Annotated in this window: 56 protein-coding genes (1 of these 56 only partly in view); 23 read left to right on the top strand and 33 right to left on the bottom strand. The window is 62.6% G+C overall.

What is annotated here, in order from left to right:
* The 5 genes from OOT46_RS24600 to OOT46_RS24580 form a co-directional block, all read right to left on the bottom strand.
* Positions 1–305 carry the 5' portion of a VOC family protein gene (locus tag OOT46_RS24600; RefSeq protein ID WP_265406273.1) on the bottom strand. The gene continues 127 nt to the left of window position 1, outside the view, so only the first 305 of its 432 coding nucleotides appear in the window; the start codon lies at positions 303–305; its stop codon lies off the left edge, out of view.
* A 7-nt stretch (positions 306–312) separates the two neighbouring features.
* The gene (locus OOT46_RS24595) at positions 313–834 is read right to left on the bottom strand and encodes a VOC family protein (protein WP_265406272.1); all 522 of its coding nucleotides are present in this window, start codon (positions 832–834) and stop codon (positions 313–315) included.
* Positions 831–1,511 carry an ArsI/CadI family heavy metal resistance metalloenzyme gene (locus OOT46_RS24590; RefSeq protein WP_265406271.1) on the bottom strand — a complete coding sequence of 227 codons (681 nt, stop codon included), beginning with the start codon at positions 1,509–1,511 and terminating at the stop codon, positions 831–833. Before OOT46_RS24590 ends, OOT46_RS24595 begins: the two co-directional genes overlap by 4 nt.
* A 60-nt stretch (positions 1,512–1,571) precedes the next feature.
* The gene (locus OOT46_RS24585; protein ID WP_265406270.1) at positions 1,572–1,892 is read right to left on the bottom strand and encodes a hypothetical protein; all 321 of its coding nucleotides are present in this window, start codon (positions 1,890–1,892) and stop codon (positions 1,572–1,574) included.
* Positions 1,893–2,312: 420 nt separating this feature from the next.
* Positions 2,313–3,632: an NAD(P)-binding protein gene (locus OOT46_RS24580; protein WP_265406269.1), complete on the bottom strand. Its 1,320-nt coding sequence runs from the start codon at positions 3,630–3,632 to the stop codon at positions 2,313–2,315.
* A 718-nt stretch (positions 3,633–4,350) separates the two neighbouring features.
* Here OOT46_RS24580 and OOT46_RS24575 point away from each other — a divergent pair.
* From OOT46_RS24575 to OOT46_RS24555, 5 genes are read left to right on the top strand one after another with little or no spacing between them, the layout of a single operon-like run.
* Complete coding sequence (locus OOT46_RS24575; RefSeq protein WP_265406268.1) at positions 4,351–4,641, top strand: hypothetical protein; 291 nt, start codon at positions 4,351–4,353, stop codon at positions 4,639–4,641.
* Positions 4,642–4,690: 49 nt separating this feature from the next.
* The gene (locus tag OOT46_RS24570; RefSeq protein WP_265406267.1) at positions 4,691–5,836 is read left to right on the top strand and encodes a methyltransferase domain-containing protein; all 1,146 of its coding nucleotides are present in this window, start codon (positions 4,691–4,693) and stop codon (positions 5,834–5,836) included.
* A gap of 21 nt (positions 5,837–5,857) precedes the next feature.
* Positions 5,858–7,123, top strand: coding sequence for a cysteine desulfurase (locus OOT46_RS24565; protein ID WP_265406266.1), 1,266 nt, complete (start codon positions 5,858–5,860; stop codon positions 7,121–7,123).
* The gene (gene sufU, locus OOT46_RS24560; RefSeq protein WP_265406265.1) at positions 7,124–7,654 is read left to right on the top strand and encodes a Fe-S cluster assembly sulfur transfer protein SufU; all 531 of its coding nucleotides are present in this window, start codon (positions 7,124–7,126) and stop codon (positions 7,652–7,654) included.
* Positions 7,655–7,675: 21 nt separating this feature from the next.
* Entirely contained in the window at positions 7,676–9,037 is a 1,362-nt protein-coding gene (locus OOT46_RS24555) for an NAD(P)-binding domain-containing protein (RefSeq protein WP_322114286.1), read from the top strand.
* Here OOT46_RS24555 and OOT46_RS24550 read toward each other — a convergent pair.
* The 11 genes from OOT46_RS24550 to OOT46_RS24500 all read right to left on the bottom strand — a co-directional run bounded on the left by OOT46_RS24550 (position 9,025) and on the right by OOT46_RS24500 (position 21,272).
* Complete coding sequence (locus tag OOT46_RS24550; RefSeq protein ID WP_265406264.1) at positions 9,025–10,284, bottom strand: DUF1302 family protein; 1,260 nt, start codon at positions 10,282–10,284, stop codon at positions 9,025–9,027. The genes OOT46_RS24555 and OOT46_RS24550 overlap by 13 nt on opposite strands.
* A gap of 6 nt (positions 10,285–10,290) precedes the next feature.
* Positions 10,291–11,088, bottom strand: a complete 798-nt coding sequence (locus OOT46_RS24545) for an outer membrane lipoprotein-sorting protein (protein ID WP_265406263.1) — start codon at positions 11,086–11,088, stop codon at positions 10,291–10,293.
* Positions 11,089–11,095: 7 nt separating this feature from the next.
* On the bottom strand, positions 11,096–13,495 hold the full coding sequence (locus OOT46_RS24540; protein WP_265406262.1) for an efflux RND transporter permease subunit: 2,400 nt from the start codon (positions 13,493–13,495) through the stop codon (positions 11,096–11,098).
* 103 nt (positions 13,496–13,598) lie between these two features.
* Positions 13,599–14,117, bottom strand: a complete 519-nt coding sequence (locus tag OOT46_RS24535) for an ArsI/CadI family heavy metal resistance metalloenzyme (RefSeq protein WP_265406261.1) — start codon at positions 14,115–14,117, stop codon at positions 13,599–13,601.
* 39 nt (positions 14,118–14,156) lie between these two features.
* Complete coding sequence (locus OOT46_RS24530) at positions 14,157–14,729, bottom strand: ArsI/CadI family heavy metal resistance metalloenzyme (RefSeq protein WP_265406260.1); 573 nt, start codon at positions 14,727–14,729, stop codon at positions 14,157–14,159.
* Positions 14,730–14,862: 133 nt separating this feature from the next.
* The gene (locus OOT46_RS24525) at positions 14,863–15,729 is read right to left on the bottom strand and encodes a phosphate ABC transporter ATP-binding protein (protein ID WP_265406259.1); all 867 of its coding nucleotides are present in this window, start codon (positions 15,727–15,729) and stop codon (positions 14,863–14,865) included.
* Complete coding sequence (gene pstA, locus OOT46_RS24520) at positions 15,726–16,595, bottom strand: phosphate ABC transporter permease PstA (RefSeq protein WP_265406258.1); 870 nt, start codon at positions 16,593–16,595, stop codon at positions 15,726–15,728. The genes OOT46_RS24525 and pstA overlap by 4 nt, the downstream gene beginning before the upstream one ends.
* Complete coding sequence (gene pstC, locus OOT46_RS24515) at positions 16,585–17,460, bottom strand: phosphate ABC transporter permease subunit PstC (protein WP_265406257.1); 876 nt, start codon at positions 17,458–17,460, stop codon at positions 16,585–16,587. The genes pstA and pstC overlap by 11 nt, the downstream gene beginning before the upstream one ends.
* On the bottom strand, positions 17,411–18,250 hold the full coding sequence (locus OOT46_RS24510) for a phosphate ABC transporter substrate-binding protein (protein WP_265406256.1): 840 nt from the start codon (positions 18,248–18,250) through the stop codon (positions 17,411–17,413). Before OOT46_RS24510 ends, pstC begins: the two co-directional genes overlap by 50 nt.
* A 19-nt stretch (positions 18,251–18,269) precedes the next feature.
* On the bottom strand, positions 18,270–20,747 hold the full coding sequence (locus OOT46_RS24505) for an arsenate reductase (azurin) large subunit (protein WP_265406255.1): 2,478 nt from the start codon (positions 20,745–20,747) through the stop codon (positions 18,270–18,272).
* A 15-nt stretch (positions 20,748–20,762) separates the two neighbouring features.
* Positions 20,763–21,272, bottom strand: coding sequence for an arsenate reductase (azurin) small subunit (locus tag OOT46_RS24500; RefSeq protein ID WP_265406254.1), 510 nt, complete (start codon positions 21,270–21,272; stop codon positions 20,763–20,765).
* 224 nt (positions 21,273–21,496) lie between these two features.
* Here OOT46_RS24500 and OOT46_RS24495 point away from each other — a divergent pair, with 224 nt between their 5' ends.
* The 5 genes from OOT46_RS24495 to OOT46_RS24475 all read left to right on the top strand — a co-directional run bounded on the left by OOT46_RS24495 (position 21,497) and on the right by OOT46_RS24475 (position 25,161).
* Positions 21,497–22,138: a class I SAM-dependent methyltransferase gene (locus OOT46_RS24495; protein ID WP_265406253.1), complete on the top strand. Its 642-nt coding sequence runs from the start codon at positions 21,497–21,499 to the stop codon at positions 22,136–22,138.
* Positions 22,139–22,259: 121 nt separating this feature from the next.
* The gene (locus OOT46_RS24490; protein ID WP_265406252.1) at positions 22,260–22,967 is read left to right on the top strand and encodes a helix-turn-helix domain-containing protein; all 708 of its coding nucleotides are present in this window, start codon (positions 22,260–22,262) and stop codon (positions 22,965–22,967) included.
* Positions 22,968–23,081: 114 nt separating this feature from the next.
* On the top strand, positions 23,082–23,456 hold the full coding sequence (locus tag OOT46_RS24485; protein WP_265406251.1) for an ArsR/SmtB family transcription factor: 375 nt from the start codon (positions 23,082–23,084) through the stop codon (positions 23,454–23,456).
* Positions 23,457–23,765: 309 nt separating this feature from the next.
* Positions 23,766–24,404, top strand: coding sequence for a DUF924 family protein (locus tag OOT46_RS24480; RefSeq protein ID WP_265406250.1), 639 nt, complete (start codon positions 23,766–23,768; stop codon positions 24,402–24,404).
* Between the two features lie 346 nt (positions 24,405–24,750).
* Positions 24,751–25,161: a hypothetical protein gene (locus OOT46_RS24475; RefSeq protein ID WP_265406249.1), complete on the top strand. Its 411-nt coding sequence runs from the start codon at positions 24,751–24,753 to the stop codon at positions 25,159–25,161.
* Positions 25,162–25,258: 97 nt separating this feature from the next.
* Here OOT46_RS24475 and OOT46_RS24470 read toward each other — a convergent pair whose 3' ends face one another.
* Positions 25,259–25,885, bottom strand: a complete 627-nt coding sequence (locus OOT46_RS24470) for a Crp/Fnr family transcriptional regulator (RefSeq protein WP_265406248.1) — start codon at positions 25,883–25,885, stop codon at positions 25,259–25,261.
* A gap of 64 nt (positions 25,886–25,949) precedes the next feature.
* On the opposite strand from OOT46_RS24470, the gene OOT46_RS24465 reads away from it, so the two are divergent.
* Positions 25,950–26,816, top strand: a complete 867-nt coding sequence (locus OOT46_RS24465) for a sterol desaturase family protein (RefSeq protein ID WP_265406247.1) — start codon at positions 25,950–25,952, stop codon at positions 26,814–26,816.
* A gap of 127 nt (positions 26,817–26,943) precedes the next feature.
* On the opposite strand, the gene OOT46_RS24460 is transcribed toward OOT46_RS24465, so the two are convergent.
* On the bottom strand, positions 26,944–27,939 hold the full coding sequence (locus OOT46_RS24460; RefSeq protein WP_265406246.1) for a hypothetical protein: 996 nt from the start codon (positions 27,937–27,939) through the stop codon (positions 26,944–26,946).
* A gap of 69 nt (positions 27,940–28,008) precedes the next feature.
* Positions 28,009–29,628, bottom strand: a complete 1,620-nt coding sequence (locus tag OOT46_RS24455; RefSeq protein ID WP_265406245.1) for a Shedu immune nuclease family protein — start codon at positions 29,626–29,628, stop codon at positions 28,009–28,011.
* A gap of 104 nt (positions 29,629–29,732) precedes the next feature.
* On the opposite strand from OOT46_RS24455, the gene OOT46_RS24450 reads away from it, so the two are divergent.
* Complete coding sequence (locus OOT46_RS24450) at positions 29,733–30,698, top strand: AraC family transcriptional regulator (RefSeq protein WP_265406244.1); 966 nt, start codon at positions 29,733–29,735, stop codon at positions 30,696–30,698.
* A 45-nt stretch (positions 30,699–30,743) separates the two neighbouring features.
* On the opposite strand, the gene OOT46_RS24445 is transcribed toward OOT46_RS24450, so the two are convergent.
* The 3 genes from OOT46_RS24445 to OOT46_RS24435 form a co-directional block, all read right to left on the bottom strand.
* Positions 30,744–31,583, bottom strand: a complete 840-nt coding sequence (locus OOT46_RS24445) for a DJ-1/PfpI family protein (protein WP_265406243.1) — start codon at positions 31,581–31,583, stop codon at positions 30,744–30,746.
* Positions 31,584–31,785: 202 nt separating this feature from the next.
* Complete coding sequence (locus OOT46_RS24440) at positions 31,786–32,202, bottom strand: DUF2946 family protein (RefSeq protein ID WP_265406242.1); 417 nt, start codon at positions 32,200–32,202, stop codon at positions 31,786–31,788.
* A gap of 138 nt (positions 32,203–32,340) precedes the next feature.
* Positions 32,341–33,267 carry a LysR substrate-binding domain-containing protein gene (locus OOT46_RS24435; protein WP_265406241.1) on the bottom strand — a complete coding sequence of 309 codons (927 nt, stop codon included), beginning with the start codon at positions 33,265–33,267 and terminating at the stop codon, positions 32,341–32,343.
* A gap of 110 nt (positions 33,268–33,377) precedes the next feature.
* On the opposite strand from OOT46_RS24435, the gene OOT46_RS24430 reads away from it, so the two are divergent.
* The gene (locus OOT46_RS24430) at positions 33,378–34,016 is read left to right on the top strand and encodes an FMN-dependent NADH-azoreductase (RefSeq protein ID WP_265406240.1); all 639 of its coding nucleotides are present in this window, start codon (positions 33,378–33,380) and stop codon (positions 34,014–34,016) included.
* Positions 34,017–34,383: 367 nt separating this feature from the next.
* Here the strand turns inward: OOT46_RS24430 and OOT46_RS24425 are convergent, their stop codons facing one another.
* Both OOT46_RS24425 and OOT46_RS24420 read right to left on the bottom strand, forming a co-directional pair.
* Positions 34,384–35,568, bottom strand: coding sequence for an ADP-ribosylglycohydrolase family protein (locus OOT46_RS24425; RefSeq protein ID WP_265406239.1), 1,185 nt, complete (start codon positions 35,566–35,568; stop codon positions 34,384–34,386).
* Between the two features lie 82 nt (positions 35,569–35,650).
* The gene (locus tag OOT46_RS24420) at positions 35,651–36,103 is read right to left on the bottom strand and encodes a hypothetical protein (protein WP_265406238.1); all 453 of its coding nucleotides are present in this window, start codon (positions 36,101–36,103) and stop codon (positions 35,651–35,653) included.
* Positions 36,104–36,447: 344 nt separating this feature from the next.
* Here OOT46_RS24420 and OOT46_RS24415 point away from each other — a divergent pair, with 344 nt between their 5' ends.
* The 5 genes from OOT46_RS24415 (at position 36,448) to OOT46_RS24395 (ending at position 42,618) form a co-directional block, all read left to right on the top strand.
* Positions 36,448–37,569 (top strand): homoserine O-acetyltransferase family protein, encoded by a 1,122-nt coding sequence (locus tag OOT46_RS24415; protein ID WP_265406237.1) that lies wholly within the window; start codon positions 36,448–36,450, stop codon positions 37,567–37,569.
* Positions 37,570–37,855: 286 nt separating this feature from the next.
* On the top strand, positions 37,856–40,372 hold the full coding sequence (locus OOT46_RS24410) for a PEP-CTERM sorting domain-containing protein (protein WP_265406236.1): 2,517 nt from the start codon (positions 37,856–37,858) through the stop codon (positions 40,370–40,372).
* A gap of 124 nt (positions 40,373–40,496) precedes the next feature.
* Positions 40,497–40,844 carry a putative quinol monooxygenase gene (locus OOT46_RS24405; RefSeq protein ID WP_265406298.1) on the top strand — a complete coding sequence of 116 codons (348 nt, stop codon included), beginning with the start codon at positions 40,497–40,499 and terminating at the stop codon, positions 40,842–40,844.
* Between the two features lie 219 nt (positions 40,845–41,063).
* A complete protein-coding gene (locus OOT46_RS24400) occupies positions 41,064–41,222 on the top strand; it encodes a hypothetical protein (protein WP_265406235.1) in 159 nt (52 codons plus the stop codon).
* Between the two features lie 4 nt (positions 41,223–41,226).
* Positions 41,227–42,618, top strand: coding sequence for a polysaccharide deacetylase family protein (locus OOT46_RS24395; RefSeq protein WP_265406234.1), 1,392 nt, complete (start codon positions 41,227–41,229; stop codon positions 42,616–42,618).
* A gap of 530 nt (positions 42,619–43,148) precedes the next feature.
* On the opposite strand, the gene OOT46_RS24390 is transcribed toward OOT46_RS24395, so the two are convergent.
* The gene (locus OOT46_RS24390) at positions 43,149–43,343 is read right to left on the bottom strand and encodes a hypothetical protein (protein ID WP_265406233.1); all 195 of its coding nucleotides are present in this window, start codon (positions 43,341–43,343) and stop codon (positions 43,149–43,151) included.
* A 393-nt stretch (positions 43,344–43,736) separates the two neighbouring features.
* On the opposite strand from OOT46_RS24390, the gene OOT46_RS24385 reads away from it, so the two are divergent.
* Complete coding sequence (locus tag OOT46_RS24385) at positions 43,737–44,342, top strand: fascin domain-containing protein (RefSeq protein WP_265406232.1); 606 nt, start codon at positions 43,737–43,739, stop codon at positions 44,340–44,342.
* Positions 44,343–44,408: 66 nt separating this feature from the next.
* Here OOT46_RS24385 and OOT46_RS31030 read toward each other — a convergent pair whose 3' ends face one another.
* Complete coding sequence (locus OOT46_RS31030) at positions 44,409–45,038, bottom strand: hypothetical protein (protein WP_416136251.1); 630 nt, start codon at positions 45,036–45,038, stop codon at positions 44,409–44,411.
* A 198-nt stretch (positions 45,039–45,236) separates the two neighbouring features.
* Here OOT46_RS31030 and OOT46_RS24375 point away from each other — a divergent pair, with 198 nt between their 5' ends.
* Both OOT46_RS24375 and OOT46_RS24370 read left to right on the top strand, forming a co-directional pair.
* A complete protein-coding gene (locus OOT46_RS24375; RefSeq protein WP_265406230.1) occupies positions 45,237–45,521 on the top strand; it encodes a hypothetical protein in 285 nt (94 codons plus the stop codon).
* 895 nt (positions 45,522–46,416) lie between these two features.
* Positions 46,417–48,435 (top strand): PEP-CTERM sorting domain-containing protein, encoded by a 2,019-nt coding sequence (locus tag OOT46_RS24370; protein ID WP_265406229.1) that lies wholly within the window; start codon positions 46,417–46,419, stop codon positions 48,433–48,435.
* Positions 48,436–48,956: 521 nt separating this feature from the next.
* On the opposite strand, the gene OOT46_RS24365 is transcribed toward OOT46_RS24370, so the two are convergent.
* From OOT46_RS24365 to tnpA, 5 genes are all read right to left on the bottom strand, one after another.
* On the bottom strand, positions 48,957–49,412 hold the full coding sequence (locus tag OOT46_RS24365; protein WP_265406228.1) for a hypothetical protein: 456 nt from the start codon (positions 49,410–49,412) through the stop codon (positions 48,957–48,959).
* Positions 49,413–49,429: 17 nt separating this feature from the next.
* Positions 49,430–49,597 carry a transposase domain-containing protein gene (locus OOT46_RS24360; protein WP_265406297.1) on the bottom strand — a complete coding sequence of 56 codons (168 nt, stop codon included), beginning with the start codon at positions 49,595–49,597 and terminating at the stop codon, positions 49,430–49,432.
* The gene (gene tnpC / locus OOT46_RS24355) at positions 49,570–50,925 is read right to left on the bottom strand and encodes an IS66 family transposase (protein WP_265406227.1); all 1,356 of its coding nucleotides are present in this window, start codon (positions 50,923–50,925) and stop codon (positions 49,570–49,572) included. The genes OOT46_RS24360 and tnpC overlap by 28 nt, the downstream gene beginning before the upstream one ends.
* 72 nt (positions 50,926–50,997) lie before the next feature.
* Complete coding sequence (gene tnpB / locus OOT46_RS24350) at positions 50,998–51,339, bottom strand: IS66 family insertion sequence element accessory protein TnpB (protein ID WP_265406226.1); 342 nt, start codon at positions 51,337–51,339, stop codon at positions 50,998–51,000.
* Positions 51,336–51,698 (bottom strand): IS66-like element accessory protein TnpA, encoded by a 363-nt coding sequence (tnpA, locus tag OOT46_RS24345; protein ID WP_265406225.1) that lies wholly within the window; start codon positions 51,696–51,698, stop codon positions 51,336–51,338. Before tnpA ends, tnpB begins: the two co-directional genes overlap by 4 nt.
* Before the next feature lie 196 nt (positions 51,699–51,894).
* On the opposite strand from tnpA, the gene OOT46_RS24340 reads away from it, so the two are divergent.
* Together OOT46_RS24340 and OOT46_RS24335 are read left to right on the top strand one after the other, a co-directional pair.
* Entirely contained in the window at positions 51,895–52,161 is a 267-nt protein-coding gene (locus OOT46_RS24340) for a hypothetical protein (RefSeq protein WP_265406224.1), read from the top strand.
* Entirely contained in the window at positions 52,161–52,538 is a 378-nt protein-coding gene (locus OOT46_RS24335) for a hypothetical protein (protein WP_265406223.1), read from the top strand. The genes OOT46_RS24340 and OOT46_RS24335 overlap by 1 nt, the downstream gene beginning before the upstream one ends.
* 426 nt (positions 52,539–52,964) lie before the next feature.
* Here the strand turns inward: OOT46_RS24335 and OOT46_RS24330 are convergent, their stop codons facing one another.
* Both OOT46_RS24330 and OOT46_RS24325 read right to left on the bottom strand, forming a co-directional pair.
* Entirely contained in the window at positions 52,965–53,897 is a 933-nt protein-coding gene (locus OOT46_RS24330; RefSeq protein WP_265406222.1) for a thioesterase domain-containing protein, read from the bottom strand.
* A gap of 404 nt (positions 53,898–54,301) precedes the next feature.
* Positions 54,302–54,931, bottom strand: a complete 630-nt coding sequence (locus OOT46_RS24325; RefSeq protein WP_265406221.1) for an SMI1/KNR4 family protein — start codon at positions 54,929–54,931, stop codon at positions 54,302–54,304.
* Positions 54,932–55,368: the final 437 nt, after the last annotated feature.

The raw sequence follows: 55,368 nt of genomic DNA, 5'->3' as shown, positions 1-55,368 counted from the left end.
CGCGCCCGGGTGAGGAGGCGCATTGCGGACACTTGAACGCCAAACACGGCCTCGCCTCGGGCGTTCTCTGCGTACTCGTTGATGGTCAGGTTCACCGGCGGGTCGTCGACTTCGAACTTGGCGTACTTCTCCACGAGCGTCGTCGGCTCAACACCGAACAAGGCTTGGTAAAACGGCGCCATGTCGAAGACGTTGAGCCGAGCGTTCACGGCGATGTGGACGCGGCTGCGGCCCGCAAACTCTACTGGGCTCACCAGCTTCTCCGACTTCTCTGCCTTTCCAGTTCCACAGCATGGTTCACTCATGGAGGCCTCACTCGAAGTCGCCGCAGCCTTTGCAAGCGCAGACATCACCGCACCCTTCCGAGACATTTCGCTCGACGACCATGAAGAACTCCCAGCTGTTCTCGTCGGGATCACGGACCCAGACCTTGTTCTGGACCGAGTAGCAGCACGCCACTTCGGTTTCCTCGACGTAGATCTCAATGCCTGCCCTGATGAATCGTTCACGGATCGCGTTGACTTGGTCCATCTCTTTAAACTGGATCCCCATGTGCCCCTCGTATCCAATGGCACCGTCCTGCTGAATCAGGATCAGGTTCAGAGGGGGATCTGCGACATCGAAGGTTGCGTGCTGTTCGCCGAGCACGGTGGCTCGGCACTGATCGAACATCTGTTCGTAGAACGCCACGGAACGTCGGAGATCGGTCACCTTCAGTCGGACCAGTGGCCGGGCGAAAGGCTTCGTTGGGCGCGCATCAGTGAACGACCACGTCCAAAGAGATCCGTTGGCCGGTTGTTCCAGGGTTTCCATAGTCATGATGGTGCTCTTCAATTGCAGCAACTGCTGCCGGTTGCACAGCAAGAACTTCCTGGCCCAGCAGGGGACGGGCTGGGGGTGCAGCAACCACTACTTGGCGCCGGGGCGCCAGATATCGACATCGCCTCGGAGGATGTCAGTGCCGTGGTCCGCGTCGCCTCGATGGTCGGTGCCGTGAGGCCGTACTTGGCGTATGGAAAGTCGGGCGTTACCAAGCTCGCCTTCGGCTGAGCGTAGCAAGCACAATCGGTCGTACAGCCTTCGCCGTGATCATCCTGGTGAACGACGAACACCTCCCATAGATTGGCATCCGGGTCGGCGAGCCAGACCTTGGACTGGACTGCATGGCAGCACTCGGACGCTTTCTCGCGGATGACGTCCCACCCTGCCTCCCGGTACCGGGCTTCCGCTTCGTCGATGACAGCGTCGCTTTTCACTTGAAGACCGAAGTGACCCAGGTTGCCCTGGCCACCAGGGGCGCAATTGCAGTCGTTCATCGAGAAGTTCAGCGGCGGGTCGGACAGCTCGAACTTCGCATACCCTTTCGCGACTTTGGTCGGCTCGGCGCCGAACAGCACTTTGTAGAAGCCGAGCGAGGATTGGATGTTGCTCACCACGAGGTTGACGTGCATCCTGGCGGCCGTGTCGAACTTCGCGGCACTCTCGTCAACAAAGGCATGTTGCTGATTCATGATGTCTTTCGCCTAGCAGGGACCGTTTGTGGATGGCTCTCTCTCCGAAGCGGCGCATCTTCATTTAGCCGGCGCCTGGGTAGTTTTGTGAGGCGTTCTTCCGCTCACGTCCATGCCGCACTTCATCAGGTTCTGCTGCATCAACTCGGGGCTCACACCGGGGTGCTTGATGTGGATGGACACGTCGCCGTCGGTACCGTCAACGGCGAGCTGTGCGTCCGCCATCATCTTGTCGCAATCGCAGTCGCAGTCGCAGTGTTGTCCGGCGGCGCATCCGTCGACCATGTCTTTCACATACTTGTAGTTCACGTCGCCCTGAATATGCACACAGACCGAGCCTTGCTCGCCGCTCACACTTCCTACATCGGACATCTTCGTCATTGCCGTTCTCCAGGTGTTGATGAGGTCGTCGCTTTTTCGTGCTCTGTGGGCGACTTGACGCCAAAATATGGCAGCCTCCGGTGCCGGCAAAGCTGTACACCGGTACAGCTTTGCCGCCGTATGCCCGGGCAGCGCCGAAAGTTGGTCCGTGTCGCGGTCAGCCTGATGGCTGCTCAACTGACGTGCGGCGCTCCGTTGGAGGCGCCCCGGAGAGCTGCAGCTGAAGGCCACGGCGCAGGGATGAGGAATCGACGACGCCCCCGCCGCACAGCCCCGACTGCGCAGGATCGGGCGTTACTGCGGATCGGTCGGCGCACTCTAGAAGCCGGCGCAGATCGTCAGACGGGTGCGCGAGATCAAGCGACCTCCGCCTTCTTCGGCCGAAGTCTGCAGGGCGAGCAAGCGCTGCCGTTGCCCATCTCACCCGCAGCAGCTGCGTCGAGCCTCCGCTGCGCCTTCTGAGGGCAGGCCGTCAAGCCCGCTAGAAGCAGAGGCGCTACAGCTCGACTCCGGGCAGCAGACGCCGGTTCTTGGTAAGGCCAGTTCTACTTGGTCGGCAGCCTCGAAATCTCCTGCGATTGCAGCAACCACCGAACGTACCTGCTCATAGCCGGTGGCCATCAGAAACGTCGGAGCCCTTCCGTAGCTCTTCGCCCCGACGGTGTAGAAGCCCGACTCGGGGTGCGCCAGCTCGCGGTGGCCATGCGGTTGTACGGTGCCGCAGCTATGGACGTTGGGATCGATGAGCGGCCCCAAGGCCTCTGTCGACTCCAGTGCCGGATCAAGCCTCACACGAAGCTCCCGCATGAGGGACAGGTCCGGGCGTTGGCCCGTGGCACAGACAATCTGATCGATGCCTTCGATCGTCGTTGGCTCCCCGCCGGCTTCCCATCCGGCCACGTTGATGCCACCGTCGGACTGCCGAAGTGCGCTGATGCGGAAGCCTCCATAGAACGACAACGCACCGCTATCACGCAGGCGTCGCAGCTCGGTCCCCAACTGCCCACGTGCGGGCAGAGCATCAGTTGCTCCGCCGCCGAAGACGCGGACGAGAGTCTGAGAACGGACGGCCCAGACGAGACGGGTTGCCGGCTCATGCTGAGCGAGCGCCGCCAGCGCGAGCAGCGAATTTGCTGCGGAGTGGCCCGCACCGACCACGAGGACGCGCTTACCCGCGAATCGGTCGCGATCCCGCCCTTCGGGGTCAGGGATGCCGTAAACGATGGCGTCGCGCAGCTCGTGCTCGCCCTGCGCGGGCAGTCCGTTCGCGCCCAGCGGGTTAGGGCAGCTCCAGGTACCGCTGGCGTCTAGCACCGCCCGGGCGCGAAATTCGACCCGAGTGCCGTGGGCAAGGGCGTGAATCACGAAGGGTGCGCGTTCCCGGCCCTGCGTTTTCGTCTTGTCGAAACCCTCCCGGCTGATCGATACCGCCCGGGTCTGCAGATGCAGGGCCGCTGATACGTGGGGCAGCTGGGCGTAGGGCTGAAGCAGGCGAGAGACGAGTTCGCCGGCGAGGGGGAGCTCGTCGAGGGAAGGTGGAAGCCAGCCCGTCGCCCGAAGCTGTGCCGACACAGCCGCATCGAGGTTGTAGCGCCACGGTGAGAACAAGCGCACATGGGGATATTGGAGCAGATGTGCTCCTACGGAGTCGCCCGCCTCGAGGATCAAGGGCTTTAGACCCCGCTCGACCAGCCGCGCGGACGCAGCCAAGCCGACCGGCCCCGCACCGAGGATGGCCACCGGTAAATCGCTTCGTGGTGCCGCACGGAGCAAGCCGTCGGCGAGGGAGTGACCGTCTTGCCGAGATGGCGCGGCACCCCAGGGCGTGGCTGATGGGGCGGGTTGGATGGGCACATCTGCAGAGGTCACGTGTTTCCTTTCAACTGATCGGTGGGCACATAGGGCCATGCATACGCAGAGCAATCGAGGGCCACGCCGGCGCAAGGGCAGTGCAACGACCGAGCCGCTTCCTTCCACAGCGGCGCTAGGCGAAGAGGTATGCAGGCTGCGCCTAGCGCCGCAACTCGGCGCCGAACACAGCATTCATTTTCATGATTTGACAATAGTCGAATGAAGGCGCGGATGCAAATGCTGCTGAAGGCTGCCGCCGGGGGGTGGCCAGCCAGCGAAACGTCCTGTACGGCTGACCAGCTTGTGACCTATATGGTGCCGCCGATGTAATGGCCCTCAATCAACATGATCACGGCAAAAAAAAGAGCAGTAGTTTGGCGTCGTCTTGAAGCGGGAAGGAGCGGCGGGCCCCGCTCCTTGATACGGAGCTGGTCACTGTGCCAATGGCTGTGTCCATCGACGGCAGCGTAGTGGAACGTGCCAGCACGACAGTGTGGTAAGCAGCGTTCGACGAGCTGTTTGCAAGAGTCACTCCTACCTGCTGGAGCGTGTACCGGGGCTTCATCTCCTCACCGGATGCTTCACCTCCTACTCGATTGGGGAAGATATGAACCTTAGCAAGAACGTCACTGGCCTGACCGTCACCGCGTATGGCGTTTATATAGATCTGCAAGGGGACGAGATAACGCTCGAAAAGATGCGCACTGTGGCGCAGCGTTGCGCGGCAGATGGGGTCGGCTGCAATGACGACTGCTGCGATGGTGACTTCAAGGATCGCCTGAAAGGCGTCATGGTCGAGGGCATGGACGGCGCGGTGACGATGCACTTGGTAGGCGCCATCAAAGCCGGGGAGGCAGCGAAGAATCTGGCGCGGTGCAGCTGCTACGACTTGCCCTGAAGTCCGGTTCAATGTTCACCGATCACTCTTACCTCTGGGGATGACAAAAATGGAGATGGCCGTTGCAACGTCAAAGCAAGACACGGTGTCCTCGGTGTACTCGGATGCAGCCAAGGCGCCGGCTGGACTGTGCTGTCCACAGCCGTATCAATCGGAACTGCTGGCTCATGTGCCAAAGGCCGCGCTCGAGCGCAACTACGGGTGCGGAAGTCCGCTCTTGAAGGCAGGGCTGAAGTCCGGTGAGGTGGTTCTCGATCTAGGCTCCGGTGTTGGTATCGACTGCTTCGTCGCGGCGAAGCTAGTGGGCGCAGAGGGCAAAGTGATCGGCGTGGATATGACCGACAGCATGCTCGAGGAAGCGACGCGCTTCAACGAGGAGGTGGCACAGAAGTTGGGATACGACGTCGTCGAGTTCCGCAAAGGCGTGATCGAGGACTTGCCGGTGGGGGACAACTCCGTGGACCTCGTGGTCTCCAACTGCGTTATCAATCTGTCGTCGAGAAAAACCCGGGTGCTGCAGGAGATCCACCGGGTGCTGAAGCCGGGCGGCCGTCTCGTGATTTCCGACATCGTGGTGGACCGCGAGATCCATCCGGAAGACCAGGACAATGAAACCCTCTGGGCGGAGTGCTACACGGGTGCCATCCCCGTCGGAAAGCTGGTCACGACGTACCAGGACGCAGGGTTTCTTGGCCTCACGCAGCTCAGCGAAAGCGCCTGGCGAGAGCTGGAGGGCTACAACTTCGTGTCGCTCACGCTCCGGGCCTACAAGCTGCCCCGCTCGAGCGACTGCCTTTACAGTGGGAACCTGGCCGTGTATCTAGGCCCTTACGAGAGCGTGCGGGACGAAGAGGAACATGAGTTCCCGCGCTTCAAGCCGGTCGAAGTCTGCGATGCGACGGCCCAACGCTTGCGCATGGGCCCTTACGCCGACTCGTTCACGGTGGTGCGCATTCCATCCCTTGCGCGCACCGCTTCAACGTGTGGTCCTGGCGCGAGCTGCGCCCCGGGTTCGAGCTGCGGCCAGCCCGCAACAGCCAGCAGCGGCAACAGCACGTCGTGCTGCGGATCGACGGAGGGGCCGCCTTCTGCCGCGATCGATCAGTTGAAGGGGACCAGCAGTTCGTGCTGCGAGACGAAGGCCGAGCCTCAGGGCAGCTCCTGCTGCAGCGGTGGCGGCTGTGACTGCAATTGATCGCACCCTGAGGACTGCTTTATGGAAGCGACCATGTTGCGTGGCGGTGTCTCTGCACCGAAGGCGTTCGATGTGTACCGAATCCGGGAGGACTTTCCGATACTGCAGCAGCAGATGTGCGGGCATCCGCTGGTTTACCTCGACAACGCGGCGAGCAGCCAGACGCCGAAATCGGTGAACGATCGTATGCACCGCTACCAGTCGATCGAGCACGCCAACGTGCACCGCAGCGTGCATACCCTGGGAACCAACGCGACGGCCGCCTTCGAGGGGGCCCGAAAGAAGGTGGCAGCGTTCATCAATGCAGCGTCCGAGAAAGAAATTGTCTTCACCCGGGGTTCCACTGACTCGGTGAACCTGGTGATGCACAGCTTTGGGCGGAAGAACTTGAAGGGCGGCGACGAGATTGTGGTCACCGGATTGGAACACCATTCCAACATCGTTCCTTGGCAGATGCTGTGCGAAGAAGTCGGAGCGGTCTTGCGCGTCGTCCCTGTTACGGACGCGGGAGAGCTGAATCTGACCGAGTTCGAGCGCCTGTTGAATCGCCGGACCCGACTGGTCGCCATGACCCAGGTGTCAAACGCCATTGGCACTGTGAACCCGGTGCAGGAGATGGTTGCGGCTGCTAAGAAGGTAGGTGCCGTAGCGCTGATTGATGGCGCGCAAGCGGCGCCTCATCTGCCTGTGGATGTGCGAGACCTAGGGTGCGATTTCTATCTGTTCTCCGGCCATAAGATGTGCGGGCCGACGGGGATCGGTGTACTGTACGCGAAGCAGTCAATGCATGAGCGAATGGGGCCGTACCTGGGCGGCGGCGACATGATTTTGCGCGTCACGTTCGAGAAGACTATCTACAACGTGCCGCCTCACAAGTTCGAAGCCGGTACGCCTCCGATTGCCGCCGCGATTGGATTGAGCGCTGCCATCGACTACCTGCAGGACATGGGAATGACTGAGGTGCAACGGCACGAGTCGGGGCTGCTCGAGTATGCCCTGGGGCGCATTGCGCAGCTGGGTGGGGTGCGGGTGATCGGAACGGCGAAGCAGCGGGCATCGGTGATCTCTTTCATGGTCGGCGACATCCATCCTCACGATGTCGGGAGCCTGCTGAACGGATATGGCATCGCGATTCGAGCTGGCCACCACTGTGCGCAGCCGGTCATGGACCGTTTCGACGTACCGGCTACGGCCAGGGCCTCTTTCGCTCTTTACAACACCGCGGATGACGTGGACGCGCTCATTGACGGCATTCGCTCCGTGCAGCGAATTCTGGGCAATCAGTGAGTGGCACTCCTCATCATGTCGATGCCCTTTGACTCGCAAGCCGGGGACGGGAACGAAACTGTGATCCTCTATCGTGGTGAGATCGCACGCTATGGGCGGCAGCCTCACAACCTGGAGGTCCTGGAGGGTGCCACGGTGGAGGTGAATGGAGACAGCCCCATCTGCGGGGACCACATGTCGCTATACCTTGATCTGAGTCGGGGTGAGGTTCGCCGTGCATCGTTCATGACCAGCGCCTGCTGCGCTGTGTGCAAGGCCTCGGCGTCGATGATGACCGACGCGCTGACGGGCAAGTCCATCGACGACGTTCACCTGCTGAAGCAAGCGTTCCATCAAATGATCGAGAATGGCGAGGCGCCGGTATTGGATCGCAAGCGGCTTGGACAGCTCACCGTGTTCGAGCGGCTGCGTGACGTTCCGTCCCGCGTGGAATGCGCGCTGTTACCGTGGACCACCCTGGAGGCTGCGCTGAACTCGCTGACCCTCTCGGCGTCACTCAATGCAACGGTGGTTCCTGTGGCCTCCAAGTGATTGGCACCATCGGAGTCGAGCGTGAATCGGTTTCCCGTTGCCGTGATCGGTGCAGGCCCCGTCGGGCTTGCCGCGGCCTGCCGCTTGTTGGAGCGCGGGGAGACGCCTCTGGTTTTGGAGGCAGGGTGTGCGGCGGCGGCTGCCGTCCGCGAGTGGGGACATGTTCGCATGTTCTCCCCCTGGTGGATGAACGTCGACCTGAGCGCGGCTGCACTGCTGAATAAGCGGGGTTGGCGGATGCCAAGACAGGACGCGTATCCCAGCGGGCACGAGCTGGTCAACGAGTACCTGGCGCCGCTCGCGCAGGTCGCTGAGGTGGCCGAATGCCTGCACTACAACCACCGAGTGGTGGGTGTGAGTCGAAGGGGGCGGGACAAGCTGATGATGACCGGACGCGCGGAGGTACCCTTCGAGTTGCACGTGCTGCTGTCATCTGGGGAGCATCGGTCTTTTCTCGCGCGCGCGGTGATAGACGCTTCCGGAACCTGGTCGACACCGAATCCCGCAGGACAGTCCGGGCTACCGGCTGTGGGCGAGCTCGGCCAACCCAACATCACCTATGGCATCCCCGACCTCCGAGGCGACGGCGTACAGCGCTACGCTGAACGTGACACGATAGTGCTTGGGAGTGGGCATTCAGCCATCCACGTGCTACTGAAGCTGGCAGAGCTGCGGGGCAGCCGACCTGCCAGCGTCACGTGGGTTACCCGGGGTGCGACACCGTGCGTAGGCACGACTCCGCATGCGAGAATGGATCAGCTCTTGCCCGAGCGCGGCGCAGCGCTGAGCAGAGCCGCACTTCTGGTCCGAACGGGTACCCTCAAAGCGGTCAGTCATTTCGGCTTGAATGAGATCACGCAGACGGGCTCTGCTGGTCGCTTGCTACTGCGCGGGGCATGCCGAGGCACACGGGCGCTGCTCGAAGCCGATCGGCTGATCGTTTGCACGGGATTCCGGCCGGATCTTGCCCTGCTGCGTGAGCTGCACGTTGAGCTGGATCCCTGGATCGAGGCGAGCGTAGGCGTCGGACGTTTGATCCGAGCGGCTGTGACGGCGGGGCAGCGGATGCCTCTGCCATGCGGAGTGGGGGCGCTTGCTCACCCGGAGGCGAACCTGTTCGTCCTGGGCATGAAAAGCCACGGCCGCGCGCCAAACTTTTTCCTGTTCCATGGATACGAGCAAGTTCGATCGACCGTCGCCTGGTTGTGTGGCGACGTGGAGGCGGCATCGCGGGTGGAGGTGGATTCACTCGAAGGCGACGTTTGTGGCGGCCCGGAGGGTAGCAGCTGTTGTGCATCTTTGGGCAGCGCGGCTTGCGGCAACACCTATCTAGTTCAGGAAGCGCAGAACGCCCACCACCCGCTTGCTCGTCAAAACGAGTAACGCAGTTCTGCGAAGATTCCCCGGTTCTGCTTCAACGGACCAAACTGGGGACCACTGCCTATGTAGTACTGCCCGCCCACGGTCCCGCGAAGCGAGTCGGAGAAGTCGTAGGTCAGCATCGGATTGAGGTAGGTGTCGCGGTCCCTAAAGTAGTGCTGCACAAAAAACTCGGCTTTGAGGATGTCGTGCAGCCATGCGTTGGACACCCGGACCGTCATGCCAGCAACGTCTCTTGCTTGCTGCAAAAACGTGGCGCGGTTGAAGTCCTGCGCCGACGCTAGCTTTCCGGTCAGTCGTCCTGGAAGCTGCCAGGAACGACGCACGAAGAATTGCAGATTGACGTTCAGGCGAGGAAAGAAGGTGTGGTCAACACCCGCCACGACGAACAGGCTGGGACGTAGACCCGGCTGTTGCGACGAGAGTTCCTGATCGGGTTTGATATATGCAGCCTCAAGGCGGGTACCTATGTTCGAGAAGTTTTTCGCCACGTCGACTCCCAGCATGGTGATAACCGGGTAGGTCAACCTGATGGGAGCGCCGAGGGGACCTTGGGATGGCCCCGCATGCGGCAGAAGACTGTACCCTCGGTAGACGCTGACAGACCAGTCCAAGTCATCTCCGGACCGGTTGACCCGGAAGCCGACCTGCGTTGGTCGGCCGCCTGGTCTGAGGGTCCGGTAGGGTGGCGGATCTCCGCGGTGCATGGGCGGGGTGGAGGCGTCAAAATCCGCCTTCCAAACCAGGGAGACGTCGAGTGTCGGGGTCCAGGCATACGTCCCGTGCACCGCCCAACTGCCCAGTCGCTCGTCTTCGTCGAAGGGCAGGAGCACTGTGTAGTCCCGGGGAGTGATTACGTCCGTGGGATTAATGCCGTCAGCACGTCCCCAGGCGATCACCTGCTTGCCGATGCGCCAGTCCCAGCGGGCGTGCCGCAGTGCCAGGTACGCCGCTGTGAGCTCGGCGTCGGTCTTCCCAGGGCGATTGAGGGCCGCGTCGGTCACTCTCCCTTCGAGCTTGACGACCGTGTTCTCTGCGAGTTCCGCGCTTCCTTTGGCTTGTATCGTTGCTCCGAGCAAGTCCCGCTCGTCATCCAACGTTCGGGTGGATTGGAAGTAGTTGGCGCGGATAGCACCGTTCCAATCAACTGCACCCTCCTGTGCTCTGCTCGCTGGCGCCGGCACGGACAGAAGGGACGCGACGAGCGCCGCCTGGTACAGACACTTGGTAGCGGCCGGCAGGTATCGCATCTCCGATTAGTCTCTTTCCAGGCTCCGTAAAGTGAAGGTGTCCGGCGTGATCTTTGCGTCCGTCTCGTAGCGGTCCACCATGACAGTCGTCTTGTGCTCCGTCTGATGATTGACCATTTCCTTGTACTTCGCCATCCATCGGTTTGCCGTCGTGTCAATCTGGACGATGTCCCTTACGCGTTGCGTTTTCAGAGGCCGGTTGGTCACGTCGAAGTACTCCGTCTTCACTTCATGAAAACTATCCTGTGCGACCCATGTGACCTTTCGGCCGTAGCCGTAGTCGCGCTTCACGTCCTCACTGGCAGGCACCGATTCAACAACGTAGCAGCGCACCCCTTCGACGGTTTCGTCCGGCAGGGAGCGGTGACGGTACAAAGAAACCTTCGGAGGCAAGACGTCGCCGTATGCAAAGTCCGAGCCGATGAAGCTGTCCTTGCGGTTGCTGGACACCAGGCGGCGGCTCTTGTGCAGTGCGGGTAGGTAGATCCACTGGTCGTCGTCGCTGTCTGTGTGCTCAAGCTGAAGGAACGCCGTTCCTTTGATATCTGGCGGCGCGATGAAGCGGACGAGCATGTTCGAGTCGGTGCCATTGGGCTGAAGGGCTTTCAGCACGTCAAGCGTGCGTTGCCGCGTCTCACCCCGCGCGTTCTCGAGTGTCATGGTGACTTGCTGGGACAAGCGCCGGGGCTTGGACGCCATTACGTTCTTCTGCATGATCTCGTCGGCCGTGGGGGCACACCAAGCGGCGGTTTGCGATCCCAGGAGCAGCGCTGTGCACCACAGCGCAGGGGCGGTTCGTAGCATGTTGACCTCATCTCAGTACGCTGGACTTGGGAAGCGGTTGGCTACCCGAGAAGGACTTCGTCGGGCCGAAAATGAACTTCGGCTTGAAGATCATCGTCATGGCGCGCAGAAAGATGATCGCGGCGAAAGCGCTGACAGCCATCGTCGCGACGACCATGGCCCCGAGCCGGCTGTAAAACGCAAACCCGGAACTCAGCAGGAAGGCATACCCAGATCCGATGGAGAGCGCCACGTAGAGTACCGCTTTTCCAGAGGTGAGTAAGGAACTCAAGGTCGCTGCGGCGACGTCGCCGGTACGCTGCAACTCCTCCCGGAAGCGGAACAGCAGGTACAGCTCGTAGTCGGCGCCGATGCCAATCGCCATGGCCGCAGTCGATATCGTGCCCATGTCCAAAGGAATGCCGAGCCATCCCATCACGCCGAAGTTCGCCAAGACCACTAGGATGAGGGGCGTCGTCACAAACAGCCCACCCACAAAAGACCGAAGGATCAGGGCGCTCAGGACGAACACCACCAACACCATCTGAGCGATGTTCTTGGACTTACTGCTCGTCAGTGCCTGGTTGCCGGCGATGGTCTGGGGAAGGCTGCCTCCCATCCGCACGGTGATGTCGGAGGGGAAGCGCTCTCGGATCAATGCTTCAGCTTTCTGCCTCAACTGTTCGGTGTAGTTGGTGCTGTCGGTCTTGAGGAAGACCCAAATGGCTGCATTTCGGTAGTCGTTGTCGACATAGCTGTCGAAGTCCTGTGGGTCGCCCGACATGGAGTAGAGGAGTAGGTACTGGGCGATCAGCTTAGGATCGGAAGGAATTACAGACTGGGCTGGCGCGTCGGCGTGCATCGCCTGATTAATGCGCTTGATCAGATCAACGATGGACTGGGTCTTGCCGACGTGCGGTTGTGCTGTCAGGAAGTCCTGTAACGAAGCGATAGCGGTCAGGACTTCCGGCGACTTCATGCGATCTGATTCCTTCCCTTCGATCAGAAAGTAGATCGTGTTGGTGCCGCCGAAGTGCCGGTTCAGCGCGCGGTCATGAACGCGGACCTCGCTCTCCGGGCGGCTGTAGCTCTTCAGGCTGTTGTCCACCTGGATGCGGGTGGCGCCGGCCGCGATAGCGGCGATGGCCGCCAGTCCTGCGCCCAGAACCAGTGGTGCCTTTCCTCCGCTGAGGCGCCGTGCCAGGTACGTGAGCATCCCGTCCAGGTACTTGTGCTCTACTTCGGCGGCGACCTCCTTCTTCGAGGGCGGGCGCAACATGGCACGAATAGCGGGTATCAGCGTCATCTCGAGCACGAGTGCGGCCGCGACACCGGAGGCCGCGAAGACGCCGAAGTGTCGGGCGACGGAAACCTCGGAAGTGCTCAGCGTGGCGAATGAGATGGCGGCAATTGCACCGGCGACCGTCATCACTGGGCCGACCTTGGCGATCGACTCGACCACAGCTTCCCGGTTCACCTCCTGCTCCGTCGCATTCGGAGTGGCGGCGCGGAGGCGGTGGTACTCTTCATAGTAGCGCTTCAGGATCTGGATAGCATGACCGGCGGCGACGGACATGATGAGGATCGGCGTGGTGGTGTTGAGGCCATCCATGTGCACGCCGATCAGGCCCATGAAGCCCAACGCCCACAGCACGCTGAGTATGGCCGTGAAGATCGGCAGCAGCATCCCTTGGAAGCTCTTGAACGACCAGTACTGGATCACCATGATGATCAGTAGTGCAGCTCCAAAGAACAGCGGCATCTGCATCATGTGGGCCTCGAAGGAGGCGAAGTCGACCGGCAGTCCACCGACATAGATGTCGACCGTCTGGTCCCGCTCCTTGTCCAGAATAGCCTTGATATCCGCGTAGAGAGCGGCGTAGCTTGGCTTGCTCGTGTCGACCTTGAAGTCGGCAATGATGGCGACGGCACCACCGTCGGGCGACACCAGCGAATTGATGTAGAAGGGGTTGGAATTGATGGCCTGGCGCAACGCGGCAATCTGCTCTGGCGTTTGCGGAACGTGCTCCATGACGCGCCGGACCACGAGCCCCGCTTCGTTTGCCTTGATGTCCTTCACCTTCCGCGCCGACAAGCTGAGGACGTTGTGCCGCACTGCCTCAGGGAGGTTTTCGATCGCTTCCTGAATCCGCTGCACTTTTGCGAGTACCGAGGGCTGGTAGACATCGCCCCGCTTCGGCACGATGCCGATCAGCGTGAAATTGCGGCCACCAAACACCTGTTCGAGCGCCTTCGTCGCTTGCACATAGGGGTGCGACTGGGGGATCCAGGTGTCTTGATCCATGTCGACTTGCAGGCTCATCAGCCGAGAACTCAGCAGCAGGGTCAGCAATGCCAGGATCGCGGCGACGGAGCGCCGTCGTTTGACGATGAGAGCCGCATAGCGTCGGTACGAATCGGTCAGCATCCTCTCCTCCGTGACGACAGCTGAAAGCGCGCGTGAGGACGACCATGCCTCGCGTGAGCACCCTCTTTGCGAGGTTGTTCACTCTCCCTCGTACGGTGTGGCACTAGGCGGTCGAGGCGTCCGTGAAGCTGCGCTCGAACTCCTGATGACAGATGCAATCAGGCCCGCAGCCTTGCTCCGCATCCGGCTCGGTGGTGACAAAAACCTCCCACCGGTTGCCATCCGGGTCCGCCACCCAGAGCTTGGTCTGTACGGCGTAGCAGCATTCGGTGCCGTCTTCCGTGATGAGCTTGAAGTTCTCGCGTTGAAGCCGCTCGTACATCTCCTGGACAACGCATGTGCTTTTGACTTGTATGCCGAGGTGACCCTGATTGCGCGTGTCTAGCGGGTTCTCATTGATGGAGAAGTTGATAGGCGGGTCCTGCAAATCGAACTTTGCATAGCCGTCCCGGACCTTCGACGGCTCCACGCCGAAGAAGTGCATATAGAAATACATCGAGCGCACCAGATCGGTGACGTTGAGACTGACGTGGATACGGCTGTTGCCGGGAAAACTCGCCACACCTGTGCGGCGGTTCGTCTCGGGTCGGGCTGCAGGATCAGTGGAAGAAGCGTTTTGCATGTCAGCAACTCGGGTGGTTGTGAATGGGTGCACCGTGCCTCACGGCTTGGCCTTCCAGTTGCAGCCGCCGGTGCTCGGGTCGTAACAGATGCAGCTCAGACCGCACCCTTCGGCTGCCTCGTTGTCCGTGACGACAAAGATCTCCCAGTGGTTGCCGTCGGGGTCCACCACCCAAGCCTTGTCCTGTATCGAGTAGCAGCAGGCGACTTGCGTTTCGGTGGTATCGACTTTCAGGCCGGCGACCTTGAAGCGCTTGAGGTAGCGGCCAACGGCCTCCGCGTCCTTCACTTCAATTCCGAAGTGGCCGTCTCGATCCACGGCGTCCTCATGCTCGTTGAGCGTGAAGTTGATAGGGGGATCCACCGGCTCGAACTTCGCATAGTCCGACCGCAGCTTCGTCGGGTTCTGATCGAAGAGGACTCGGTAGAACGGCACGGAGCGTTGAACATTCCGGACGTTCAAACTGATATGCGGCCGCTGCGTGTTCGGGAAATCAACAGCGCTGAGCACTTCAGACGCAGCTTGTTGGATGGCCGGGGCGCAGCACGATTGCGCGTTGCCGCTGCTGCCCGCCACTGTCGGGCAGCAGCTTTGAACCACACCGTCAGTCATGCCTGTCGACCTACCGCCAGTCGCTGCCATTCTTCTCTCCTAAGTTGAAGGCCCCGCGGCCGCTTGCAAAATCTAGGGCTGGGAGAGGGGGCGCAACACTGTACGGCTGTGCAGTGTGCAGCTCGGCCGGCGGTCACCCTCGCATTCCGCAGATGTACTCGCAGGTGAGCCGATGTTGGGGAGCGGTGAATACCTGGCGCGATGTGCCGAACTCAATCAAGAACCCGCAGCCGTCCTGCACCCAGAACAGGCCGACCTCGTCCGCGATCCTGCGCGCCTGCGCCAGGTTGTGTGTGACGACGACGACCGTATAGCGACCCCTCAATTGCACGATCAGGTCTTCGACGGCGCCGGAGGAAAGGGGATCCAGCGCGCTGCAGGGCTCGTCCAAGAGGACGGCAGAGGGAGACAGCGCAAGGGCCCGCGCGATGCACAGTCGTTGCTGTTGGCCTCCCGAGAGCGCCAATGCCGATTTGTTGAGCTGGTCCTTCACTTCCTTCCAAAGTCCCACATCTGTCAGCACGCGCTCAATGCGATCGTCCAGCTCTGCGCGCCTGTGCAGGCCCAACTCGCGCAAGGGCATTTCCAGGTTTTTGCGGATCGAGAGCGGAAATGGATTGGGCTTTTGAAACACCATCCCTACATGCCGCCGTAGCATCAAGGGGACGACTGCACCCGAGTAAAGATCGGCCCCCTGCATCAGCACCCGTCCCGACACTGCGCTGCATGTGACCAGATCGATCATGCGGTTCAGGCAGGAAAGAAAGGTGGTCTTGCCGCATCCCGATGGGCCAATCAGAGCGGTGATGTGCCCAGCGGCGATGTCGACGGTAACATCTTTGAGAACCGGCCGATCGGCATAGGACACCGTGAGTCCCTCGACTGTAAAGGCTGGGAGCTCGGGCGCGAGCGAGAGGCGCGATCGGATGTCTGCATCAAACAGGGTGCGTCGTCTATCGCAACGGAACTGAGGCGCGGACACGTCGGCGAGCAGGTTCATGATCGTTTGATCCTCTGGTGGAGCAAGCGCTCGGTGAGCCAAGACGCGCTGCCGTTGATCAGCAGCAGCAGAGATATCAGCACCAGCGCGGCTGCATAGGCGTTGTGTTCCGCGCCAGGGATGTTCATCGAGAGGTCGTAGATGTGCACGGACAGGGAACGGCCGGAATCGAGCAGGGACGACGGCATGCGATCGACGTAGCCGCTCGTATAGACGAGAGCGGCCGTTTCTGCGAGCGCTCTTCCAGTGCCCAGCACCAGCCCAACGGCGATGGCGGGGGCTGCAGCCGGCAGGAGAATGTGGACGAGCGTGCTCCACTTCGACATGCCGAGCGCGGCGGCGCCCAGCTTCCAGTCGTCCTGAACGGCGACCAGGCCCGCTTCGACGGTGCGGACGAAGATGGGGAGCACCATGCAAGCGAGCGTCAAGCCCCCCGATAGGATGGAGAAGCCCAGCCCCAGGTAGATGCAGAAGAAGGCGTTGCCGAACAGTCCGTAAACAATGGAAGGAACCCCGGCGAGAACGTCCAGCGAGATGCCGACGCAGCGTGCCAGGAGGTTGCGCTTCTGAGTCACCTCGCTCAACAGAATGGCCGCCGCCAATCCGGTTGGGGTGGCTACGGCCATCGCGACCCCGAGCAGAAGCAAGGTGGACACCAGCACCGGCAGGACACCGCCCGACCGACCGCTGCGCGTAGGCGCCTCAACGAGGAAAGACCAGGACAAGTGCGGCCAGGCTTTTACGACAAGCGGGATGAGCAGGATGAAGAAGACCAGGACACAGCAGGCTGCGGCCGGATAACTCCACCATTCCGAGACAGTGCGAAGAGCCGTGGGCTTCCAGGACTTGGAGGAGTCATCGCGCATGCAGGATCCGATCAGAGAGCACCGTGGTGAGCGCCACGACGGCAATCAAGGCGAGGCCGCAGGCGTAGAGGGCTGAGCGATGGATACCGGCGGCGTACGCCATCTCCAGGGCGATGTTCGATGCCAATGAGCGAACGGAGTCGTAGACACTGCTCGGCACCTGCACGACATTGCCGCTGACCATCAGCATCGCCATGGTCTCGCCGAGGGCACGACCGAGCGACAGGATCACGCCTACCAAGATGCCATGTCGGGCTGCGACGAGTGCGACCCTCACCACGATGGTACCGTGTCGAAGGCCGAGAGCATGGCCGGCCGCCAGGTATGACGAAGGGACGGCTTCGAGTGCCGAGTGGCTGGTGAGCGCGATGGTTGGCAAGATCATCATCGCGAGGACGAGGCTGCCGGCGAGTAAGCTGGCGCCGGGTGGGTGCGTTCTGGCGATCAACGGGACCAGGGTCGTCAGCCCCCAGAAGCCAAAAATCACCGAGGGCACGCCGGCGAACAGAGCCAGCATCTGCCGGAATGCACGGCTGACTCTGGGGCCAGAATGGAACCTGCACCAGATCGCGGCACCTACGCCCATGGGCGCTGCCACCACGACGGAGCCTACGGCTGAAGCGACCGAAGCGATGGCCATTGGTGCGAGGCCGAATCTGTTCTCCGTCGGGTGCCAGTCGTCATCCATTGCGAGGCGAGCAACTCCCACCTCGGCAAAGACATTCCACGCGTCGCTAAGCAGACACCAGATGATGATGGTCAGCAGGGCAACCGCGAATGCCGCGAGCACGCGCAGGCCCACCACCAGCCACAGGTCACTTCGTGGCGGAGAGAGGTACAAAGTACTGGTCTTTGACGAGATCATGGACCGCATCCGATCGGGCAAAGTCGATGAATCGCTTGCTCAACCCGGAGGGCTGGTTTTTCGTGACCAGGTTCAGCACGCGCGTGAGGGGGAAACGCCGGTCCTTGACGTTGGCCGTCGTCGCGGCGACGCCGTTCATGGGCAGGAGCTTGAGGGAAAGTCCTTGTTCTGCGCTGAACTCCGCCGAGCCGATCGACACATAGGCAATCGCACCCGGGTTGCCGAGCACAGTCTTGATGCCCTGTTCGTTGTCGCCTATCACAACCTGCGCTTTGATCTGGCGGTTCGTGAGGCCGGTGTGATGGAGGAACAGTTCGAGCGTTGAGCGACCCTCTGCCTTGTTCACCACACTGATCTTGCGGTCAGCCCCTCCTACTGCACTCCAGTTCGTGATGCGACCGGTGTACATCGCAACGATCTGATCCTTGGACAAGGTTTGGATCGGGTTGGACTTGTGAACGATCATGCAGACGCCGTCGAAGGCGATCGGGAAGCTCTGCAGGTCGTGCTCGTCACCCTTCAGGTCTCGAGAGATCATTCCGATGTCGGCCAGCCCCTGTCGCGCGTCGCTGATGCCCCGGGAGGATCCGCCGGATTGCACGTCGACCTGAACGCCCGGGTTCTGCTTCTCGAACCGCTTTCCGATCTCCGCGGCGAGCGGAGCAACGGTGCTTGATCCGGTGAGCACCAGTTTTGTCTTGTCCACGGATGCGGCAGGCAGGCCGAGTAGGCACAGCATGGCAAGGCAGGCACCCGTCAGGGCGGAGCCAGCGCTTCGCTTTGAGCTCATGCAACGCTCCTGAAGTTCATCAAGCTGCGCCGAAATTGCGCGGTTTGAAGGAGGTGAGGGACTGGTATTCGCTGATGCTGCCCACTCGGCGGATGCTCGCCCACGCACCCTTGTAGTACGGGATTAAGTTGCGGTCGGTCCAGTCCGACGTCACGTCGCCCGCAGTTCCTTGGGCTTGCCCAAACAACATGAAGGTGTGACTGCGCTTCATGTCCGCGACCGGGTAGGCCATCGCGCATGTGGCGCCATAGTCGTTGAACACTTCGACGATGTCGCCGGCCGCGACACTCAGTTCCCTTGCGTCGAGCGGGTTGATCTCCAGGTAGGCCAGGGGGTACCTGTCCTTGACGAAGGCGTTGTACTGATCGTGATAGGCGGTCTGCCATACCTCGTTGGCGCGCCCGTTGTTGATCCAGAAGCGGTGTTTGGCGCGCTGCTTCTCCACCACGGAGGGAAGGCCGGGCCACGGTGAGGGCTTGAAGACGGCCCGGCCGTCCAAAGTGTCGAACTGGTAGTCGGCGTACAGAGTGGGCGTGCCAATCAGGCGCCCGTTCTTGACTTCACGGATGGGCAACTGGACTCCGTTGTTTCCGGCAGCGCGGAGCCGCTCGTAGGTGGCCAAGTGGCCGGTGGCACCACCTTGGCTGTCGATCAATGGCGCACCAGGGCGCCCTGCGCGCCGAAATCCGTCGTTGAACGCGTCTTCTTCATTGCGCCACTCGAACCCGGAGAAGCGTCGTTCCATAGCGCTGTTGCCGTCCTGAACATAGAGCTCTCTGGTTCGGTTGGCAATTCCAGCCGCGATCAAGCAGTCGGGCCTTGCCTCGCCCGGAGGGTCCATGAACTTCTGTGAGAGGCGCAGTCGCCGTTCGCCGTTCATCGAGGTCAAGTTCATTTCCCCCGGCTGAGCAGCCGGCAGCATCAGGTGAGCTGCGTCCTTGAGTTGAGTGGGATACAGGTTGATGTTGGTGACAAAAAGACCGCCACGGCGCGTGGCTTCGTAGATGGCGTCGGCCAGCTCACTGGCCGGGGCGCTGCCCATCGTCGACAGGCGGGTTTTCACAATTTGGGAGCGCTCCAGGACGACCTTCCGCAGGTGCCGGGCGTTGTTCGTGGTCTGGAAGTTGTTGCACGCCCACCAAGTCATCATCCGACCGCGGCCAGCCACCAGTTCCTGGTCGACGTGGATCTTTTCGCCGGTGGGGTGGGGCGGTCGCGCATAGCCTTCCTGGTGGCCCCCCATGCGGACGACGCCGGTACCGCGGCGAACAACGTTGTGAGTGGCGAGCACCAGATCCACCAAGGCCGACTGGATCAAGTAGTTGTCGTTGCCCCAGATGACGCCCTTTTCGTAGGCGTGCATGGTGCGGGGGCGGTGTCCGCTCCTCTTGGGCGCGTAGCTCCACGCCGCAGCCTGCTTGAGCTTGTCGACCGAGATGCCGGTGATCCGAGCGCACTCTTCGAGAGGCAGCTGATTGGCCAGGACGGCTTCGGCGAAACCGCGCGTGTGCTCCGCGATGAAGCGATGGTCGATCCAGCCTTGCTCGACGACATAGGTGAGCAACCCGTTGAACAGCGCAATGTCAGTGCCAGGTTGTATGTCAAGGTGAAGGACGCGGTTCGGCGCTACGTGTTGAGAAATCGCGATGGTGCTGGTGCGCCGGGGGTCCACGAAGACGAACTTGCCGGGGCCGACGGCCTCGTCAGCGAACCACTGCTGCTTCTTGTCCACCGTGAGCCCGCGGAGGTTGGGTAGCCAGTGATTGAGGAAGTAGTTGGTCTGGGTCTCGTAGGGATTGTTGCCGATGGACCAGACGACGTCGGCAAGCTGGGCATCCTCGTAGCTGTTGTTCAGCTCCGAGATCCCCATTTCCCGGGTCGCGTGACATTCGGAGTTGTAGGCAGGGCGGTTGTGGATGCGTACCGCCGGGGTTTGGATCGCCGAGAACATCAGCTTCCCGGTGCCCCAGGTGTTTTCAAAGCCACCGCCCGCGCCGCCATGGTCGAAGGCCGAGAAGAAGACCGCGGCCGGGCCGTCTTCGTCCAGAACGTGCTTCAGCACCCGTGCGTAGACGTCTAGCGCGACCTGCCACGTCGTGGCTCGCCAATGACTTCCCTGGTACAGCTCGGGATACAGCAAGCGCTCGCGGGTGACACCATCGGAACGGTAGAGGTAGGTCGCCAGCTTGCCGCCGCGGGTGGAACTGAGCCCGCCGTTTACGTCGCAGTTGCGGTCGGGCAGGATCAAGACATGCGAGCGTCTCCCGTCGCGTTCCACGATCGTGTTGCTCATCGCCGGGGTCAGCGTCGTGGCCATTGGTGGCGCTTGCTTGCGGAAGTCGATCCCCAAGGCGTTGTCCTCGGGCTTGCGACCGCCTTCGGAGTCCGAGCTCCACTTGTAGACCGTGTAGCCGCAGCCCACGATGCAGAAATGGCAGGTCATGGGTGTCTGCTGTGCGTCCACGGGGGCAAGGGGGATGCGGTCTAACCCGGTCATCGGTCGCTCCTCCGTTCAAAGCAGGTTGGACACGCGCCCATAAAGATGCCCATGGATTCCCACAGCGCTGATGCGGCCGCTCTTTTCGTCGAAGGCAAGCTGTATTTGGGGAAGGTTTTCGGTCGCTTGGCCGCAAATCATTTGGCCGCCGAATTCCGGATCGAACATGGAGAAATGGCAGGGGCAATCGATGGTGCGCGTCGCGTTGTTGTAGCTCACCGGGCAGCCCATATGGGTACATAGAGCGCTGAAGGCGATAATATCTAGATTCGGGCCGATGCCACCCCGGATCGGTTTCCCCATTTTGAGCAGAAGGCACGGGGATTCAGGGTCCGGATAGTTGAATGCGCGGCTTGCTCCGTCCTCGAGTTGCTGAAGGTGGGCGACGGAGAGGGGCGAATAAGAGCCGGCAGGCCGCGCCGTCCCCGGTGGGTGGGGCTGAGCTCCAGCGGCGGCGCAGCTGGCAAGGGTTACTCCGGTAGCGGTCGACTTCAGAAAACCGCGTCGGTTCTGATGTGGCGCCATCCTTCTACTCCCTGAGATTTCGATAGGTTTGGAAGCCTCTATATGCGTTTTCAACATTCGATAATGCGATCATGGGGGCCGCGGTTTCGTTTTTGAAGCAGCTTTTACCTGTCTGCCGGTACAGGTTGACGCGATTTGGAGGCTGCCCTCTGATGGGCAAACCGGACGCGTCAGGGTGTGCGTCCGTAAATGTCCCCGGTGCACCGAGAATGTGCGGAGGGAAGATGATTGCTCACGTATTGGCTCAGCAGGCGCGACGGCCATCCGGTCTGCTTGGGCGTCTCTTCGGTCTCGGCATGGGCCGCGTCAATCAAGGTGTGAACGACTGGGTGATTTCCCTACTCGACATTCAGCCTGAGAGCCTGGTTCTGGAGATTGGCTTTGGGCCGGGACGCGCTATTCAGCAGATTGAGCGAATGCTTGGCTCGGGCCGGGTGTCTGGCATTGACCTATCGAACGCGATGCTGAGGCAGGCCGCGCGCCGTAACCGCGCCGGTGTCGCCGGAGGCAAAGTCCACTTGCGTATTGGGGACGCTGCACAGTTGCCCTATCCGGAAAACACGTTCGATAGGATCTATTGCGTCAACGTCATGTACTTTTGGCAGGCGCCTCAGGTAGAGCTGACTGAGATGTTCCGCGTCGCGCGGCCTGGCGCGCGGGTCGCCGTGTATATCGGCGACCGCGAGGAGATGGCCGCCGTCGCGATGACCAAAACCGGTGTCTTCACGCTCTACTCGCCGGAGGAGGTGGTCGAGGCTCTGCAACGTGTCGGCTTCGAGAACTGCCGCAGTTTCCAGGCCTCGATTGCGCAAGGCCCTATTTCCCGGGGGACTTGCGCAGTAGGCAGCAAGCCATACGAGTTGTAAGATCAACAGTGCTTCATTTGCAGCAGCTGCTTGTCTATCTGTAAGAGTTCGACAGTGTGTTGTCTCGAATAGCAGTACGTTGACGGCCGGCTGGCGGATGGATCACTTCAGGGATGAGAACATGAATGACTCTGTCGTCCAGCTCTCCGAGTCCGCCTTTCACGAGATTCTGAATTTCGTCGCTGCAAGCAGCAGACTGTCGGAGCGCAAGTCCTTCTACGACTCGCTGCGGCAGCTGGCTCGCGACGTGCTGAATCTTGACGAGATGGTCATTGGGCGGTGCGGCGGGGAGCAAGAGGAATCGCTCCCCTATCGATGTAGCAACTTCGCTCCTGTCCTATCGTTATCCGATGAGCCGGCCGTTCTGCCGCTGTCGCCATGTGCGGGCTCCGCGAAGGCGTCTGGCTGCGCTAACGCGGGAAGCGCCGGCGTTTCGTCCGGGGATGCGAGCGATCCCTGCAACCGCCGGGTTGTCGTTTGCCACAGCCATAAGGTCGGCGAGCCTCCGTTGTGCATGGTCTCCAGCACGAAGGAGCGCAGCCCGGACGAGCTGTTGGCCCTCTTGAAGACGCTGCTGCCCTACGTGAACACCGCCATGCAACGGCTTGGCAGCCAGCACGGCGAGTTGACCGCTGCTTACCTAACCCCCAGAGAGCGCGAGGTCCTTCATTGGACGGCTGAAGGCAAAGGCTGCTGGGAGACGGGGTTGATCGTCGGCATTTCAGAGCGCACGGTGAAATTCCACCTGCAGAATATTTACCGTAAGCTGAATGTTGTGAATCGAACCCAAGCGGTCGCCAAAGCGGCGCAGATCCAGCTGCTCCAGTAGCCCGGGCGCCCGGTTGCTGATCAGAGCTCTGCAACCGTTCGCACTCAGTCAAGTTCATCCGCGTCTCGCCACTCGGCGTGGCGACAGGAGCTGGTTCTTGGTGCCAGGACAGCCATGGAAGAAGCACTAGTTGTACGGGCGCTGGCCGCGCTAGCTCAACCGATACGCCTGCGCGTATTCCGGACTCTTGTGGCGGCCGGTGGCTGCGGCGTCGTGCCAAGTTCGCTGAGCGAATGCCTCGGCGTGCCGTCTCCGACACTGTCTTTCCACTTGAAAGAGCTCGTGCACGCGCAGCTTGTGAGCCAGGAACGGTGTGGTCGTTTTCTGATCTACCGTGCTTCGTTGGAGCACATGAATTGCGTTGTCGCCTATTTGACGGCGCATTGTTGCGGAGGGCGTCCGTGTACCGGAGGGATACGGGAGGACTGCCAGGAGATCGAAGCAGCGGTGGCGGGCGACGGCCCAGAGGACCGGCGGCGTCGGGAATAGGGCGGAAGGTTGGGGACCCAAGAAATTGCGAAGGCGCCCTGTGTCGCGTCATCGACGCCTGTCCCGGGCGCTGCCCGTCAAGAGCGGTGGGTAAGGTCGAAGAATTGTCGAGTGCCGCATGCGGCCTTGGCGCCGCAATCTCGCGTCTTACGAGCGAAAATGCGCTCGGCGGGTGCCGGCGAGAAATTCGGTCCCCGCTGCTCTAGCTTGACGCAATCGACAAGTCGCAGAGTGCAGGGGGTGGGCCGCGGTGCATCCCCACTGGCACGTGGTCCTGCAGATCTCCACCATCGCAGGGAGTTGCTGGGAATGACAAGGACCGAAATTGAAGGGGCGCTGGGTTCCGACGTCCTCGACTACTGGTTCGCCGATGTGGACGACAGTACGCAGCTGGGGCCCCAACATCCGGCCTTCCTGCGCTGGAATGCGAAGCAGCCCGAGGTCGATTCTTATATTCGGGAGCGGTACTCCGGCCTCTATGGCGAGCTGCAGCAGTTGCTGCAGGATGGCTGGCAGCCCGGCGCGGTGCGTGACCGCCTCGGCGCGATCCTGGTGCTGGACCAGTTTCCTCGTCACATGTTTCGAGGCCTCCCGAAGATGTACGCGACCGACGAGCTCGCCCGCGTCCTCACGCTTGGCACACTGGAGACGTCGGTTCATCGTGAGCTGCCGCTTGCTTATGCGATGTTCCTGTACACGCCGCTGATGCACTCTGAGCGGGTCGAAGATCAACAGCAGATGCTTGCCCTGTTTGGAGAATTGCGCGACGCCGCCAAGGTGAAGTCGCCCCACAACCTGCAGTTTTTCGAGATGAGCTACGGGTACGCGCGACGCCACCTAGAGATCGTGGAGCGGTTCGGGCGCTTCCCCCATCGCAATGCCGTCCTGGGACGAACTACGACGGAGAGCGAAGCCGTGTTCCTCACCGAACCGAACAGCTCCTTCTGAACGGCGGCCATCGCAGCGAGGGTTGCGCGCTATCCCAACCCGCAGCGCGGCCTCCTTGGTGAGATCCCCGCCGCGGTTGACTGGCCGTGGCCGGTCGCTCCCTGCCCGGGTAATGGCTGCCGTGATCCCGCACGCGTCGTGCGTTCCGGCTCCTACGTCGCAGGTCTTGCCCGCCTCTTACAGCTGCCATCACTGCTCCAGGGAGCGCCCCGCGCTACCGAGTCGGCCCTGAACAACCTGCTGGCGCCGCGTCCGGACTCGAACTGACACGCCTTGGCGCTGGTGCGGTTTGCAAGAAATCGGTTTAATGGAGATGAGAAGCTTGCAAATTGGACGGGGAGATTGAATGGGGCCGAAGCCGCCAACAGCACGCAGTGATCAAGAGCTGTTCCGCCTGGAGTTGGTCAATCTGATCGATCAGCGCCACGAACTGGTGAAGCTGGCGAAGTTGATCGACTGGGACGATTTCGAGCGGCGCTGGAGCCCGCAGTTTGTCGCCCATACTGGCCGTCCTGCGCCACCCACGCGGCTGATGGCCGCGCTGCTGTACCTCAGGCACGTACATGGACGCGCCCTAGACCAATTTGGTCAGGGGCGCTTCAAGGCCCCGGACGAAGAGAAGCTGCGCCACTTCGCCGAGGTGGCGTTGATCCGCAAACGGCGCATCCTCTTGCCGTCGCCCCAGCAGGGTCCTTTCACGAAGGAGGCCGGCAAGGTGGTCATCGACGCCCAAGGTCGGCGCGTCTCGGCCCAGTGAGTCTCTCCATGGCAATGCCTGACGGCGCGCTGACCTCACGCCCTTGAGGAAGCCCGGGCGTACACCACCTACCCCCGGCAAGCTCGCGCACTCAGCCTCAGGCGCGCCGGCGCGCATCGCCCATGCCCAGGCGCTGTCGAATGCGCGACAGCGCCACGTTCGTGATGCCGAGGTAGCTTGCGACGTGGTGCAGCGGCAGCCGGGCCGCCACAGTGGGCTGCTCGGCGAGAAACTGGCGGTATCGCTGCGCCGCATCCTGCGTCAGCAGCTGTGCCTCGCGCGCCGATTGGCGTGCGAACACACAGGCCAGTGCGTCGGCCAGCAAGGGCTCCGCCAGCGGAAATTCGCGCTGCAAAGCCCTCAGCTCGACATACGACAAGGCCACCACCCTTGACGGTTCCAGTGCTTCGATGGTGTAGGGGCTGGCTGAGACCAGAGGCGGCATGCTGCCTGCGATCCAGGCTCCTTCGGCATGGAAGGACTTGTTGCGCTCGATGCCGTTCTGGCTCAGGAAATAGAAGCGCACCAAGCCTGCCTCGATCAACCACACCGTGTCGGCCAAGTCTCCCGTGCGCAGCAAGCTCGCGCCGGCGGCGAGGATGCGCCGTGGCAGCGCCTGCCAGCGGCGCAGCAGCGCGGGGTCGGAGCTCGTCAGGCGCGCGAGCTCGGTCGGGGTGCAGGCCAGGCAACTGACGAGCGGCTGAGGGTCGGGGCAATGAACCATGGTTAATGCGTCGCCGTTGAACGCGCTCCAGCATGCCGCTTTCAACAATGCGGAACGCGGTGCAATGTCGAATGATCATGTTACACAGGGCTGGAACTGGGCCCATCTGGGCGGGCTGGCGATTCTCCCGCTTTATGCGACGGCTGCCTTGCAGGGCGGCTGGAACGGGCAGGCCGCGCTGGCAGCCCACCTGGTATTGACGCTGGTGTGGTTCGGGGTCGCAGAGCGATGGTTGCCGCATCGCGCGGATTGGGCGCCGGACGGCCGGGCCTTGCGGCGCGACGGCATCTTCTTCAGTGTGAACGCGCTGGCCGACACGCTGGGCGGCTGGCTGGCTGCCAGCCTCGCGCTGCTGCTTGCCGCACGACCGGCGGCTGCCGGCCTGGCCGCAGCGCTGCCCTTGTGGGCGGCCGCGCCGCTGGCCTTGCTGGTGTCTGAGTTGGCCGCCTACTGGCTACATCGCGCGATGCACACGGGCGGTTGGCTGTGGCGGGTGCATGCAGTGCACCATCGGCCCCCGTCGCTGAACGTGGCCAACAACCTCACGACCCACCCGATCAACGTGCTGCTGCTCAAGTTGGTGAAGGTGCTGCCTCTGATGCTGCTCGGCTTCGAGGCCAACGCGGTGCTGCTGGCCGCGCTGTTCCAGCAGCTGCAGTCGTTCGCGACCCATGCGAACACGCAAGGCCGCATGGGGTGGCTCAACTACCTGGTCGGCACGGCCGAGTTGCACCGCCGGCACCACAGCGTCGATCCAAGGGAGGCACAGAACTTCGCCACGGCCCTCCCGGTGTGGGACCAGGTCTTCGGTACCTTCCGGTTTCGCGGAACCCGCGAGCCAGCGGCCGTCGGGGTCAGCGATCCGCAACACTATCCCGCCAGCACCGACTGGCGGGGCCTGATGCGGCTGCCGTTCCGGCGAGAGGTGTGAGGGTTGGTGCACGAAGCTTTTGAAGCTGCACACCGGCCTGTGCCCGGAGATGCCCAGCGGCGCCTCTATAGACCGTGGAAGCTACGACGGCTCTTGCAGGATGGCTGGCTTCTGAAAGCTGGAAGAATCAATCCTCTGAAAGGGCTTCTGCCTGAACCACTGTGATGCCGTCCGCATCTCCAAGCGCGAAGCGTCGGCCCACGGGGTCGACGGCGACGACCGGAACCTGTGGATCTGCCCCCACGATGCTGCTGACCTGAGTTCCCGATCTCATCTGTGGCCAACTCTGCAACTCGACGCCGGTACGCACGTCGATCAACCGGGGGTGATCATAAAGAGCAAGGATGTGATCGCCGCCCATGGCCATGATCGTCCCCAATCTGCCGACCGGAGCCACAACCGCCGGTTCGTTCGGACGGCGGAGATCGTACGTCATCAGTTCGCCACGCGCAGTAGGGCTGTCTTCCGAGTCGATGTCGCCTTTCAAGGCCACAGCCAGGCGGCCGTCGGGGAGAAAGCTTGCGCTGCTTTCCTCGGCCCATGCGTCGATACCTACGCCCTTACCATCTAGGTGGGTCGGGTCCTCGAGCGCTGCATTGATGTCGTAGACGCTGATGCAATCAAGGGGATGCCACACCCAGCCGGCGCTGAGAAGGTAGCGGCCATCGGGCGACGCAGCGAGACGCGAATGAAAGACGTCAGTGGGCTTCCGAACCATGGATTTCGTCAGCACCTCCCCTGTCGCAAGATCCTCGATCTCGAGTCGGCAATAGTCATCGGGGCAGTGTGCCAAAACCTCCCTCCCCGTTGGCAATCGAAAGACGGCGATGGGGTACTCGTAGGCATCCGCGTGGTAGTAGCTTCTGTTGATCTCGCGAAAAACGCGCCCCTCATCGAGGACCAGTGCCTTGGTCCCGCATCGCGTGTAGATCACGGAGAACCGGCTCCCGACAAGGGATACGGCGGAATCGAAAGGGAAGCCGTAGCGGACCTGCCGCGAAATAGTGTTGCCATCGAGCAGATAGCGCTGACCGCCATCAACCCAATCGACGAGTGAATCGCCATCCCATACCAGTGACTGAACGCGCTTGGTGGGAATACGGATTTCGGTCATGGCAAGCACGGAGCTCCTCCTCATGTTGTTATCGTAGAAGTTCGGGACCGTGCCCGATCGCAAAAGGGAAGCCTAGCATCAGTCGATGGACTCCGGGGGGGCCGTTTGCTGCGCCGGTGGCGGCTCCAGGGGTGTCAGCAACCGAAGGATCTCTTTGAGCTTCCCCAGCAGCTCATCGAAGGTCACGATCGCAACATCCCGGGTCGAGTGGCGGTAAAGATCAAATGACCTCTGCTGGTCGATGCCGTTGGGCGTTGTGCCTATGACTACGACGCAGCTGACGGATGAGATATGGGTGTCTTTCAGCTTCGGATCCTGAGCCTTCAGGGTGAAGTTGAGATGAAGCTGAGTCCTTTGGTCCAGAACCTGCGCGATGGCACTGGTCAAATCTCGATGTGGAGCAAAGAGATCACCGCGAAACGGGTCCTTTTCCAAGACCTTCGAGGAGGGGCGCTTGATCTCGATCAGGGCCAAGCCGCCTGTAAATCTCTGTTGCAGCAGGAAGTCGGCGACGCTTTCACCCTTGCCGCTGAGAAGTGTTCCTCCAACGCTGGCCTGGTCCTCCACCAGAATCACGGGGTGCGGAAAGGCCAAGCTGAGGATGAAGGGGTTGTCCTTGAAGAAGGCTTGCCACCTGGGCTCTGTCAGGTTTCTGGCAAGCATCTCCTCCATCGTGCCAATGAGCTCCTTGAGCGTGACCAGCTCGATGACGGCTTTGAGGCCCAGCAACTTCCTGGGTGTTTCCTTGACCAGCTTCTCGGCATCTGCTTCAACGACAGATGCAGCCGCTTGACGGTCTTCCGGACTCAGGTTTTGTGCGCGGCCACGAAGCTGAACCAACTCGAAGATCTCCCCCGGCCTGGCCCTCGGCACAGCTCGACCGAAACGTGTCGGGTCAGCCCTATGAAGCAGCTCATTGAAGGTGAGGAGCCTTCTGTCTCTCAGTGAGTAGGCGTTTGAGCGATCGGTGATTCGATCGATGGAGCGTCGAATCAAGTCGAATCGTTCGATGCCCAGGTGAAAGACCGAACCATGTATTTCCGCGGTGTCTCCACCCGTGAGGAGCATTTCAGAGAGCCTATCGTCTCTGGCCAGCGCCTCAGGAATGAGTTTGTAGGCTCTCTTCAGCCCGAGGCCGAGTCGGGCGTATTTGGTGAAACCTGTTGGGAGTGCGGTGAGCAGTTCGTCGAACTCTTCAACGGATTTGGGAATGCTGCCGTTGATACCAAGTGAGGAAAATGGAATGCGAATGCGTTTCAGTGGATCATACTTGGGCTCAAGAAAGTCATGGCGATAGGGAGCAGAGACAAGAGGGAAAGCGACGATCTCGCTGGCTGTCACCCGGGCTAGCAGCTCCCTCCTGAAGGGATGCTGCGCTTTGCGTGGGAATTGTGTCGTCCCATGTGCATAGATTTCCGCGCAAGGCCGCCCGTCAATCGTTGCGGCAGTCAAGCTGGCATTGAATGCCCACGGCTCAATCGTCTGATCGGCCTCATCAAAAAGCTGCTCCTCGATGTCGGCAATGTCCTGCGATTGATCATCCAGTTCAAAGTCGAGGTCATCATCAAGGTCAAAACGCTCTTGATTCATTGCTTCCCTTTGCCCCCGCAGGACGGATTTTGCTCTCGCCAGTTTGCCTTTTCCAGAGGGGAACGCCACTACAACAAGTTGAATCGCCCCAAGATGCGCGACGCCCACCTGGCAGGGGGATGCGCAAGCTGGAGAGCGGCCTTGGAGCCGGCCGCTCGCTTGAGCACACGAGGACACGCCCGTCATGCGGGCGGCCACCACAATGCGCCCGCATGGCCCCTTTCGCACCTCAACTCAAACCCCAGACCACCGCGGTGCCTGAGCGCAGCGGTGCGCTGATCTCGCGCGCGCTCGCCTTCGTCGACGCCCACCTCGACCAGCCCTTGGATGCCAACACGCTGGCCGATCGCGCGGCGATGTCGCGCCACCACTTCCATCGCATGTTCCGGGCCTATGTCGGTTGCAGCGTCGGCAGCTACGTCACCTGGCGCCGGCTGCAGCGCGCCTGCGCCCTGTTGGCCAGCGGCGACGAGCCGGTGATCGAGATCGCGCTGGCGGTGGGCTATGAGTCGGCGCAGTCGCTGGCCAAGGCGCTGCGCCGCGAGCTCGATACCACCCCCACCGCGGTGCGCCGCGGCGCTGCCGCGCCGTGGACCAACCTGCTGTCCCCCTCCCGCCTGCCCCAGCAAGCTACCTCCAGCAAAGGAAACCTCACGATGCAAGTCACCCGTTATGCCAGCCTGCCGCAAGGCCTCGTCGCCCTCACCGCCACCAGTCGCGGCATGGTCGACCATACGATGGTGCGCGCGGCGCAGCAAGCGTTTGGCGAGCTGATGTCCGCCGTCGGCGCGGCCGGGCTGTTGCCGGTCGTGAGCAGCAGCGTGAGCATCGTGCCTGACGATCCCAAGGGGCCGGACGACCCGCATTGCCGCTTCGTTGCCGGCGCGGTGTTCGGCTACGCGATGGCCGACGGTCGCGGGCGCTGCACGCAGCCCGAGCTTCCGCTCACCGGCTCGCTGGCCTGGCAGGCGCTGTCGCCTGGCCGTTATGCGGTGTTCACCCACATCGGCGCGTACACCGGCTTGCACCGGGTATGGGAAGCCATCTACCGCGACTGGCTGCCCGCCTCCGGGCAGCAGCTGCGCGACGCGCCGCCCCTGGAGTTGTGCATCAACACCCCCGATACCGCCGCGCCGGAAGACCTGCACACCGAGGTCTGGATCCCGGTGCAGGCGTAGCAGGCGTTGTCGCGGTGCCGGGCGGGAAGGGCTTCGACCGGGGCGTCAAGTGGGCCAACGGGCCCGGGCCTTCAGCGCGGCTTGGCGGGCCATCTCGATGGCAGGCTCTCTGCGCTTCAGCACGAGCTGGGTGAGGGCGTCGCCTGCAAGTTGGGGCGTTCCGGACGCGTAGGGCGGCTCCGGTGCGTATTCGAAAACGAGTTCCTGGATGCGTGCCTGCTGCTCGCCCTTGAGCAGCGCCGACACGGTCAGCGCCATGTCGATGCCCGACGTAACGCCGCCGCCCGTGATCCGGTTCCGGTCCACCACCACGCGCTGAGTGACCGGTGTCGCGTCGAAAACGGTCAAGAGGTCGCGCACGTACCAATGCGCGGTCGCGCGGTAGCCCTTGAGCAGGCCGGCCGCGCCGAGCAACAGAGCGCCGGTACAGACGCCGGTGACCCAGCGGGCCGAGGCGCCGCGTGTGCGGAGATAGCCCAGCACGTCGGCGTCCTGGAGCATCGCCGTCGTGCCCTTCAGGCCCCCGGGAACGAACAGGATGTCGGGGGATTCGGGCGCCTCTGCCAGCGTCAGTGTGGGCAGGATCCTGACACCGCTGTCGGTGGTGATGGGCGACAGGTCCTTCCAGACGAGGTGCGTCTGGGTGTTTCCCATGGTCGAGAAGATCAGCTGGGGGCCGATCAGGTCAAGCGCCGTCATGTCGGGGTGGACGAGCATCTGTACCTGCACGGCGGTGGCGGACGTCGGCGTCGACGGGGACACGGGTTGGGGCGATGTGTCCTGAGCTTCCCGCGCCGCGGTGCAGCTCAGTCCCCCGCCGCCAAGAACGGCCAGTGCAGACAAGACGCGGCGTCGAGCGGGCGATATCGTGTTGAGTGAGTCCATCAAGGGCTCCGGTGCGAGGTGGGATTCCAACGGCGGGATGGCTCGACGCGGCAGGCTTGGCGTCTGGGCACGGGCGCACGTGCAAACGATGGCTGGGTGCCCGTGTTGACGGGCGGCCCGCCAGGCTGAAGGCGGCCGAGGCTCCGCGGCAGAGGCAGGCACAGAAGCCCCGGCATGCCGGGGCCTCGTCAAGCTGCGTGGATCAAGCTTGAACCGGTGGGGCGTGCAAGCGTTGCATGAGCCAACGCCGACTCGGGTCCAGCGGCAGGGAGCGTCGTGCTGCGTCCAGTTCGACCAGCGCCTGAGGCGGTGCATGCAGGTGCACGGCGGCGGTTCGCATGGCAAGCGCCACGCTGCCGACCAAGGAGGTCAGCGAACATCGGTTCTCGCCCGCATGTTGCCCAGGCAATCGGCTTTTCTCCTTGCCGGAGGCGTCCTGGTCCACCACCACGGTGCGCACCCCATAGACCGAGCACACCTCGACGAGGGCCCAGCCCCGCTGCTCGGCCGCCAGGGTTGCGAGCAGCGGCACCGCCCCTTGCAGCAGGAATGCGGCGACGGCGCACCACAGCCACACCAGGGTGCGGAGTGGGGGGCGGCGAGGGGTTGTGTGGCGCATGATGGAAGCGCAAATAATGCGGGAACGTGACGCGGCCCCGCAGCGGACCGTCGGGATGTCGGTTCGGCTCTTCGGCAGCGTTCGTCTCTGCCGTGATGCGCGCACGGCGAGGCGCGCCTTGCGGCAGACCGCGCCGCATCAGGAGCGGAGGCTTGACCTGCCCTCTGCGGACCGCGGGGCCTCCGCATCTACCTCGGTGCTGAGCCAATCCAGAAAGGCCCGCACCGGTAGATGCCGCTCGCGCCCCGGCACGCACAAGGCGTTGTAGCCGGCTCCCGGCACGCTGATCTCCGGCCGGTAAGGCTGCAACAAACCAGCCGCGACGCTGTCGGACACCAGCAATGAGCTGAGCATCGCCAGCCCCTGCCCGGCAATGGCCGCCTGCAAGGCGTAGCTTTCCTCGTCGTAGTCGCGCAGGCGCACATGGGCGAGCCAGTCCACTCCCGCGGCATCGCACCACGCCATCCACGCCTGCCGGTACAGCACCGAGCCGCCCCAGCACACGCTGAGCAGCGTCGAGGGTCGGTGGCCCGCCGCGTGCTGGAGCAGTGCCGGCGCACCGTAGACACCGAAGCGCTCTTGCAGCAGGCGCTGGCTGTGCAAGCCGGGGTTGTCGCCCGAGCCGTAGCGCACCACCAGGTCGACGCTCGCATCGCGGTGCAGGTCGATCACCTCGCATCGGGTGTCGAGCCGCAGGTTGATTTCAGGGTGGGACGCATAAAAGCGGCCCAGCCGAGGGATCAGCCACAGCGCCGCGAATGCAGGCGTGGTGGACACCGTGAGCTGCCCCGTGCTGGGTTGCGGGCGCAGTTGTGCCACCGTCTGCGCGATGTCGAGCAGCGCCGTGTGGGTGCTTTTGAACAAGCGCTCGCCGCACTCGGTCAGCCGCACCTTGCGCGGCAGGCGCTCGAACAGCGGCACACCCAGCCAGCTCTCCAGCGTCTTGATCTGGTGTGAGACGGCGGTGGGTGTCACGGCCAGTTCGTCGGCCGCGGCCTTGAAGCTCTGCAGGCGCGCGGACGCTTCAAAGGTGCGCAGGGCAGTCATCGGCAAGGTGTCGAACATGGCGAAATCTTAGATGAACTTAATTCATCTTAGCTGAGGAATTCTCGTTTGTGGTGGCTTGTTGATCTCTCTAGATTAGGCGCTCACTACCACCTCAAGGAGAGTTTGAGATGAATCGTGTTCTGCTCATTCACGGCAGCCCGCGGGGCGAGCGTTCGCACTCGCGCCGTCTGGCGGAAGGTTTCGTGCAGCGGTATCTCGAGGCGCGCCCGGGTGCGGCGCTGCGCCGGCGAGAACTCGGCCGGGCCTGGGTGCCGGCAGTCAGCGAGGCCTGGGTGGCCGCAGCTTTCCACCCGATATCGACGCCGCGCCCGCCCCACATGCAGGCCGACCTCGCGTTGAGCGACGAACTGATCGACGAGTTGCTGGGTCACGACCTGCTGGTGATCTCCACGCCGATGTACAACTTCAGTGTGCCGAGCGGACTCAAGGCCTGGGTCGACCAGGTGGTGCGCTTCCACCGTACCGTGGACATGCTGATGCAGGACGGCGCGCTGACATACCGGCCGCTGGTGCACGGCAAGCGCGCCTTGATCGTCACCACCCGCGGTGGCCATGGCTTCGGGCCCGGCGGCGACAACGAGGCGATGAACCATGCCGACCCGTGGCTGCGCACGGCGCTCGGCTTCATCGGTATCGAGGACGTGCAGGTGGTGGCGGCCGAGGGCGACGAGGACAACGCCGAGGTGTTCGCCGCCGAGTACGCCCGGGCTGAGGCCGAGCTGGCGGCCCTGGCCACAGGTTGGTAGTCGCGACGGCAGCCCGGCCCACCTCGAGTCGGCTCATGGGTCAGGGGCACGGGCGAGCAGTGCCCGCCCGGCTCGTTTGATATCCATGATGCTGGGCATCAGAGTTCATGCCAGCTCGGAGTGCGTCGGCGTGGCGAGGGCGACGCAAACAGCCGGCTGCTGCCATCGCGCGACCCACCGCTCTCCCCGACTCAGCACGTCGCTCAGCCGCATCCAGCTGAATCGCCCCGGAAAAAGAGGAGGCTGCTATGAGGCAGTCCCCGAAGTTTTTCCCCGGAAGTCACGGAGCGCTGAGTGCGCCCGGTCCCGGAGTCCCAGGGCCAGTACGAATCGCCGAAGCAGTCCAGGCCGGTACTTTCAGGCTCAGTCAATTTCCTCTCGGAATGCCTTCTTCGATTTCTCGACGGATGGGCATGAGATCATCGATGAAATGATAACAGCCCGGGGTGGCATGCGTTTTCAGTATCCATTCGATTGGAATCTGGGTCTCTCCGTAGAACGAGCCAGCCAACTGACCGAATACGGCTCCAACCGTATCTGAATCATCTGCGAGGTTGACGGCCTCCAACGCACCCGACCTGAAATCAGGATTGCGGAAGAAGGCCCACAGCGCCGCTTCCAGCGTATGCACGACGTAGCCTGAAGAAGATATTGCGGTACGTGGCTTTCCCTTGTGGGAACCCATGGCGATCCGTTCGATGGCGGGCGCAAGTGGGTGGCGCTCCCAATATCCTTGAATTGGGCTGTAAATGCCATCAAGAAGGCGCTCTTTCGTTTCGCCTGCCAGTGCGCCATGAATGAGCGCCGCAAAATAACGACAGGCATCGACCGCTTCGACGGCGCCATGAGTTGTCATCGAACTCTGTCCGGCGTAGTGCACGGCCTTCTCGAAGTCTCCGAAGTAGAACAACACCACAGGAGCCAAACGCATCAGAGAGCCATTTCCGGCCGCCTTTGGGTTGGTACTGCCCGCCATAGGATTGCCGCTGGCAAGGTAATGCTCAATTGCCTGGCGTGTGGTTGCGCCAATATCGAAGCATTTGCCCGTCGGACTGTACGCACCGAAGCGATACCAGTACGAGTAGCACTGCATCTGATGCGCAGCGTCAAAGCCCTTGGATTTGAGCAGGCTGTACATCAAACAACAAGCCATGCTTGTATCGTCGGTCCAGAAACCTCGCTGCAGCGCAAAGGGGCCGCCGCCAGCAATATCAGACACCGGCGGCTTGCTGTCCCGAGGGGAAAATTCAAGAGGAACACCTAGGGCGTCTCCGATCATCAACCCTAGGAGCGCCCCTCGAAAGCGGTCGGCCAGAATGCTGCCATCGCCATTCTTTTCTTCAATATATTTCCTCAGGTCGACCGACCCGGCGCCGTGATGGAGGCTGCGATATGAATAGTAGTCGGCCAGCCATGGATTTTTCGGCTGGACATTTTCCGTGAATTTATCGGAAAGAGGGAAGAATCCCATGTCCCACGGGAAGCTGCTGCGGCGCTCTCTTTCTTTCTCGATAGACTCGAGAAATGAACTATTCTGGCGGCGATCTGCCATGACTTGCTTACTTCCTCCGTAACGATCTCGTCGCTCCCATTTGCGGCTTTATTACAGGCAAGACCTCGGGACCGCGGGCTCTTTAATCGCTGCGTGCGTCTGCGGCCGCCAGGGGGCGGAGATGGAAGTAGCAGAGGTAGAGCCCGAGGAGCAAGGTCGGCAGGACCAGGATCACCGCCATTGCGAGGGGCCACATCAGGAGCGCGCAGACCGCGCAGAAAAGAAGGCCGAAGGCGGGCCAGTGCCGCGCGACACGGCGATCCTCCACCCACCCCTTGGTCATGACGAAGAGCGCCACCCAGGCGTACAGCACCAGGGCGCCGAAGGTATCGGAGAGCTGCACCGGCTTGCCGGTAAGCAAGCTGTGCAAGGGCTGGGCCGCGACCCACGCCGAGCTCATCGCGCCCAGACTGGACGGCAGCCAGCAGGCCAAGGCGAGCGCAAAGCGCCGCCCGCTCACCGGGACCGGCTTCGTGAGCCGGGGGTTGAGCGGATCGGCAGAGCCAGATCGAAGATGACGGGGTTCCAGGGCCATCGCGCGAGTTCATTCCGTGACCGCTCACCCCCGCATACGGCGGCAAGCCTCGAACGGCCTCTCGGAAAGAGGCGATTCGCCAGTCTATCCCACCTGTGTCTCCGTGCGCGGCTCGAACTCTCGGCGATGTGCGGGCTGAACCGTGCAGGCTTGCTGCGGTCGCCAGGCGCGGTTGTATACCCGGAAATTTGGCGCAAAAATCGCTGAATCCGTGACAATGGTTTTCCCAGTTGAACACCCTTCAGCCCAAACAGACTGTTCAATGCACAATCAATTGGCCGACTGAAGGCGAGAGCTTCACCATGGCAAGCAGGCGGCTTTTCAACGAGGCAATCGGAGCTACCATGACTATTCTAGTAACCCCCGGAGCCGGATCTACCTTGGGATCTATCGATCATGATGTAAGCATCAGGGATGTAAAGAGGCAGTTCATTGACGTTGAAAATTTCGTTCTGCGGAATGGCAAAACTATATCCAAGTTGAGGGTTGCGTATGAGACCTACGGCAATCTGTCGCCAGAGAAAACCAATGCGATACTCGTGTGCCATGGGTACATGGGAAGTCAACACGCAGCAGGAATCTACGCTCCTGGAAATGCGCCGCCTGGCGTTGAGGAAGATGAACCGGGTTGGTGGGACCATCTGATCGGCCCGGGCAGGGCGATTGATACCGACAAGTTCTTCGTGATTGCTTCAAATATGCTTGGTTCGTCTTATGGCACGACGGGCCCGGCAAGTATTGATGCGGACACGAATCGACCTTATGGCCCATCGTTTCCTGAAATATCGATGCTTGACATCGTTGATGCGCAACGCGCTCTTCTCCAGGCGCTCGAAATCCATCACCTGGTAGCAATTGCTGGTTGGTCTTATGGCGGATATATAGCGTTTCAGTGGGCGGTTGCTTATCCCGCGATGATGGACGGGATCATCGTTGCGGCATCTTCTCCCAAGGGGATTGGGAATGACAGCGGTGTAATTCGCTTGATCGATCAGTTCAGGCGAGACAGTCATTGGAATGATGGCTGGTATTACGACAACGGTGGTGTTGCTGAGACCATGGTCGATGTCCGTATGTCTTCCCTTCAAAGATATGGCATCGAAAATCACCTCATGGACAAATACCCCCGAAAAGACGAGCGCATCAAAGCTCTCCAAGATATTGCAACAACCTGGGCCAGTGCCTTCGATGCCAATTCTTTGATTGTGCTGCGGCGTGCGGCTGATTTTTATGATGCGGAGAGGGATTTCAGAAAAATCAAAGCTAAAGTCTTTTATGTGCTGGCGACGACAGACACATTATTTCCGCCAGCCATCGCGCGGGATGTTATGAATAGGCTAAAAGCGAACCTCGTCGATGCATCCTATTTCGAACTAAAAACCGACAAAGGCCATTTGGGGCCGGCTGTCGATGCAAGGAAATGGGCTGGTGAATTGCGTGCGTTTCTGGCGCAGCTTGGCCGTTGAATGTCAGAAGTGGTGGCCGCGGCCGCCAGCAGTGAATGACGCGTCCGTCGGTGGGCTGCTCACCCGGCCTCTGTTTCAAACTTCCATGGACGTCGCGGGATCGGGGGACGAATGTTGGGCGATGCCGTCCTTTCGGGTTGGCACCCTGCGCCAAACGGAGATCCCCATGACCCCCGTTCCTGCCTCGCTTTCCCTCGGCCCGCGTGCTGTCGTCTACGCTTCGCGAGCGCGCCGCTGTCTCACAGTCGGTACCCTCGTTTACTTCGCTGCCTGCTCCCCGTGCGTCGTGGCGGCAGACACCCTCTGGACCGGAGGCGCTGGCCCCCGAGAGCCCTTCTGGGACCTGGCCGACAACTGGTCCGCAGGGCTGCCCGCCTCCTTCGAGACGCGTGCCCTGCTCGGGTCCAGCCAGACCGTCCTGCGGGCCGGTGGCTTCCGGGCCTCGCAGGTGATCGGGGACGGCAGCCTCCGACTGGCGGGCGGCACCCTGGACCTGCAGGGCGCAGGCTCCTTGCTGGGACATTTGGATCTGGCCGGAGGCCACCTCGGCAGCCGCGCGGAGCTGACCGCCGGTACGCTGAGGTGGACTGGAGGCGGGCTCCGTCCGGCACCCGACCACTGGAGTGCCAACGTCGCACTCACCGTCCGGGGCGCCGCGACCCTCTCCGGTTCAATGGACGTCGGCGATGGCGCCGTGGTCCGGCTCAATGGACCCACCCGCTGGGAGGACGGGACCTCCTCCATCGACATCGGCTGGTCGTCGTTCACCATCGGACCCGAAGCTGTGTTCCGGGATGAAACGGTCACCGGGAACCACACCTTCGAAAACGCCCTCGGCGGGCAAGGCGACCTGCGCGTCCAGGGCCGCTACCTGAAGACGGGCACGGGCTCGACCACCATCAACATGAAGAGTGTCAGGATCGATCGCGGCGCTGTGCTCGACCTTCGAGGCGGGCAGTTCCTGCTGAAGACCAACCACGGAGGCTTGTACAACGAGGGAGAACTGAACGTCGCAGGTGCGAAGCTGTCGCTGGTGGGCTACCAGAGCGGCTTCGGCAACGACGGCAGGGTGCATGTCCTGCGCGGCGGAACGATCGACGTGGATACCGGGGAGGGCGGCGTGGGGGGCGCCGGCACATGGCAGGTCGACACTGCCGGGCGTGTCGTCGTCTCCGACGCCGGGCGGCACGGCGGCCCGCCGCACCCCGACTTGGCGTCGGTCTTCAGCGGCGGCGCCATCCGCAACGAAGGGACCTTCACCTTCCGGGGCGGCGCCTACGGCGGCGGTTCCGTCCACTCCGGCCACTTCGTCATCCGCAAGGAGGTCGACATCGGCGGCCGCGGCAGCTTTGAAGTGCTCGACGGGGTGGGCCTGACGATCGAGCGCGACCTGGACGTCGGTCACCTGCGCATCGGGCAGCCCCGTCCCTACCGCGCCGAGGCTCCCGATTGGGAACACCACTTCTCCCAGCTCGCCGTGACCGGCAGCCTGCGCGTCGAGCGCCTGGACTGGGAGGATGGGTACCTCGATGCAGGCGGCCCGGTCACGGTCGCCGGCCTGGTCCGCCTGTCGAACGACTGGGCCACCTGGGGCGGCCAGCCGTCGCGCACGCAGGGCAAGGAGATCAACACCACCTTCACCTTCCTGGACCGTGCCGTGTGGGATGGCGATGGCAGCATTTTCGGCAACGGTGTCATACGGGTGGCCAAGGGGGCCCGATTCGAGGACCACAACTCGCAAGGCACGCTCGAGTACGAAGGCACCTGGATCCGTCGGCCAACGCGGCTGGCTGTCGGTGCTTTTGCCAACGGCGGCCGCTACGAAAAGTGGGGAGCAGGCACGACGGTGATCCAAGCGCGCTTCGGGAACCGGGGTACGGTGCTGTCGGCCGGCGCCGGACCACTCATCCTCGCCGGGCCGGTCGACAACAACGGCACGTTTGAAGTGGTGCGCTCTCGGCTGTCGATCTGGGGACCTCTGAAGCAGTTGAAAGAAGCAACACTCACGGGCGGCCGCTATGTCGCCCGCAACGGCACCCTGGTCTTCAAGCTGCCGGACGGGCCCGATCCGATACAGCCTCCGAGCATCGTCGCCAACAACGCGACGCTGGTGCTCGACGGCCCGGATGCCCGTGTCGTCACGCCGTGGCTCGGGGGGGATGAGAACGCCTTGTCCCGGCTGCAGACGAACACCGGCCGCATCGAAGTCCTTCACGGTGCCAACCTGACGACCACTCTGTCCCTCGTTAACCGCGGCGAGTTGTGGGTGGCGGATGGCAGCTCGGTCCGCGCCGGCGACTTGTTTTTTCAGTTGCAGGAGTCCGGGCATGCCGCGCCGTTCACCTGGCTGGACGGCGTCATCCAGGCACGCTACATCTCGTTCAGCGAGGGCAGCGTCGGCCCCGGCACTCGCACGCGCTCAGGCGTGGCGACCGTCATCGGAGCGACCAGCTTTGGGGAGACGAATCGGCTGCTGCTGAATGTCCAGGACGGACTGACATTCGATCAGGTCAGAGTGATCGGCAGCGCCTACCTTGGCGGTGCCGTCTTGATTGATTTTCTCGGTGGCGACCCCGCGACCGGCAGCTTCCGCATTCTGACTGCGACCGGCAGCATCGAAGGCCGCTTCGCCTCTCTGACGTCCAACCTCGACCCTGCGGAGTTCCACCTCTCGGCAACCTACGCGCCGAACTATGTCGACCTCAAGGTGACCGCGGTGCCCGAGCCTGGCACCTGGTGCCTGGCGCTGCTCGGGCTGGCGTTGCTCGGCGTCCAAGAACGCATGAGAAGGCGCTGCACATGAAACACCTTGGTCGGCACGGACATCTCAATGTGTCAAGTCGCACACGGAGCTGTCAATAAACTCCCTCAAAGTAACGACCGCGGTCATTGCCGCCTCTCTTGCCGTGGCCGGCGCCGCGGGCTTGATGAGCTCACAAGCTCAAGCCGCCGATTCGGCAGACAGCCAGGCCAAGACGGCCCTGTGGGTCGCCTCGGATGCCAAGAACGGGAAGGAAGATGAAGTCGCGAAGTTCATGATCGGGGGCAAGGCAGTCGTTCTCGACGAACCTGGCACGAGCAACTGGTTCGCCGTCAGGCTGAGCAAGTCGCGATTCGCGATCTTCGATACGTTTCCCAGCGAGTCGGAGCGAGACGCTCATTTGAGCGGCAAGGTTGCGGCCGCACTGATGGCAAAGGCGCCCGACATGCTGCAGCATCCTCCAAGCATCCAAAAGATCGACGTGTTGGCAGCCAAGCTGCCTGACACGAAGTAAAGCGAAGCTGGAGCGGCGGCGCGATGGCTCTGCCATCTCGTGTGTGCTCCACACCCATCGGCCTGCCCCCGACCGGCCTGAATCCGACGTCGGCATCGCGCGACGGTGTCACCCTGAATGTCGGAGTGCCCGCGAACCTGGCCGTCCGAAGGACTTGGCATTTCACCCGGCCGGCTCAAGACTGCAGGCGAACTCACCAAGCAGAAATGCGAGATCCTCATGGCAAGAGCGCAAGAGTTGCCCACCGGCAAGACCGCCATAGAACCCGAGGCCGCCAGTGACTCGGGCAAGGTTCACCGCCCGCTGAACCATACCTGCACCAACCTCTCCGCCATCAGCGGCACCCGCGCGACGGCCGCTCTGTACGTGGAGAACTGACACCATGGCAACCGTACAGGAGGCTGATGGTGATGCCCGCTTTACGGTCAGTTCCCTCCCCGGGAGGATTCAAGTAGCGACGGCTGCAGGGCGGGACAGTTGCGGTGGCTTTAACATCTGCCTCCGCCGTTGGGGGGACGATTACGAGCGCACGCCGGGCGACAAGATCCTCGACGTGCCGAACACTGCGCCGGTAGTGGGCACCGGCACCATGCCCCCCTCGACTTCCGCGATAAGTTCGTGCGTGCAGTGGAACTGCCGCAACACCCTGCAGATGAGCAATCTGCAGGGTGGCAACGGCGGGACGTGCAATTTCACCTTCGACTTACCGACTCCTTACGTTGCACAGAAAGTCGCACCGACGTTGTTCGTCCCCGTCTACATACCGGACTACACGGCGGTCGAGAACATCCAGATCCGCTTGTCGATGGGGGACACGACCTTTAATAACTACTACCAAGCCGCGTGGGGTGTTGGGCCGAGCGGTCATAACGACAAGCAGCGCAACGGCTGGCACCTGATCAGCATCGGCCCTTCTGAATGGACCTCTGGCGGCTCTCCCACATGGACCAACACGATCAACTCGATCCGTGTCAGGTTCGTGAATCGCAACTATCCGGCGGCATCGGTGATCTACATGGGCGATCCCGTCTTGCAGAGATCGGCCGTCCCGAGCCTGCTCGTCTATGCGGACGACGCATATGCCAGCTTCTACACGCATGCGCTGCCAATCTTCGATACCTATGGGCTGAAAGTAAACATTGCACTGGCGAAAAATTGGGTGGGTTGCTGCGGCTACATGAGCCTTTCGCAGTATCTGGACGCGATGGCGCGCGGTCATGAAATCTGCGTGCATAGCACCAATCGAATAGGCGTGCAGCTCAAGACGCTAGAGGACGCAGTTGCCGACGTGTCGGAGAACCAAGCCTATGTTCGCGACGTGATCGGGGCGCCGTGGGGGTACAAGCACTTTGTCTATCCCAACGGACAGTACTGGATTTCAAGCCGCGCTGACATGTCTGTGGTGGATGCGCTGCGCGATCAGCTTGGTATTGTTCTGGCACGCACCACCGACGATCCGTTGCGCCCCACCAGTCGAACGCCGCTGGGCTTTACGCTCGATACTTCTAGGCACAACCAGCTGACCATGCCAGAGCTTGGTCCGTGGACTGCTGACACGGCAGTGACGATCAAGTCGGCAATCGACACGCTCATTGATCGTCGCAATGTGTCCAGTCTTGTCTATCATGCGACCTCGCCCTCAGCGAGGTTCGAGTTTGAGCTGCCGTCAGTGATCGAGTCGGTTGCGGAGTACATCGCGGAAAAGCAGGCTGAGGGCAAGTTGCTTGTTCAGACAGGCCAGCAGTTCGCTAATGGCCTTCGTGGCCATCGCTGATTTCCATCTCCTCTGCACAAGGGCCACAGCCCGGACGTGCGACCCTGCCTTAGGCTTTCCAACCGTTCGATAACAGGAACATCGAGCATGATGGAGGTCCGAGGATGGGTGGATTGCATTTTCGGACTTCAGCGCGCGGAAAGCGACCGCCTCTGACCGAGATGCCGCTCTCGACCTCCGCAGCAGCCTGAAGCGGGGATCGGGTCGTGCCGCAGAAATTGTCACAATAGATGAGGTCATCCTTCTCCTGTCTTGCGTTCCCATGTACCGTCGTCAGAAGCAGCTCAACGTTCGGCAGCAAAACGCCTGCACGCAAGCTTCAATCCGACGTGAAGCCGTCTACTGGCGTGAGCACCGTATTCGGCTAGCCGAGCCACCTTGCGCGCGGAGTGCTAGTAGGCTATGGCTTGGTCGGCGGCGGTATGACTCGAGCGGTGCTCGGCTCGGCTGACTCTGCATTGAACACGCGGCTACGGAACACTGGCGCGACGTTCCAGTGGTGCTGGTCGTCGGTGACGACCGTGACGGCCTTACGGTGGTACTTGACGATGATGCCTGTCTCCGCATTGTGTCCCCGGCGGGTGGAGTCGCATCCGGTCACGGACGTTGACGCTGAGCATCTGGTGACACGTGCGAGCTTTCCGCAGGTGCTTCAGGCGCGCCGCGGTCGGCCGGTTCAGCTCTATCAGCTCGGCCTCGTCGAGCTTGTCGATGTCGATCTTCATGAGCGCTGAGCATGGCAGCGCCCGGCACCTGCTTGCCAGCGATGCGGCAGCAACTCCTCGACCCGTTGCAGCGGATTCCCCTGCAGCCGCTGCCCGCAAGGCGGGGTACAGCCGCGGCCGCCCCATGAGATGGTTTAGGACGCCGACCTGGGGCAACTGATCGTCCCCCAGGTCAGCGCCAGGAATAGCTGCAGCTCGGGTCTCGAAGAAGATCGCGCAGGCGCACGCCTGCCCGACGCGTTCTTCCGCCCGGCCCTGTGACCGTTCTCCCTTGCGTAGACCGAGGACAAGGGGTTACGACATCGGCCCTCCCGACCCCCGCCTGGACTAAGTTGATACAGGGTCTCGAAAGAGCACCGGTTCCGGTGGCGTGGGGCCCAACAGGAGGACGCAATGAACGACATGCGCAGACGCCAGGCCGGCATTCTCGGCTTGCAGACATGCAAACGGTCTCTGCGACGAGCGGCGCTGGTGGTCGCTGCCTCGTTGCCGATCGCCGCGCAAGCGCAGTTCCCGGATTGCTGGCCGGCCGAATGGACCTCGGCGGTCAACGGTGCCTACATCTCGACCGAGATCGCCTATGGCGGGGACTATGTGAACATGCTGCGTGCCCGGTCGCCCCATTGGGGACCGTGGGAAGAATACGAATTCTGCTACCGGGGGCCCGACAACCTCTATTACATCCGCGCTCTGGTGAACAGGGGTTATGTGTCGGCCGAGATCGGCTATCCCGGAGAAGACAACGGCATGCTGCGAGCGCGGGCAACAGACGTGGGTCCCTGGGAGCTGTTTCGAATCGATTGGAGGGACGGGCGAGGAGTCGTCGCGCTCCAGTCCAACGCGAACGGGCGATATGTGTCCGCCGAATATGGATTCACCGGTGACCGAGGCGCGATGCTGCGGGCGCGAGCGACCGAGGTCGGGCCCTGGGAGCTGTTCAACCTTCGTTTCCTCAGTTCACATGCACGCGGCGCGCCTAAGCGAATCCCGCAGCGGTGACAGCGGCGCTGGTCGGGGAACGGGAGCCGCTGATCGATGTAAGGCCCTCAGCTCCGCTGGCCGGACCTAATTCCCTTGGCGAGCGATCAGTGTGTGGACAGATCGAGCAGCGCATCGCGCGTCGGCCGGCGGCTCGCGCCTCACCGCGGCGTCGCGCGGAAGGCCCACCGTACTTCGCGGAGCGAGTGGACAGGGACAATGAAATTTGAAGGAGAGTTCGTCCGGCGGCGAGACAGCGCGGGCCACGCACTGCGTCGCGGCGCCGCGTTCGGCCCGCGCTTCTTTAATACGCCGGACCGAGCCGCTACTGGCTGCCGGATCCCGAATGCCGGAACCGCTCCGGCGGCATGGCGCGCCCGGTCGCTTGAACTTGATCCAGTCGCGCGATCTCCCCGGCACGTACGGGGAACCGCACCGTTTGGCGACGATGCCCTCGAGCTCCAAGGCGACCACCTGCCGGTACAGGGCCTCGCCATGGCCGCGCACAGCGTGAACGAGCAGCAGGTGCGGGACAGGCCCTGGCCAGAGCCGCTCCAGGATGCTGCGCCGCATTTCAAGCGGCCGCGGGCGGATGTCGATGCCGGCCACCATCGTCAGGTCGAAGACGCAGTAGACGATGTGCCCGCTGCCTTCCCAGCGGGTGCGCGCCCGGCGCTGCAGGCGGTCGAAGTCCGGATGGCCGCGTTCGTCCAGCACGACGGCAGGAACGACGTTCTCGAAGGTCGAGAAGGGGGCGACACGCTGCACGCGGGCCTGGCCATGACTGGCTCGACGGTGGCCTGGGGGCGGACGTCGTTCACGGCGGCCGTGGGCAAGACCGCTTCCTGTTCGGTGCGGTGATCGGGGGGCAGGCGGACAGGCTGCCGGACGTAGCCCCGGGGGGAGGACATCCTTGTGCTGCTGGCGGAATTGGACGACCTGGCGCCCGCGCGCATAGAGCACGGCATCGCGGGTCTGTCCTTTGGTCGGGACGGCTTGGCGCCCAGTACCTTCCACCAAGGCCCGGGTCGCACGGGACAGGGCGCCGAAGACCGCAGCGGCCTGTATGTCGACACCCGGACCGGCCTGATTTGGTACAACCCAACGACGGCGCAGGGAGGCGACACACTGGAGGTCGCCCACATGACGACGAGTACGGCTGCTCTGCTCGAGGCCCGCGACATCGTCTTTGGCGGCTGACGCTGCTCGGGGATGGCACGCGCCGTTACATGCCCCCAGTTTAGGCAACTGCAGGCCTGTTGGAGATACTGAGCCCGCTGGCTGCCCTGCGTCGCCATCGAAGTTCCATAGGGCGGACGGTGCAAGCGCCGACCTGTTTGGCTAGCGAACGCCATGCCGTCGCCTCGCATCCGTCCGTCCTCAGCCCCGCATGTGCGGGGGGACTGCCCCCGGTCGGCCGCCTATGGTGTAGTGGTGGGACCGGAGCCGTGTCTTCGACCAGAGTGCACCGCTGGAGCGAGCCGCTATAAAGGCAGCTCATCTCTAACTTTCTCGCACGCGCCCCGCCTGCCACAGCTGGAGGAGGCTCATGGGCACTGCGAACCAAATGAACACAGCGAGGCGGCACTACGTCGCCCGGCCGGCGCAGCCGGCTCCCCTCTTCAGGGCGGCGATCTTGCGCCGCGTCCTACCGGCCGCCGCCTTGTTGATGAGCACGCGTTCCCCCCGGCATGTAGACCGAACACCAGGACAACGCGGGCCACGACATTGGGTTGCCGCAGTGACGCTGCAAACCTTCACGCTGTGGGCCGCCTGTGCGAGCGCTGGAAATCTGGCGCCGGTAGTGACGTTTCTGGACCCCTTGCCAGGAACGGCTCAAAGCACCGGGGTCGACCTCAACCGAAGCGGTGAGGTTGTTGGAGCAAGCTGGGGAGAGACCCCCACGGTGGTCTACGACTCGTACGCCACCCGGTGGAACGGGTCCGCTCCACCCGTCGGTCTGAGCACGACCGACAGCTTCGCCTTGGCGATCAATGACTCGGGACAGACCGTTGGACGTCTAGGCTGGCGCGCGGCGCTCTGGACGGGGCGCGCGGTGACGCGGCTCCCGGGGCTCGATCGAAGAGGCGGCTCTATGGCCATTGATCTCAACAATGCCGGGCAGGTCGTCGGTGATAGTTTCAAAGGCGACTTCGTCCGGCCCACGCTATGGAAGGACGGCCACATCAGGGACCTCGGCACATTGGACGGACCTTCCGGTTCGGCGTCGTCGATCAATGAGGCGGGTCAGATCGTGGGCGGCAGGAAACTGCGGGGTCCAGAAGGCGGCACCAGGGCCACCTTGTGGGAGGGCGGCGGGATCAGGGACCTGCCGACCCTCGGCGGACGCAGCGGCTGGGCAAATGACATCAATGATGTCGGCCAGGTCGTCGGGCACAGTTGGCTGCCCGGCGATATGGACCGCCATGCGACGCTGTGGGAGGGCACCCAGCCCACCGACCTTGGGAGCCTGGATGGCACCAGCAGCAACGCCGCCGGGATCAACAACCTGGGCCAGATCGTCGGATCCGCCAGCACAAGACGAGAGGCTTTCCACGCCGTCATGTGGCACCGCGGAACCATCATTGACCTGAACGGCTTTCTCGACGAGAGCCGCCACAAGGCGGGTTGGCGGCTCACGGCCGCCCAGGAGATCAATGATGCCGGATGGATAGTGGGTGTCGCTGAAAACCTGTTCACCGTGGAAAACCGAGCTTTCCTGCTGTCCCCCGTTCCGGAGCCGGCCGCGTGGCTGCTGTTGCTAGCGGGCATCGTCGCTGTCGCGGCCGCACGCCTCGCTGCTTCTTGCGTCTCGACCTTCTGTGATGTGAGCGGCGTGAGCCACAGCCCAGCCGATCGGAAGAGCGCCTCGCAGGCAGGGGCGACGGCTGCGCCTGCGCCGTGCGAGGCACCGGTCTCGTGCGCGCGAGCCGCGCCGCAACAGCGGGATGCCACCGAGATGTTCGTCGGGCTGGCGCCTGTGCGAGCGAGACCCGGCGAGCCGATACCTGCGCTGGGGCGGGCACCGAGGCCCCTTCTCTTGCTCTTGCTGCTCGCTGCAAGCTGCTGGTGCACTACGTCTACCGCCGGAGGCCGCTTGCCCTCGGTCACCTTCCTCCCGCAGTTGCCCGGGACCGACGAGAGCGTGGCGCTCGGCATCAACAACGCTGGGTGGGTGGTGGGGGAGAGTTGGAGTGGGGGCAGCTTCCCCTCTGACGGATACGCCACCCTCTGGAATGCCGGCACTCCGACACAGTTGAGCCGGATGGACAGCACTGGAAGGGACATCAATGATGCCGGCCAGATTGTCGGGGAGGAAGGACCTTACCCTACGGTTTGGCACGGCAGCAAGAAGACCCGCCTTCAGTCGCCGTCTGACGACACCTCGACCGCACGGGACATCAGCAACACGGGGAAGGTCGTCGGATATACCTGGATCGGCTACGTCATGCGCGCTACGCTGTGGGATGACCGCGGGCCCAGGGTTCTCGGAACGCTAGGAGGGTCATTCGCGGAGGCGACCGCGATCAACGAGGCCGGACAGGTGGTCGGCTCAAGCTCCCTGCCAGATGGAACGACCGCCGCTGCCCTCTGGGACGGAAACTCCGTCACTGAACTTGGAACGCTGGGAGGGGGTGGCGGCCGGGCCAATGACATCAATGATGTTGGCCAAGTGGTGGGGGAGAGCTGGCTGGCGGGCAACATGGTGCACCATGCCGCCTTGTGGATCGACGGAGTTGCGGCTGATCTTGGCAGCCTGGACGGCGGGTCCAGCGTCGCGTACGCCATCAACAATACAGGCCAAGTCCTGGGCATCAGCAGCACCGAGCTCGACGGCTGGCACGCGGTGACGTGGCACCGCGGGGCCCTCATCGACTTGAACCAATTCCTTGACGAGAGCCTTAGGGACGCGGGCTGGCGGCTCGAGTTTGCTCGGGACATCAATGACAGCGGCTGGATCGTGGGAAGCGCCGAGAACCGGTTCACATCCGAGACGCGCGCGTTCCTGCTGTCGCCGGTGCCGGAGCCTGCGACATGGGCGCTGTTTGCGGCAGGCCTGGGTGCTGCCTTCGCCGCAAGGCGACCCGCCGTCCGGCCGACCCGGGGCAGGTAGTTATGGCCTTCGTTCTGTGGCAGACCTGCTTTTTCGTCCCCGGTGTCTCGGAAGGCAGTTGCGCCTCGTGGGTTCAGGCCTGAGGGTCGATCGTGGCGATTGGCGCTGCGTTCTTGATCCCGTTCGTGCAGTACCGGTCCGTGCGTCGAGAAGCGGACCGCCAGCGCCTTGCAGACGCCTTACAACTAGCCGCATTCGCCCAGCATGTTTGCTATGAGGGGGAGCAGACGATACGGCAGCTCTTCATTGACATTCCGAACTTGTCCCGCCACGCGGCAGCCAACTCGATGCGATTGAGTCAGGCTCTGGCCCTGGTCGGGCTGGTGCTTGCTCGCCCGATGCCGTTGCTCATCACTCGCTCAACCGTCGGGCCAGTCCATTCAGGGGTGTGTCCGCAGTCCAACATAACGGACACATGCTGGCTTGCCACGGCCTTCAGTGCAACGCGGTGCAGACGGTACGCTTACGGACTGCTCGAACATCTCGCTGGACAGCCGAACGTTGGTAAACGTCCGGGCATCTCAGGACGCATAATTGAATCTAGCAAGGAAGACGGTGAAGTCCCCGAGGATTCGAGACTCAAGCTCCGGTGAGTATTCTTTGACATCAATCAAGGCCAGGTCCTCGGTGAACCACGCCATTTGGCGTGCAGCGTCGTCGTCGGGTATGTAGCCTTCATCCAACAGGCGAGAGACCATCGTTGCCGCAGTCCGAGGCGACACGCGCTTCGCTGCATACGCAATAGCCAGGTGCCTGAGCGCTAGCGTGGCAACGATCGCCTTGTCGCCGTCCGCCGCGAGTTCGTGGAGTAGCGACAGGCACCCGGCAGAGTCGGGTTCGGTACTTAATTCGATGAGCTTGAAGTCGGGCTTCTCGGCAGACCGAATGCGTCGGTCCGCCCACGCATGTACGTCTCCTACGGAGACCACTCCTACCTCGAGGGCCAGCGAGAGGGCTTTTGCTTCAATGGACTGCATAGACAGGGGTGTAGGCGTCAGTGCCCGGCAGTTTGCCAGCGATGCGAAAGCAGCTCGTCGATATGACGATTCAGATGCGTCGGCAGTCGGGTGGGGACGTCCTTGAGATACGCCGACGGGTCGTTCCCGTTCAGCCTGGCCGACTGCACGAGACTCCTCACGACGGCCTCGCGCTGACCGGCCATCTCGCTGCCCGCGAACAGCCATGCCTTGCGCTCCATTGCCCAGGGCCGGAGCAGGGCCAGGCGTGCAACTCGTCCCAGTGCAACCGCGTCTGGCTCTGTCGGATCGTCAGCCGATCCTGGGCGCTGCCATCCCGGGCGTCCTTCTCGAGCTTGAAGATCCAGGCCAGGCGACGGACCGCCTCGGCGGCCACCTCGCTGTGGCCGTGCCTCATCAACTCGTTGAACTTGCGCCGCGCGTGCACCAGGCAGCCGGCCTCGGTCCTGCCCGGGAGCTTGAACAGCGTCTCGTAGCCCTTGTAGTCGTCGCACACCAGGGTGCCGCGCCAGTCGTTGAGGAACGCCATCGGGTACTTGCCGCCACGACCGAGGCAGAAGTCGTAGACGACGCCCGGGTGCGGGTCGTACTCGCTCTTGGCGTAGCCCCAGATGTAAGTGCGCCGCGTCTTGCCGGCGCCGGGGTCCAGCATCGCCACCGGGGTCTCGTCGGCGTGCAGGACGGGGCAGGCCAGCACGAAGGCCTTGTGTGCCTCGAACAGCGGTTGCAGCTCGGCCGCGCCGGCGCCCGACCAGGCCGCCAGTGTGGAACGAGGGGTGTGAACGCCCGAGCGGGCGTTGACCGCTTCCTGGCGGTAATACGGCATGTGGTCGACGAAGCGGCTGACCATCGTGTGGGCCACCAGCCCCGGCGCGGGCATCCCCTTGTCGATGACCTGCGGCGCGACCGGCTCCTGCACGAGCGTCCGGCAACACTTGCAGGCCCACTTGCCGCGGACGTGCCGGTGCACGAAGAACTCGGCCGGCACGATGTCCAGCCGCTCGCTGACATCCTCGCCGATGCGCACCATCGGGCGGCCGCAGCCCTCGTTCGGGCAACTTGTGTCCTCGGGCTCATGGTGGTGCTCGACGCGGCGCAGGTGCTCGGGCAGCGGTTGCCGGCGCGGACGGCGCTGGCTGCCCGCGTCCGCCTCCGGCGGCGAGGCGGCCCCGAGCGCCTCGGCCTGTGCCTGCAGGTCCGCCTCGTCTTCAGCGGCGGTCTCCTCGAACAGCCGGCGCTGCTCGGCTGTCATCGCCTCGGTCTTCGCGCCGAACTTCCACGCCTTGTAGCGCGCCAGCTCGAAGGTCAACTTCTGCAGCTTGACGTCCTTGTACTTGATCAGCGCGTCGCGCTCAGCGATCTGGCGATCGCGTTCGTCCAGGTGCTTGGCGTGATCATTGATCTGCGCGGTCATGCTGGCGATGCGCTCGAGCATCACGCGGGCAAGCTGCTTCGCCGCTTCGGCGTCCAGACCCTGCAGGTCTTCGGGCTTGAGCAGGTGCGGATCGAGCATGGGCGGCAATTGTGAGGACCCTGCCGGGAAGGCGCAAGATCGAGAACTGCGGCTCGCCTCGCTCGGTGCGCCTCACACCCGCGTGATGATGCGCAGTTGTTCCAGGCACTGCCAAGGCAGCCCGACGACCAACGCCTGGAACTGCTCCCGTGTCAGCTGTAGCGGTACGGCGCTGCCTCCGCCATCGCGCGTCCAGACGAAGCTCCCGTTGTTCAGCCGTCGGGCTGCGCACCACACACCGAAACCGTCGTGGACCAGCAGCTTCAGCCGATTCGCCCGGTCGTTGGTGAACAGATAGCCGTGATGGGCCTGAGCAGCTCCGAAGACCTGCACGACCCGCGACAGCAGTCGGTCGGCGCCGGCACGCATGTCCACCGGTTCGCTCGCCAGCCACAGCGCATCGATGCGGATCACTTCAACCACTCCCGCAGCCACATAGCGCAGTCGCCCGCAGCGGCGCCCGGCCAGACGATGGCCATTGATACCGCCCCGCGGCGCAGCTCGATCCGGATATCAGGCACCGGCGCGGGCCGCGTCTCCGGCGTCGGTATCTGCAGCGCGATGAACTCGGGCGCTGCGGGAGTGGCGTCCTGCTGCGGCGTCGTGACCGTCGCCCCAGCCCGCTGCCTGCGCCATTTGTGCACGAGATTAGCGTTCAAGCCATGAGCCTGAGCCACCGCAGCGACCGAGGCGCCTGGCTCCTCGCAGGCCGCCAGTACCACCGCCTTCAGCTCCCGGTTGTGACGCCGCCGTGTCGTCGGCTTGGATTGCATAGGTGTCCACTTCCGAAAAATAGGTGGACGCCATCCTCACCCTTCCAGCCTCCTCCCTTCAAGATGGGATCGCTGGCCGCTTACTGAGCACCGTATTCCCGCAGCCTTGCAAGAGTGCGGACAGGCACGCGGGGTCCACTGGGAGAGATCGATCCTCATCGGCCTCGATGTCGGCTATCCGTCGATGCCCTACCCAATGGCCGGACTGTTGCTCACTCAAGACGAAAGATTTATTGCTTTCGAGATCGACACGGACGAGGCACACCATATCGTGAAGTCCGTCCAGATGTGGACTGACGTGACCCATGAGCAGAACTGCAGCGAACACAACCGCGGCATTGGGGCGGGCCATGGAGCGCTTGCCATCCGAGTCCTGCGAGAACTCAATGCGTGCAGTGGACGGGGTGATCCGAGCGACGACTCTGCCACACTACGCCATCCTGACTCGCTCGGCATCGCCTGATGGAGTTCTTGTTCGAAGTTGTCGGAGAGTTCTTGCTCCAGTGCCTTTTCGAAGCGCTGGCCGAGCTGGGGCTCCATTCGCTGACTGAGCCCTTCCGTAAACCACCGAACCCATGGCTGGCTGCGCTCGGCTATACGATCTTCGGCACGGCAGCAGGCGGCCTCAGCCTGCTCGTCTTTCCCTCACATTTTGTCCACGGCGAGGCCATGCGCATCGCCAATCTCGTCATCACACCCTTCGCGGTTGGGGGGCTGATGTCTGCCCTTGGGGCCTGGCGCGCTCGTCGAGGGCACGCCGTCTTGCGCATCGACCGGTTTGCCTATGGGTATCTATTCGCCCTGACACTGGCACTCGTGCGCTTTTCATTTGCGCATTGATCGGGACAGCAGCCGGCCGGGATCGGACACCCGAGCGTCCACTCTCGCTTGAAAGAGCCGGAAGGGCAGTGTGTGGTTCACGGTGTCAGTGGTCTTCCAAATAATCGCCAGGCGTGGAGCGAATCGCTCGAGGTGGACAGGTGGGATCGGCTGACTTGACATAGGCTTGTCGGGGTGTGAGGAGAAGCACCAATGACAACCGAGCGCCGGCACAGCCGTCGGCGGCATCAGCGAGAAGGTGTGATCACCTCCGGCCCGCTGACATCTCCGTCGTCGAAGGATGCCGCGCCATGAGCTGCCTCGCAGCACCTTCTACAAAGCTCCTGACACCGAGTGGCAGCAACTGCGCGAGCCGTCCGACGAGGTCCTTCGGGGGGCCATCGAGCAGGTTCTGGACGACTGGCCCCTGAGGGCGCTTGCCGCATCTCAGGCTCGAACTGACGCGAGGGATTCACCCTTGCCTCGGGTCCGGAGGTATCCGAGCCGTCCCAAAAAATCCCCAACCTGATGCGCGACTTCCCGCCAACTTGGCGTCCCGTGTGCTTCGCCATCGATCATCCGAACCGTCTCACCGCCCATGCACAGATGCCGCCATGCCTTCTGGAACCTTTTGAGTCTGTAAAAGCCATTGATACCTCCGCGAACATAAAGCATCAGCGCCCTGGTTTTGAGAGGTTCAAGAACGTGCGCGTCCTCTGCGCTCACCGAGACTGGACTCGACCGGATGGTGCGGTCGCTGTTTGCAAGCCGGAGGTAGCGGGCGGGATTGGCATGCGGGGCAAGGCGCCCACAGCATCGCCGGATCCATGCGATGACATAGACGATCCGCCGCAGAGCGGACAAGGCCGACAACTGCGCTGCGTGATATCTGACCCTCTGCAGATAGCGAAAGTACAGCCTAACCACCGGCAATGCCCAGTCCTGTTGTGGCAGATCCAGTTCTACCAGAGCCAGTATCGGCACCTGTGCATCGCGTGTCGTGAGCTGCTTTGCTATCTCGAAGGCCAGACGCGCGCCTTCACAATAGCCGCCGAGCAGGTAGGGGCCCTGGGGCTGCACGCGGCGGATCTCCTGCACATAGTGGGCAGCGAGAGCGCGAATATTACTTGCCGTGGAGTCGAGAATGGCATAGTACGAGCGCAGGTGATAAAGCTCTATGTCGGGCCATCCCCCCTCGAGATCAGGTCTTTGGACGCTGCCGGGCGCACACCAGAACATGCGACAGGAGGTGCTCGATGCAGTGGTTTGCAGCATCAGCGCGCCAGGGAATGGACGGGAGCCCGACCATCTGTACGTCACCATGCGGAAGCGCTGCAGGATAAATTCAGAAAGCTGATTCGAGGGGTGCTTCGTGTCCATCATTGCGTAGTTCGGCCCCGGTTCTAGGATTCAGCGTTTTGACGATACCCTCCACTGTGAAGTTCCACTCACAGAAAGTAGAACTTGTCAATGGATGATGCGTTGGGTGTCCATGCTTTCACGACTTTGGAGCTGTTTGGGAGGCACGCTGTTCCATAGGAAGCGGTCTTACATGCACCAAGGGAGCGTGTTTACTGGCGCCGACTGATCGATGCGGGTAAGGTTGGGATGAACGCGTTGAGTATTCTTCAGCCAGGATGTGGACGTGGCGGCGCCTCCGTGGCTCGGGATGTGCTGTGCTCCCGGTATGGCGCGCACACCGTCCCGTGTCTGCGTCAACGGCTGTGCATCCCCGGCTTCATTGCCGACCACCGTCTGAAAGCGAGTTGTTCAGGACCGACTACCTACCCCCACATGCTCTTCCATTCGATGATGCTCGTTTTGGTGGCGGCGTTCATCCACTCCTTGTCCACGTCCCATGCCATCAACCCTTGTTCCAGGCGATCAGCCATCGTGGTGAGGTACTCGTTAAGGCTTCTCGCGATCACTATCGCTTCATTCATGCCGGCGTCCTTTAACAGCTGACCGCGCACGCCCGCCGGCCCCGGCTGCATGTCGACGTACAAGGCGCTCACGGTGTTGGTCAAACACACGGGAATGCGATGCGGGTTCCACCATTGCGGCCTCACCTCATACTCGGACCACGATTCGTCTTCCTCGGGAAAGCTCTCCATCCCATCCGGATCCTTCTTCAGGTTATCCGCAACCTCGCATTTCGAGCGCCAATTGCCCACCATTCGCTCCAAGCAGCACCACCCTCCAAGGTAAAAAAATCGGGGGCCCCTCTCGATCGTCTGATCCGCAGCACCGTTGTGACGCAGGTAGGCCACTCGAACATCATCGGGAAAAGAAAAACCCAATACTTGTTCCGTTTGACGGATCTCTTCAACAGTGGCAGGAGGGTTGAGGGATGCAAACACCTCCGGCGCATGGCTCTGCAGCAACGATTCCAACCGTATCCACAGTTCTTCCATCAAGGACCCCTTAAGGTTTGATCGGCTGCCACAGCCCTACGCACTTTTGCAAAGCGCCGCCGCCGCTTTAAGTTTAGTTTCTAAAAGACGTACACCCAGAACGGATCGCCATCACGTTTAACCGGAAGTTTGCCGGGCCGAACCGTCTGTTTATCGGCAAAGGAAAGGTCTAGTACTATAGTCGTAGTCTCTTGCGACGACTTCGACGCCAGTGGCAGGCTTTAGCACGAGCCTGATGGTGTCGGCGCCAGTACGACCAAGCGAGAGCGTGTGCAGGTGGTGGCGCAGGAAGGCGCAGCAGCGCCACAAGAAGACGCCGCACTTCGGGGACGGTCAGTCGGCAGCAACCCCTGTGTGCCTTGAAGGCCTGCAGCGAAGAGCGTTCCTTTTCGGCCGCGCCCCCCTTTTTGAAGTCCAGCTGGATGGCGTTGGCGCGC

The organism is Aquabacterium sp. A7-Y, from assembly GCF_026153205.1.
In the GTDB taxonomy this organism is placed as follows: domain Bacteria; phylum Pseudomonadota; class Gammaproteobacteria; order Burkholderiales; family Burkholderiaceae_C; genus Caldimonas.
Note: the sequence above shows the minus strand (reverse complement) of the source record. Positions and strands in the feature narration are given on the sequence as shown.

What these genes read in the sequence shown, in the direction of transcription:
- OOT46_RS24440 (WP_265406242.1), bottom strand. Translation starts at nt 32,202, where the DNA reads ATGCGCCACACAACCCCTCGCCGCCCCCCACTCCGCACCCTGGTGTGG.
- OOT46_RS24550 (WP_265406264.1), bottom strand. Translation starts at nt 10,284, where the DNA reads ATGCGATACCTGCCGGCCGCTACCAAGTGTCTGTACCAGGCGGCGCTC.
- tnpA (WP_265406225.1), bottom strand. Translation starts at nt 51,698, where the DNA reads ATGCAATCCAAGCCGACGACACGGCGGCGTCACAACCGGGAGCTGAAG.
- OOT46_RS24415 (WP_265406237.1), top strand. Translation starts at nt 36,448, where the DNA reads ATGACTATTCTAGTAACCCCCGGAGCCGGATCTACCTTGGGATCTATC.
- pstA (WP_265406258.1), bottom strand. Translation starts at nt 16,595, where the DNA reads ATGCGCGATGACTCCTCCAAGTCCTGGAAGCCCACGGCTCTTCGCACT.
- OOT46_RS24465 (WP_265406247.1), top strand. Translation starts at nt 25,950, where the DNA reads ATGTCGAATGATCATGTTACACAGGGCTGGAACTGGGCCCATCTGGGC.
- OOT46_RS24545 (WP_265406263.1), bottom strand. Translation starts at nt 11,088, where the DNA reads ATGCTACGAACCGCCCCTGCGCTGTGGTGCACAGCGCTGCTCCTGGGA.
- OOT46_RS24530 (WP_265406260.1), bottom strand. Translation starts at nt 14,729, where the DNA reads ATGACTGACGGTGTGGTTCAAAGCTGCTGCCCGACAGTGGCGGGCAGC.
- OOT46_RS24490 (WP_265406252.1), top strand. Translation starts at nt 22,260, where the DNA reads ATGAATGACTCTGTCGTCCAGCTCTCCGAGTCCGCCTTTCACGAGATT.
- OOT46_RS24575 (WP_265406268.1), top strand. Translation starts at nt 4,351, where the DNA reads ATGAACCTTAGCAAGAACGTCACTGGCCTGACCGTCACCGCGTATGGC.
- OOT46_RS24495 (WP_265406253.1), top strand. Translation starts at nt 21,497, where the DNA reads ATGATTGCTCACGTATTGGCTCAGCAGGCGCGACGGCCATCCGGTCTG.
- OOT46_RS24565 (WP_265406266.1), top strand. Translation starts at nt 5,858, where the DNA reads ATGGAAGCGACCATGTTGCGTGGCGGTGTCTCTGCACCGAAGGCGTTC.
- OOT46_RS24485 (WP_265406251.1), top strand. Translation starts at nt 23,082, where the DNA reads ATGGAAGAAGCACTAGTTGTACGGGCGCTGGCCGCGCTAGCTCAACCG.
- OOT46_RS24570 (WP_265406267.1), top strand. Translation starts at nt 4,691, where the DNA reads ATGGAGATGGCCGTTGCAACGTCAAAGCAAGACACGGTGTCCTCGGTG.
- OOT46_RS24510 (WP_265406256.1), bottom strand. Translation starts at nt 18,250, where the DNA reads ATGAGCTCAAAGCGAAGCGCTGGCTCCGCCCTGACGGGTGCCTGCCTT.
- OOT46_RS24400 (WP_265406235.1), top strand. Translation starts at nt 41,064, where the DNA reads ATGGCAAGAGCGCAAGAGTTGCCCACCGGCAAGACCGCCATAGAACCC.
- OOT46_RS24330 (WP_265406222.1), bottom strand. Translation starts at nt 53,897, where the DNA reads ATGGACACGAAGCACCCCTCGAATCAGCTTTCTGAATTTATCCTGCAG.
- OOT46_RS24390 (WP_265406233.1), bottom strand. Translation starts at nt 43,343, where the DNA reads ATGAAGATCGACATCGACAAGCTCGACGAGGCCGAGCTGATAGAGCTG.
- OOT46_RS24405 (WP_265406298.1), top strand. Translation starts at nt 40,497, where the DNA reads ATGAGCTCACAAGCTCAAGCCGCCGATTCGGCAGACAGCCAGGCCAAG.
- OOT46_RS24480 (WP_265406250.1), top strand. Translation starts at nt 23,766, where the DNA reads ATGACAAGGACCGAAATTGAAGGGGCGCTGGGTTCCGACGTCCTCGAC.
- OOT46_RS24325 (WP_265406221.1), bottom strand. Translation starts at nt 54,931, where the DNA reads ATGGAAGAACTGTGGATACGGTTGGAATCGTTGCTGCAGAGCCATGCG.
- OOT46_RS24590 (WP_265406271.1), bottom strand. Translation starts at nt 1,511, where the DNA reads ATGAATCAGCAACATGCCTTTGTTGACGAGAGTGCCGCGAAGTTCGAC.
- OOT46_RS24475 (WP_265406249.1), top strand. Translation starts at nt 24,751, where the DNA reads ATGGGGCCGAAGCCGCCAACAGCACGCAGTGATCAAGAGCTGTTCCGC.
- OOT46_RS24500 (WP_265406254.1), bottom strand. Translation starts at nt 21,272, where the DNA reads ATGGCGCCACATCAGAACCGACGCGGTTTTCTGAAGTCGACCGCTACC.
- OOT46_RS24365 (WP_265406228.1), bottom strand. Translation starts at nt 49,412, where the DNA reads ATGCAGTCCATTGAAGCAAAAGCCCTCTCGCTGGCCCTCGAGGTAGGA.
- OOT46_RS24450 (WP_265406244.1), top strand. Translation starts at nt 29,733, where the DNA reads ATGGCCCCTTTCGCACCTCAACTCAAACCCCAGACCACCGCGGTGCCT.
- OOT46_RS24470 (WP_265406248.1), bottom strand. Translation starts at nt 25,885, where the DNA reads ATGGTTCATTGCCCCGACCCTCAGCCGCTCGTCAGTTGCCTGGCCTGC.
- pstC (WP_265406257.1), bottom strand. Translation starts at nt 17,460, where the DNA reads ATGATCTCGTCAAAGACCAGTACTTTGTACCTCTCTCCGCCACGAAGT.
- OOT46_RS24435 (WP_265406241.1), bottom strand. Translation starts at nt 33,267, where the DNA reads ATGTTCGACACCTTGCCGATGACTGCCCTGCGCACCTTTGAAGCGTCC.
- tnpC (WP_265406227.1), bottom strand. Translation starts at nt 50,925, where the DNA reads ATGCTCGATCCGCACCTGCTCAAGCCCGAAGACCTGCAGGGTCTGGAC.
- OOT46_RS24540 (WP_265406262.1), bottom strand. Translation starts at nt 13,495, where the DNA reads ATGCTGACCGATTCGTACCGACGCTATGCGGCTCTCATCGTCAAACGA.
- OOT46_RS24505 (WP_265406255.1), bottom strand. Translation starts at nt 20,747, where the DNA reads ATGACCGGGTTAGACCGCATCCCCCTTGCCCCCGTGGACGCACAGCAG.
- OOT46_RS24395 (WP_265406234.1), top strand. Translation starts at nt 41,227, where the DNA reads ATGGCAACCGTACAGGAGGCTGATGGTGATGCCCGCTTTACGGTCAGT.
- OOT46_RS24535 (WP_265406261.1), bottom strand. Translation starts at nt 14,117, where the DNA reads ATGCAAAACGCTTCTTCCACTGATCCTGCAGCCCGACCCGAGACGAAC.
- OOT46_RS24445 (WP_265406243.1), bottom strand. Translation starts at nt 31,583, where the DNA reads ATGGACTCACTCAACACGATATCGCCCGCTCGACGCCGCGTCTTGTCT.
- OOT46_RS24340 (WP_265406224.1), top strand. Translation starts at nt 51,895, where the DNA reads ATGGCCGGACTGTTGCTCACTCAAGACGAAAGATTTATTGCTTTCGAG.
- OOT46_RS24420 (WP_265406238.1), bottom strand. Translation starts at nt 36,103, where the DNA reads ATGGCCCTGGAACCCCGTCATCTTCGATCTGGCTCTGCCGATCCGCTC.
- OOT46_RS24385 (WP_265406232.1), top strand. Translation starts at nt 43,737, where the DNA reads ATGAACGACATGCGCAGACGCCAGGCCGGCATTCTCGGCTTGCAGACA.
- OOT46_RS24430 (WP_265406240.1), top strand. Translation starts at nt 33,378, where the DNA reads ATGAATCGTGTTCTGCTCATTCACGGCAGCCCGCGGGGCGAGCGTTCG.
- OOT46_RS24360 (WP_265406297.1), bottom strand. Translation starts at nt 49,597, where the DNA reads ATGGCCGGTCAGCGCGAGGCCGTCGTGAGGAGTCTCGTGCAGTCGGCC.
- OOT46_RS24335 (WP_265406223.1), top strand. Translation starts at nt 52,161, where the DNA reads ATGGAGTTCTTGTTCGAAGTTGTCGGAGAGTTCTTGCTCCAGTGCCTT.
- OOT46_RS24525 (WP_265406259.1), bottom strand. Translation starts at nt 15,729, where the DNA reads ATGAACCTGCTCGCCGACGTGTCCGCGCCTCAGTTCCGTTGCGATAGA.
- OOT46_RS24425 (WP_265406239.1), bottom strand. Translation starts at nt 35,568, where the DNA reads ATGGCAGATCGCCGCCAGAATAGTTCATTTCTCGAGTCTATCGAGAAA.
- OOT46_RS24370 (WP_265406229.1), top strand. Translation starts at nt 46,417, where the DNA reads ATGGCCATTGATCTCAACAATGCCGGGCAGGTCGTCGGTGATAGTTTC.
- OOT46_RS24585 (WP_265406270.1), bottom strand. Translation starts at nt 1,892, where the DNA reads ATGACGAAGATGTCCGATGTAGGAAGTGTGAGCGGCGAGCAAGGCTCG.